Annotated in this window: 50 protein-coding genes (1 of these 50 cut by a window edge); 23 read left to right on the top strand and 27 right to left on the bottom strand. The window is 63.5% G+C overall.

Annotated elements, in window-relative coordinates:
• The 6 genes in view from N436_RS11690 to N436_RS11665 are tightly spaced (at most 50 nt apart) and all read right to left on the bottom strand, a layout consistent with a single transcriptional unit that may run on beyond the window.
• Positions 1-312, bottom strand: the beginning of a protein-coding gene (locus N436_RS11690) for a peroxiredoxin-like family protein (RefSeq protein WP_105947459.1). 327 nt of this gene lie to the left of the window's left edge; 312 of the gene's 639 nt are visible here — the first part of the coding sequence; the start codon lies at positions 310-312; its stop codon lies off the left edge, out of view.
• Between the two features lie 20 nt (positions 313-332).
• Positions 333-1,097, bottom strand: coding sequence for a hypothetical protein (locus N436_RS11685; RefSeq protein WP_110741095.1), 765 nt, complete (start codon positions 1,095-1,097; stop codon positions 333-335).
• Complete coding sequence (locus tag N436_RS11680) at positions 1,094-2,731, bottom strand: FAD-binding oxidoreductase (protein ID WP_110741094.1); 1,638 nt, start codon at positions 2,729-2,731, stop codon at positions 1,094-1,096. The genes N436_RS11685 and N436_RS11680 overlap by 4 nt, the downstream gene beginning before the upstream one ends.
• Positions 2,721-3,587 (bottom strand): class I SAM-dependent methyltransferase, encoded by an 867-nt coding sequence (locus tag N436_RS11675; protein ID WP_016713824.1) that lies wholly within the window; start codon positions 3,585-3,587, stop codon positions 2,721-2,723. The genes N436_RS11680 and N436_RS11675 overlap by 11 nt, the downstream gene beginning before the upstream one ends.
• Before the next feature lie 50 nt (positions 3,588-3,637).
• On the bottom strand, positions 3,638-4,567 hold the full coding sequence (locus N436_RS11670; protein ID WP_105947462.1) for a GNAT family N-acetyltransferase: 930 nt from the start codon (positions 4,565-4,567) through the stop codon (positions 3,638-3,640).
• Between the two features lie 36 nt (positions 4,568-4,603).
• Positions 4,604-5,113 carry a MarR family winged helix-turn-helix transcriptional regulator gene (locus tag N436_RS11665; protein WP_105947463.1) on the bottom strand — a complete coding sequence of 170 codons (510 nt, stop codon included), beginning with the start codon at positions 5,111-5,113 and terminating at the stop codon, positions 4,604-4,606.
• Between the two features lie 195 nt (positions 5,114-5,308).
• Here N436_RS11665 and N436_RS11660 point away from each other — a divergent pair, with 195 nt between their 5' ends.
• Positions 5,309-5,827 (top strand): DMT family transporter, encoded by a 519-nt coding sequence (locus tag N436_RS11660; RefSeq protein ID WP_105947464.1) that lies wholly within the window; start codon positions 5,309-5,311, stop codon positions 5,825-5,827.
• Here N436_RS11660 and N436_RS11655 read toward each other — a convergent pair whose 3' ends face one another.
• The gene (locus tag N436_RS11655) at positions 5,828-6,736 is read right to left on the bottom strand and encodes a LysR family transcriptional regulator (protein WP_110741093.1); all 909 of its coding nucleotides are present in this window, start codon (positions 6,734-6,736) and stop codon (positions 5,828-5,830) included.
• A gap of 198 nt (positions 6,737-6,934) precedes the next feature.
• On the opposite strand from N436_RS11655, the gene N436_RS11650 reads away from it, so the two are divergent.
• Both N436_RS11650 and N436_RS11645 read left to right on the top strand, forming a co-directional pair.
• Positions 6,935-7,909 carry a quinone oxidoreductase gene (locus N436_RS11650; RefSeq protein WP_110741092.1) on the top strand — a complete coding sequence of 325 codons (975 nt, stop codon included), beginning with the start codon at positions 6,935-6,937 and terminating at the stop codon, positions 7,907-7,909.
• A gap of 27 nt (positions 7,910-7,936) precedes the next feature.
• Complete coding sequence (locus tag N436_RS11645; RefSeq protein WP_110741091.1) at positions 7,937-8,857, top strand: LysR family transcriptional regulator; 921 nt, start codon at positions 7,937-7,939, stop codon at positions 8,855-8,857.
• Between the two features lie 65 nt (positions 8,858-8,922).
• Here the strand turns inward: N436_RS11645 and N436_RS11640 are convergent, their stop codons facing one another.
• A complete protein-coding gene (locus tag N436_RS11640; RefSeq protein WP_110741090.1) occupies positions 8,923-9,252 on the bottom strand; it encodes a hypothetical protein in 330 nt (109 codons plus the stop codon).
• Between the two features lie 74 nt (positions 9,253-9,326).
• Positions 9,327-9,977, bottom strand: a complete 651-nt coding sequence (locus N436_RS11635; RefSeq protein WP_105947469.1) for a DUF998 domain-containing protein — start codon at positions 9,975-9,977, stop codon at positions 9,327-9,329.
• Between the two features lie 185 nt (positions 9,978-10,162).
• On the opposite strand from N436_RS11635, the gene N436_RS11630 reads away from it, so the two are divergent.
• Positions 10,163-10,912 (top strand): FadR/GntR family transcriptional regulator, encoded by a 750-nt coding sequence (locus N436_RS11630; protein WP_027608907.1) that lies wholly within the window; start codon positions 10,163-10,165, stop codon positions 10,910-10,912.
• A 74-nt stretch (positions 10,913-10,986) separates the two neighbouring features.
• On the opposite strand, the gene N436_RS11625 is transcribed toward N436_RS11630, so the two are convergent.
• The 11 genes from N436_RS11625 to N436_RS11570 all read right to left on the bottom strand — a co-directional run bounded on the left by N436_RS11625 (position 10,987) and on the right by N436_RS11570 (position 23,534).
• Positions 10,987-12,567, bottom strand: coding sequence for an aldehyde dehydrogenase (NADP(+)) (locus tag N436_RS11625; RefSeq protein WP_110741089.1), 1,581 nt, complete (start codon positions 12,565-12,567; stop codon positions 10,987-10,989).
• A gap of 51 nt (positions 12,568-12,618) precedes the next feature.
• Entirely contained in the window at positions 12,619-14,172 is a 1,554-nt protein-coding gene (garD, locus tag N436_RS11620; RefSeq protein WP_110741088.1) for a galactarate dehydratase, read from the bottom strand.
• Between the two features lie 78 nt (positions 14,173-14,250).
• On the bottom strand, positions 14,251-15,615 hold the full coding sequence (locus tag N436_RS11615; protein WP_110741087.1) for an MFS transporter: 1,365 nt from the start codon (positions 15,613-15,615) through the stop codon (positions 14,251-14,253).
• Positions 15,616-15,718: 103 nt separating this feature from the next.
• Complete coding sequence (gene kdgD / locus N436_RS11610) at positions 15,719-16,630, bottom strand: 5-dehydro-4-deoxyglucarate dehydratase (protein WP_016713836.1); 912 nt, start codon at positions 16,628-16,630, stop codon at positions 15,719-15,721.
• 450 nt (positions 16,631-17,080) lie between these two features.
• Positions 17,081-17,890 (bottom strand): gamma-glutamyl-gamma-aminobutyrate hydrolase family protein, encoded by an 810-nt coding sequence (locus N436_RS11600; protein WP_105947473.1) that lies wholly within the window; start codon positions 17,888-17,890, stop codon positions 17,081-17,083.
• A gap of 357 nt (positions 17,891-18,247) precedes the next feature.
• Positions 18,248-19,030, bottom strand: a complete 783-nt coding sequence (locus N436_RS11595) for an amino acid ABC transporter ATP-binding protein (protein ID WP_110741085.1) — start codon at positions 19,028-19,030, stop codon at positions 18,248-18,250.
• Between the two features lie 23 nt (positions 19,031-19,053).
• Positions 19,054-20,298, bottom strand: coding sequence for an FAD-binding oxidoreductase (locus tag N436_RS11590; protein WP_110741084.1), 1,245 nt, complete (start codon positions 20,296-20,298; stop codon positions 19,054-19,056).
• 16 nt (positions 20,299-20,314) lie between these two features.
• Entirely contained in the window at positions 20,315-21,025 is a 711-nt protein-coding gene (locus tag N436_RS11585; RefSeq protein ID WP_016713840.1) for an ABC transporter permease, read from the bottom strand.
• The gene (locus N436_RS11580) at positions 21,022-21,741 is read right to left on the bottom strand and encodes an ABC transporter permease (protein WP_016713841.1); all 720 of its coding nucleotides are present in this window, start codon (positions 21,739-21,741) and stop codon (positions 21,022-21,024) included. The genes N436_RS11585 and N436_RS11580 overlap by 4 nt, the downstream gene beginning before the upstream one ends.
• A 145-nt stretch (positions 21,742-21,886) precedes the next feature.
• On the bottom strand, positions 21,887-22,639 hold the full coding sequence (locus N436_RS11575; RefSeq protein WP_110741083.1) for a transporter substrate-binding domain-containing protein: 753 nt from the start codon (positions 22,637-22,639) through the stop codon (positions 21,887-21,889).
• 22 nt (positions 22,640-22,661) lie between these two features.
• Complete coding sequence (locus N436_RS11570) at positions 22,662-23,534, bottom strand: MurR/RpiR family transcriptional regulator (protein ID WP_110741082.1); 873 nt, start codon at positions 23,532-23,534, stop codon at positions 22,662-22,664.
• Positions 23,535-23,677: 143 nt separating this feature from the next.
• Here N436_RS11570 and N436_RS11565 point away from each other — a divergent pair, with 143 nt between their 5' ends.
• The 9 genes from N436_RS11565 (at position 23,678) to N436_RS11515 (ending at position 39,964) form a co-directional block, all read left to right on the top strand.
• On the top strand, positions 23,678-24,703 hold the full coding sequence (locus N436_RS11565) for an Ldh family oxidoreductase (protein ID WP_110741081.1): 1,026 nt from the start codon (positions 23,678-23,680) through the stop codon (positions 24,701-24,703).
• Positions 24,704-24,909: 206 nt separating this feature from the next.
• Positions 24,910-26,106 carry an amino acid aminotransferase gene (locus tag N436_RS11560; RefSeq protein WP_110741080.1) on the top strand — a complete coding sequence of 399 codons (1,197 nt, stop codon included), beginning with the start codon at positions 24,910-24,912 and terminating at the stop codon, positions 26,104-26,106.
• 207 nt (positions 26,107-26,313) lie between these two features.
• Positions 26,314-27,594, top strand: a complete 1,281-nt coding sequence (locus N436_RS11555) for a serine/threonine transporter (RefSeq protein ID WP_110741079.1) — start codon at positions 26,314-26,316, stop codon at positions 27,592-27,594.
• 166 nt (positions 27,595-27,760) lie between these two features.
• Positions 27,761-28,261: a thiol peroxidase gene (gene tpx, locus N436_RS11550; RefSeq protein ID WP_110741078.1), complete on the top strand. Its 501-nt coding sequence runs from the start codon at positions 27,761-27,763 to the stop codon at positions 28,259-28,261.
• A 346-nt stretch (positions 28,262-28,607) separates the two neighbouring features.
• Positions 28,608-29,921 (top strand): MdtA/MuxA family multidrug efflux RND transporter periplasmic adaptor subunit, encoded by a 1,314-nt coding sequence (locus N436_RS11540; RefSeq protein WP_110741077.1) that lies wholly within the window; start codon positions 28,608-28,610, stop codon positions 29,919-29,921.
• The gene (locus tag N436_RS11535; protein ID WP_110741076.1) at positions 29,918-33,016 is read left to right on the top strand and encodes an MdtB/MuxB family multidrug efflux RND transporter permease subunit; all 3,099 of its coding nucleotides are present in this window, start codon (positions 29,918-29,920) and stop codon (positions 33,014-33,016) included. Before N436_RS11540 ends, N436_RS11535 begins: the two co-directional genes overlap by 4 nt.
• Positions 33,013-36,120 (top strand): efflux RND transporter permease subunit, encoded by a 3,108-nt coding sequence (locus N436_RS11530; RefSeq protein ID WP_105947482.1) that lies wholly within the window; start codon positions 33,013-33,015, stop codon positions 36,118-36,120. Before N436_RS11535 ends, N436_RS11530 begins: the two co-directional genes overlap by 4 nt.
• Positions 36,117-37,607: an efflux transporter outer membrane subunit gene (locus N436_RS11525; protein ID WP_110741075.1), complete on the top strand. Its 1,491-nt coding sequence runs from the start codon at positions 36,117-36,119 to the stop codon at positions 37,605-37,607. Before N436_RS11530 ends, N436_RS11525 begins: the two co-directional genes overlap by 4 nt.
• Positions 37,608-37,876: 269 nt before the next feature.
• On the top strand, positions 37,877-39,964 hold the full coding sequence (locus N436_RS11515; RefSeq protein WP_105947484.1) for a bifunctional diguanylate cyclase/phosphodiesterase: 2,088 nt from the start codon (positions 37,877-37,879) through the stop codon (positions 39,962-39,964).
• Here N436_RS11515 and N436_RS11510 read toward each other — a convergent pair.
• The 3 genes from N436_RS11510 to N436_RS11500 all read right to left on the bottom strand — a co-directional run bounded on the left by N436_RS11510 (position 39,961) and on the right by N436_RS11500 (position 42,260).
• A complete protein-coding gene (locus N436_RS11510; RefSeq protein ID WP_019098363.1) occupies positions 39,961-40,221 on the bottom strand; it encodes a DUF1652 domain-containing protein in 261 nt (86 codons plus the stop codon). The two genes, N436_RS11515 and N436_RS11510, sit on opposite strands and share 4 nt — an antisense overlap.
• 324 nt (positions 40,222-40,545) lie before the next feature.
• The gene (locus tag N436_RS28940) at positions 40,546-41,262 is read right to left on the bottom strand and encodes an RHS repeat-associated core domain-containing protein (protein ID WP_371923304.1); all 717 of its coding nucleotides are present in this window, start codon (positions 41,260-41,262) and stop codon (positions 40,546-40,548) included.
• Between the two features lie 350 nt (positions 41,263-41,612).
• On the bottom strand, positions 41,613-42,260 hold the full coding sequence (locus tag N436_RS11500; protein WP_105947485.1) for a DUF1345 domain-containing protein: 648 nt from the start codon (positions 42,258-42,260) through the stop codon (positions 41,613-41,615).
• Between the two features lie 129 nt (positions 42,261-42,389).
• On the opposite strand from N436_RS11500, the gene pgm reads away from it, so the two are divergent.
• The 4 genes from pgm to N436_RS11480 all read left to right on the top strand — a co-directional run bounded on the left by pgm (position 42,390) and on the right by N436_RS11480 (position 48,031).
• Positions 42,390-44,027 carry a phosphoglucomutase (alpha-D-glucose-1,6-bisphosphate-dependent) gene (pgm, locus tag N436_RS11495; protein WP_016713855.1) on the top strand — a complete coding sequence of 546 codons (1,638 nt, stop codon included), beginning with the start codon at positions 42,390-42,392 and terminating at the stop codon, positions 44,025-44,027.
• Positions 44,028-44,105: 78 nt separating this feature from the next.
• Positions 44,106-44,618 carry a sigma-70 family RNA polymerase sigma factor gene (locus N436_RS11490; protein ID WP_110741073.1) on the top strand — a complete coding sequence of 171 codons (513 nt, stop codon included), beginning with the start codon at positions 44,106-44,108 and terminating at the stop codon, positions 44,616-44,618.
• Complete coding sequence (locus tag N436_RS11485; protein WP_110741072.1) at positions 44,615-45,559, top strand: FecR domain-containing protein; 945 nt, start codon at positions 44,615-44,617, stop codon at positions 45,557-45,559. The genes N436_RS11490 and N436_RS11485 overlap by 4 nt, the downstream gene beginning before the upstream one ends.
• A gap of 66 nt (positions 45,560-45,625) precedes the next feature.
• Positions 45,626-48,031: a TonB-dependent receptor gene (locus N436_RS11480; RefSeq protein WP_110741071.1), complete on the top strand. Its 2,406-nt coding sequence runs from the start codon at positions 45,626-45,628 to the stop codon at positions 48,029-48,031.
• Between the two features lie 135 nt (positions 48,032-48,166).
• Here the strand turns inward: N436_RS11480 and N436_RS11475 are convergent, their stop codons facing one another.
• Positions 48,167-49,102 carry a LysR family transcriptional regulator gene (locus tag N436_RS11475; protein ID WP_105947490.1) on the bottom strand — a complete coding sequence of 312 codons (936 nt, stop codon included), beginning with the start codon at positions 49,100-49,102 and terminating at the stop codon, positions 48,167-48,169.
• A 147-nt stretch (positions 49,103-49,249) separates the two neighbouring features.
• On the opposite strand from N436_RS11475, the gene N436_RS11470 reads away from it, so the two are divergent.
• From N436_RS11470 to N436_RS11455, 4 genes are read left to right on the top strand one after another with little or no spacing between them, the layout of a single operon-like run.
• On the top strand, positions 49,250-50,077 hold the full coding sequence (locus tag N436_RS11470; protein WP_105947491.1) for an amidohydrolase: 828 nt from the start codon (positions 49,250-49,252) through the stop codon (positions 50,075-50,077).
• A gap of 41 nt (positions 50,078-50,118) precedes the next feature.
• Positions 50,119-51,468, top strand: coding sequence for an MFS transporter (locus N436_RS11465; protein ID WP_110741070.1), 1,350 nt, complete (start codon positions 50,119-50,121; stop codon positions 51,466-51,468).
• Positions 51,465-52,205, top strand: a complete 741-nt coding sequence (locus N436_RS11460) for an SDR family NAD(P)-dependent oxidoreductase (RefSeq protein ID WP_110741069.1) — start codon at positions 51,465-51,467, stop codon at positions 52,203-52,205. The genes N436_RS11465 and N436_RS11460 overlap by 4 nt, the downstream gene beginning before the upstream one ends.
• On the top strand, positions 52,202-53,029 hold the full coding sequence (locus N436_RS11455) for a sugar phosphate isomerase/epimerase (protein ID WP_110741068.1): 828 nt from the start codon (positions 52,202-52,204) through the stop codon (positions 53,027-53,029). Before N436_RS11460 ends, N436_RS11455 begins: the two co-directional genes overlap by 4 nt.
• Here the strand turns inward: N436_RS11455 and N436_RS11450 are convergent.
• The 3 genes from N436_RS11450 to N436_RS11440 are packed head-to-tail and all read right to left on the bottom strand — an operon-like array spanning position 53,020 to position 55,060.
• Positions 53,020-53,436: a RidA family protein gene (locus N436_RS11450; protein WP_016713864.1), complete on the bottom strand. Its 417-nt coding sequence runs from the start codon at positions 53,434-53,436 to the stop codon at positions 53,020-53,022. The two genes, N436_RS11455 and N436_RS11450, sit on opposite strands and share 10 nt — an antisense overlap.
• Complete coding sequence (locus tag N436_RS11445; RefSeq protein WP_110741067.1) at positions 53,436-54,755, bottom strand: NAD(P)/FAD-dependent oxidoreductase; 1,320 nt, start codon at positions 54,753-54,755, stop codon at positions 53,436-53,438. The genes N436_RS11450 and N436_RS11445 overlap by 1 nt, the downstream gene beginning before the upstream one ends.
• 14 nt (positions 54,756-54,769) lie before the next feature.
• Positions 54,770-55,060 carry a hypothetical protein gene (locus N436_RS11440; protein WP_110741066.1) on the bottom strand — a complete coding sequence of 97 codons (291 nt, stop codon included), beginning with the start codon at positions 55,058-55,060 and terminating at the stop codon, positions 54,770-54,772.
• Between N436_RS11440 and N436_RS11435 the strand changes: the two genes are divergently transcribed.
• Together N436_RS11435 and argE are read left to right on the top strand one after the other, a co-directional pair.
• The gene (locus N436_RS11435) at positions 55,059-55,736 is read left to right on the top strand and encodes a DUF1028 domain-containing protein (RefSeq protein WP_019098373.1); all 678 of its coding nucleotides are present in this window, start codon (positions 55,059-55,061) and stop codon (positions 55,734-55,736) included. The two genes, N436_RS11440 and N436_RS11435, sit on opposite strands and share 2 nt — an antisense overlap.
• Positions 55,729-56,889 carry an acetylornithine deacetylase gene (gene argE / locus N436_RS11430; protein ID WP_110741065.1) on the top strand — a complete coding sequence of 387 codons (1,161 nt, stop codon included), beginning with the start codon at positions 55,729-55,731 and terminating at the stop codon, positions 56,887-56,889. The genes N436_RS11435 and argE overlap by 8 nt, the downstream gene beginning before the upstream one ends.
• Positions 56,890-57,283: the final 394 nt, after the last annotated feature.

Here is a 57,283-nt window from a genome sequence, read left to right as displayed (position 1 = left end):
GGCACCGCTGGCGGCCAGGTCACCCACCATCTGCTGGTATTCGCCAAGCGCGGCATTGCAGAACGGGCACCACAGGCCGCGATAGAAAACCAGCACCAATGGGCCGCGTGCCAGCAAGGCATGCAGGTCTACCGCCTTGCCATCGGCATCCTCCAACACGGCCAGTGGTGCGCGGTCACCGGCTTTCAGCGCATGGGCTTCGGGGTGGCGTGCGATCAAGGCCTGTAGCGATGTGCTGAATTTTTCCAGCACGTCGGCGGGCAGTTGGCCCATCTGCTGTTTGATGGCGTCGAGTTTTTCCTTGAGTGACATGCTTCTCTCCTTGTGGTGATTCACTGGGGCAGGCTTCGGGTTGCCCGGGCGTGGATTCGCTGCGAGGCCTTGCAGCCGGGGGGATAGCGCTGGAACAGCTGGAGTACCCAATCGGGTCGGGTTTTGCTGGCATCGTTAAGCCAGTTGGCGACCGAGTCCTGGGCGTACTTTTCAGCCTCGGCCAACAGCGGCACCAGCAACGGCTCGGCCACTTCCGGTTGTTCTTTGAGCGCGGCTATGTGCTCACACCAGACGCCACGTGGGCGCAGGATTTCGATACAAAAGCGTCGCACCAGCGGGTCTGCGTCGCCTGCGTAGCGGCTGAGCAATGGCAGGGCGGTGTCCAACTGCTTTGCCAGGCGTGGGCGCAGGGCAATCCAGGCCCATTCGCGTACACCAAAATGCTCATCGCGGGCGAAGCGCAACTGCGCCAGCAGGGCGTCTTGTGCAGGCAGCGTGCGCGAAAGGTGCGCCTGAGCGAAGGCTGCCCAGCTGCGTACGGTGTCGGACGGGTGCGCACAGCATTGCTCGAACACCTCCTGGCGCAGGGGGGCGGGCGCATGTTCCAGCCATTGGCCCAGCGCCAGGCCGATGGCTGCAACCTTTTTTGACAGGCCCAGCGTCTGAACCTGGTCAGCGCAGGCAGCCAGTTGCGCGACCAGCGCCGCAGGTAACCGGGTGACCAGTGCATTGGCCAGTGTCGCCTGATCCACGGCCAGGCATTCGGCCAGGTTGCGGGTTGGCAGTTGGCCAAGGTCGATCAGGGACTTGCGATCATCAGTCATTGCTGAGGCTCCATCACAGCAGGTTGGCAGTGGGGGGCTGGCGCCAACGGGCAGTAACGCCCTGGCGCGAGCAGGTGCTCTGGGTCCAGCGCATCCTTGATGCGCTGGCCGAGTTGCCAGGCAGGCGCTTGTGTTTCGCTCAGCAAGCCCATGAAGGCCAGGGGAAGCCGATAGGGCAGTACGCCTTGCTGTTTGCCCGTGCGGAACAACTGCCGGTAGCAGTCTTCGGCGCGGCTGCTGCCGGGGGCATCGTTGCGGTCGAACAGTAGCGGCACGGTGCAGTCGATTGCGCGGCCCGACAAGGTGGTTAGGGTAACCGGGCAGGGCATGCGATGGGTTTCGCAAGCCTGTTCCATGTGCGAGACGAAGGTGGCTACCTGCTGGCTGCGCAGAGGCAGGATAGGCGCGTACCAGATCAGGCCACAGTTGTCCCGGGCCGGGTCGAGCAAGGTGCCTTGCTGCGGTTGCGCACCTGCGGCGTAAGCCAGCGGCAGTGCCACCTGGTTCGGCTGGCCTTCCATCAGTTCAACGCCCATGCGCAGTTTGCTCAAGGTCAGTTGCCAACGCCTGGACCAGGCCCCCGGCAGCAGACGCAAGGCACGCTCAGCCAGCGCCAGCTGGCGTTGGCTGCGGAACAGGTAACGGCTGCAGAACCGCCGCAGTTCGCTGCGGATGATGCCCTTGAGCGAGGCCAGCTGCGCCTGTTCGCAGTAGATCGAACCTACCCCCATCCAGGCGGGCAATGCCAGCGATTGCGCGGCGGCGTTGCGTTCGGCCGGGTTCAGTTGGGTAAGGGGGCGGGTATCGTAGGCCATGCTTAGCAGACGCGTGCTGTTCATCAGGTTTATGCCGCCCACCTGGCTGCCGCAACGTTCCAGAATGCGCTTGATGCCATCGAGGGCGGCCGGGAGCTGTGCTGCCGAATCCACCCAGAAATAGAACGGTTGCACGACCTGTGGGCGCTTGACCAAGGCGATCGACATGTTTGTCACCACCCCCAGCCCGCTCTGGCTGAACAGGCCGTCCAGGTAGGGGCCGATGCCCCATTTGAAGCAGGCGGTTGTGCCCGTTGCCCACATCGGCGAGCGATAGCGTTGGCCATCGGGCAGAATGGCTTCAAGGCCCATGACGGCTTGCCAGTGGTCCGTTAACGGTGTGATGCCAAAGCCGCGCTCCAGCGCGTTGGCCAACACACTGCAGGTGGGCCCTGCGCCGGTGACTGGCGTAAGGAATGGCAGGTTGCGACTGGCCAGGTAATCGGCCAGCGCGGCCTGGGTAACCCCTGGCTCAAGGGTGACCACGCCCAGAGCCTCGTCGAAGGCAAGGATCTTGTCCATGCGCGACAGGTCAAGTTGCACGCAGCGCTCGTGAAGCGTTGCAACGCCGCCATAGCCCCAGTTGTGGCCTGTGCTAACCGGCTGCACCGCGACACCGTGCAGGTGTGCAATGGCCAGGCAGGCAGCTACCTGCTCGCTGTTGGCTGGCCTGAGCCTGGCACTGGCATGGGCGGGCGAGCGCATGGTGTCCTGGCTCAGCTGGCGCAGCGTGCTGGCGTCACTCTGCACATGGGCGTCACCCAGCACCGCGCGCCAGGCTGCCAAGGCGGCTTGCAGCCCTTGCGGCTCAGAACGCACTTGCCAGGCCTCCCATGCCAAGGAACAGCCGCAGCTGGTCGACATCGGCCCGACGGCTGCGTGGCAAATCGCGGTAGCGTCGCCGAAATTCGCCCTTCATCGCTGCCACACAGCGCCGCTTGGGGGTGCGGATCACCATCATCAGAGGGCTGACCGCCGTGCTGTAAACCTTGGCACAGGGGCCCAGGTAGCTGGCGGCAAGGGTCTGGAATTCTTCCAGAGAGAAAGCAGCCAACAGCGAATTGCGGTAGTCGAGCAGTGTGGCCTGGTCGGCCCCATCACTGGCGCGGCTGACGAAATAGTCCACCGACTCTACCGACTTGAGCCGGCCAAAGTCGTTCAGGTAGATGGCCCGGTCATTGCGGAGCACGCGTGCGATGTTGCGAAACGTGGCTTCCAGTTGAGCGAGGTCGGCCAGGTGATGCAGCGCCATCGAAGAGATCACCACGTCAACGCTACGGTCGGCGATACCGGCCAGGCGAGTCATGTCTTCCTCGCGCAGTTCGACGTTGTCGATGCCTTGCTGGCGAATCGAGGCCTGCCCCACCTCGAGCATGGTGGCTGACAGGTCGGTGCCGATGAATTCGGCTCTCGGGTTCAGGCGGGCCAGTTGCAGCAACAGGCTGGCCGGGCCACAACCGATGTCCAGCACGACATCGCCGGGTTTGATCAGTGCACACATCTGGGCGCAGTGGTACAGGTACGTACCGGACAGCGCCTGGCCTTGGCCTGCACTGTCGGCGTAAGCCGAGACACAGGCGTCGTCGGCCATTACCAGATCAGGCTCAGGCGTGCGCACCAGCGGGTGCCTGAGGGTAATTTCCCTGTAGATCGCGCGCAGCAATCCCATGTCCATGAACGTATCCTCCATGAAAGTCGTGTGGTGTGGAGCGCGGGGCGGGCTGCTCAATCCAGTTGCAGAACCCGCCGTACCCGCGGCGTCAGATGGCGCGGCGAAGTGCCGCAACGTGCCATGTGGGTGAGCACTTCGTCAGTGCTCCAGTGGGTTTGAGGCGGCGCGACGGGCAATTGGATGTGCGGGAAATGCCGTGCGCAGAAGAAGTCGAAAAGATCGGTGTGCTGCTGCTCGACGGTAAAGCCAAGGCCTGGGTGCTGGTAGACCTTGGCGAACACCTGGCGTGCCTGGTTCAGGTTCAACGCCAGGGGTAGCGACAGGGCATTGTTGAGTTTGGTGTAGGTCTGCACAGGGCCAATGGGCGAAAAGAACAGCACGTTGCGGTAGAAGCTGGCCGCGCGAGGGTGCACGGCGATCAGCAGGCTATTTACCCGGCGATGGTCCATGGCCCAACGGAACATGGCGTTGTACAGCATGAGGGGCACGCCTTTGCCTTTGTAGTGGCTACAGACCGCCAGGGTGCCGACTTCGGCCAGACGGCCACCGCCCAGGCGTTGCAACACAGCTTCGTTGACATGCACGTCTTCCAGCGGCAAACCGAGCGGCGAGTCTTCGATCAGAGATACGGTCCCCACCACCTGGTCACCTTTAAGTGCCACGAACGTGGTGGTGCCAGGTAGCAGATGAAAGGGTGAGAAGCGCATGCCGGCGCGGCACACAGTAGCAATGCCGCGACGGGCATAGCTGTCGTTGACCAGGCGCAGGGCCTGCTCGAGTTCGTACAGATTCTGCACCGGTCGAAAGCTAAAGCCTTCAATGGCTAGCGGGTGGCTGGAGAGGCGGCGAATGAACAGCCGCCGGTAGAGTGCTGCTGGCAGGCAGGCTTCAAGCCAGGCCTGGCGCCGCCTTACCTGGTCGCGCTCGCTGTGCACGCGCGGCTTCCTGCCGATTCGTGCCAGTACGCTCTGATTCTGCAACATCATCCACCTCCATGTGGTTTGACGGGTGTATTGGCTTCAGTCCTTGTCGGGTGGCAATGCCAGGGCAGGGCTCGCCGAAAGTGCCTGCAGCGTGGCGGAAAGGGCTTCCCTTTGTGTGTTGTCCAGCGTGTGCATGATCGTGCCGATCCAGTCGGTGTGTTCGGCGAATACCGCGTCCAGGACAGCAACACCTGCCGGGGTAAGGCTGATGCTCAGTTTGCGACGGTCATGGGCATCCTTGCGGCGCTTGATGAAGCCGTCGCCTTGCAGGCCGTCGAGCAGGCCGGTGACGGTGCCCGAAGTGATCGCCAGACGCGTCGCCAGTTCCAGCGGCGACAAGCGTCCGCCAGCCGCTTGCAACGTCAGCAAGATGGCGAAACGCCCCTCTGACAGGTTATGGCGAGCCAGGCGCACCGCGCACACGCGGTTGATTGCCGCAGCCGCGGACAGCAGTTCGAAACACAGGCGCACGCTTTGCCTGGCGTCGGCAGGGGCCTCTGCCAGTGCGTCGAGCATGATGTGATGCTTGTTCTCAAGAATATTCATAAGGCGCAGTTTATCTTGGTGCCTTAGTAAGTCAACAGTGCCTGTGTTACAGGGCTGCGACAGCGATTGAATTATTGCGTTGCATGCCTGATTTTCATGCATGTTACGAATAGTTCATGTGCATGATTTTGATTTCCATCAGCTTGGTGCATTGCACGATGATGGCGGTCATCAAAACGTTGAAAAGGCACGGCCATGTTCAGTAAATCCATGCTTCTGTTGGTTCTGCCGCTTGCCCTGGCGTTGTTTGCCGGTGCCGTATTGCCCTTTCAGGCCACCGCTAACGCTGCCGTAGGCCGGGCATTGGGGCACTGGTTATGGGGGGCGTTCACCTCGTTAACGGTGAGTTCGCTGGTGGTGATTGTTGCCCTGCTGGTTCTCAGGGTGCCTGCACCGGATATGGGCAAGGCGCTGCAGGGGCCTTGGTGGCTGTGGGTAGGGGGTGTTCTGGGGGCTCTGTATGTGGCCGGTGCTGCTGCACTTATCCCTAGGCTGGGGGCGGCGGGCTTCCTGGTACTGGTCGTGGCAGGGCAGATCATCACCGCAGTGCTGGCCGACCATTTTGGGGTAATGGGGTTGGCTGGCAAGCCACTCAACCTGGCCAGGCTGGCAGGCGTGGTGCTGATTTTATGTGGCGTGCTGCTGGTGCAGGGCACCTGGACGACGGCGACACCGGCCGGTGCCGCAGCGGTGGTGAAGCAGCCAGAAGGTTGATCAGCCCCCCGGTTGGCTGCAGGCCCACACGGTTTCGCGTAGCCAGCGATGCCCGGGGTCGTTGTCCTTGCGGCTGTGCCAGGCTTGCTGGTAGTCGAACGAGGCGATTGCCAACGGCGGCTCGAACTGGCGTAACGCCGTGTGCGGGTGCAGTGAGCCTACGGCGCGGCTGGCCACGGTAAGGATCAGGTCGGTACCGGCCAGTACCTCCACCGCTGCGCTCCAGTGCGGCAAGGCCAGGGCAATTCGACGGCGCAGGCCTTGGGCCGCCAGCGCACGTTCAATCTCATCGAAGGCGTCCGGGCGCATGGCCATCAGTACATGCGGGCGCGCCAACCAGTCTTCCAGCGTCAAGCGGCCGCTGGCTGGCAGCACCTGGCGGTCGGCGACGCTGATGAAGCTGTCGGCAAACAGCGGCTGGGTGGTGATGCCCTGGGGCCGGTCCGGGAAGATGCCCAAGGCCAGGTCCAGTTCACCGTCGAGCAGTTGGGCCAGCATGGTTTCGCGGCTGGCCTGGCTGATGGCCAGGTCTACCCCGGGTGCGACCTGGCGCAGATGGCGCATCAGGGGTGGCAGGATAATGCGCGACGAGTAGTCGGACAGCGACAGCCTGAAGCGGCGCTGGGCCTTGGCCGGGTCGAACTGGGGGGTGGCGAGCAGGCCGTTGAGGCTGCCCAGCGCATCCTGCAGCGGGCTGGCCAGCGACTGGGCGAGTGTGGTGAGCGCCATGCGGCCGTTCTGGCGAACCAGCAAGGGGTCGTCGAAGTGTTTGCGCAACTGAGCAAGGGCGTGGCTTACCGCCGGTTGGCTGCGGTGCAGGCGCAGGGCGGCGCGGGTCACGTGTTTCTCGCTGAGCAGCGCGTGAAGGGCCAGCAGCAGGTTGAGGTCGATCTTGCGCAGTTCATCCATGGGGTGAATGGCTTTATCACTATCCAAAGGTCTTGATCAGATTAACAAATACAAGCACCGACATGTCGTTGCTGACGGTGTTAGGGGCATTCAATTCTTTGCTGCAAGAGGTGCAGATATAATCTGCATCCAGCCTGATTGTTCAACTTTGCCAGCCTCATTAGCCTGACTCGAACATTCATCCAGCAGGATCCGATCATGGCTACCCGAATCATTCTCGATACCACCGGCACGGCCGATGTCATGCAGCTTGAACACGTCGACGCGCAATCGCCAGGGCCTGGCCAGGTCTGGCTGGAGCAGACCTTCATTGGCGTAAACCCCCTTGACGTGTTGCAGCGCAAGGGTGGCGCAGCGCTGTCATTGCCCTCGGGCTTGGGCCTGGAAGGCGCGGGCCGGGTTGCGGCCATCGGCGAGGGGGTAACCAACGTGCAGGTGGGCGATCGGGTCGCCTATGCAATGGGTCCAGTAGGCGCCTATGCCAGCGGCCGGCTGTTCCCGGCCGAGCGGCTGGTCAAGCTGCCACCGCAGCTGGATGACGAGGCCGCCGCAGCGGTGTTGTTCAAGGGCATCACGGCGCAATACCTGCTGAAAACCACCTGTGCTGTGGGGCCGGGAACCCAAGTGCTGCTGTACGGTGCCGCCGGTGCTTTGGGCCAGCTGATGGCGCCTTGGGCGCGGCATCTCGGGGCGACAGTGATTGGCGTGGTATCGCGCCCGCAGAGCGTGGGCAGGGCGCAGGCGGCTGGCTGCCACCATGTGCTGGTGTTCGATGCGGCAACACTGGCCGGTGAAGTACGCGAGCTGACCCAAGGGCAGGGCGTGGACGTGGTCTATGACTGTGTCGGCAAGGTGTCGCTGGACGCTTCGTTGGACAGCCTGCGGGTGCGCGGCCTGCTGGTGTCGTTTGGCGGTACCTCCGGTGCCCCGGCGGCGATCGAGGTCGCCACGCTCAATGCCAAAGGCTCGCTGTACCTGACCCGACCGTCGCTGGCGGCACATACGCGCACGGTTGACGAATATCAGCAACGCGCCGCCGATGTGCTGGCAGCCGTCGCCGAAGGTATCATCCAGCCTCGGGTCTGGCGTCGCTACCCGCTGGCCGAAGTGGCCAGGGCCCACCGGGACCTGGAACAAGGGCTGTCGGAGGGTGCGCTGGTCCTTACCGCCTGATGCCCGATCACACCACCGAGTCTTGCCATGGATGCCTTCGACAGCCGCCGCGCCGATGAACGTGCCACCTTGCTGGCCCTGCACGAGCAGGGGTCGTTTGCCGCTGCCGGGCGGCTGCTGGAGCGCCACCCCACGGTGCTGTCGAAGCGCCTGAGTGCACTGGAGGCCCGCCTGGGCATTCGCCTGGTGGAGCGCAGCACACGGCAGTTGCGCTTTACCGATGAAGGCGAGCGGTTGGTGGCCAAGGTGCGCGAGGCCAACCGGCTGATCGCCGAGGCGGAACAGGAAGCTGCCGAGGGCGCGGTCGCGGTGCGCGGGCGCTTGCGCCTGGCGTTGCCGGCGGCCATGGGCCGGCGCTGGTTGAGCGGGATGCTGGCCGACTTTGTGCTGGCCTACCCGCAGGTGGCGGTGGAGGCTGAGTACGCTGATCGATTCGTCGACCTGATCGGCGAAGGTTTCGACGCCGCCATCCGCATTGGTGAGCTGGCGGACAATCGCCTGGTCGCCAGGAAACTGTGCGATCACCTGCGCATCCTGTGCGCTTCACCCGAGTACCTCGCTCGCCAGGGCGTGCCTGCCCTGCCGGAGGACCTGGTCGGTCATAACTGTTTGGGGTTCAGTGGCTTACGTTCATTTCCTGAGTGGCGCTTGATGAGCGCTGGGCAGCAGGTAAGCGTTAAAGTCGCTGGCAACTTACGCAGCAATGACAATGAGGCGCTGCTGGAGGCGGCGCGGCGTGGTGTGGGTATTCTTGCCGGGGGGGACTGGCTGATGGGGGAAGACCTTGCCCGTGGGCGCCTGGTGCGGGTGTTGCCGCAGTGGCAGCTGGATGTGGCCGCGGGCATCTACCTGGTGCGGCCGACCGCGCGCCTGAATACAGCGGCACTGGGGGCATTCAAGGCCTGGCTGGAAGACCGCTTCAAGGCCGGAGCCCCTTGGCGGCCTTGAAGCGGTCTGTCGTTATTCAAGACTTATTCTAAAGTTTATTTCATAAGCATTTGATAAATAACAAATTATCTTCTTGCTATAGCGTGCTGAACGCACTGTTCATAGTAAGTCTGCCTGATTGCCGACGGCTTTAGCCGCGAGCGGCTGTTGTAGGTCTGCTCGGTGATACCGAAGGCGGTCATGCGCATCCACGGTTTTGGGAATTTGCGTACCTGCAGCTTCTTTCGCGTGGCATACAGCGTTACCCCGGAAAGCTTGGCCTGTTGGGCTTCGGCGGCTATCTGCGCCCCCCAGGTGCAGGTGTGGCGATCATTCTGGCTTGGCGCCCGGGCTTGGGCGCCGAAAGCGAGCGTGGCCAGCAGGCAACCGGCCAACGTTGCTAGAAGTACTCGCATGTTGCTGTCCTAAGCATCTGAAGAGGAAGGAAGTTTGCCTTCGCTTTTCAAGGCTGGGGGCCAGCAGTTTGCCGTCAGATCACCGCCATGCGCAGCGGGCTGGTGGCAGGTTTGCGCAGGCTGGCCCAGGCCAGGCCGGCGACCCAGATCACCGACACGCCATAGTTCAGGCGTTGGTACAGGCCGAACAACTGGCCGCTTTCTACCGCTTGGCCCATCAGCGCGACGGTAACGATGGCGAGTACCACGCAGGCCAGGGAGAACAATGACAGAGCGGGCGAACCTGCAATGCGATTGCCCAGCCAGGCCCACAAGGCGCTGGCCAGGGTCAGTGAGAGGAACATCAGCAGGCCGGACAGGTTATGCAGTTGCTGAGAGGTGGACGGCTGCGCCGGAGCGCACCCCTGGTCGCAGGGGAACCAGCCGGTGCCCAGGCTGCCGACACCGTGTAGCAGCACCAGGCCCGCACTCAGCAGTGCAAGTCTGGAGTGACGCCAGCGCCGCGCCAGGCCCCAGGCAAACAGTGCGAACAGTACGGCCAAGGGGAAGTTGTTGACCTGTGGCGACCAGCTATGGGTTGGCGAGCCAACGGCGCCGAGTTGGCTCATGGCCTGTTGCAGGTGGTCGTAGCCGGGGTAGGCTTGGGCAGTGAGCCATACACCGGCCAGCAGCCAGAGGGGGATCAGCAGGCCGCTGGCGAGCAGCAGGCGGTCGTGGGCTTTCATGCCGGGTCTTCCTTCCATGGATGAGTGAGCGCAAAGGCGCACAGTACAGGCTTGCACTGGCTTTGGGCCAGCTTTTCCCGAGGTGGGGCGACAGGGATGCGCAATAAATACCGCACCGGATGTATGTGATCGTACAACTGCATGCGCTATGATGAGCGCTGTCTTTCAAGGTGAAACACAGGGCAATGACAGAGCAGCAGGTACAGGCAAGGACCCGGCGCAAGCCGCGTAGTCTGGCCCAGGAACTGGTCACGGTGCTGACCGAGCGCATTCGCAGTGGCCAGCTCAAGCGTGGCGACAAGCTTCCGACCGAATCGCAGATCATGGCTGAGGAGGGCGTCAGCCGCACCGTGGTGCGTGAGGCGATCTCGCGGCTACAGGCCGCCGGGCAGGTCGAGACCCGTCATGGCATCGGCACCTTCGTGCTGGACGCGCCGGCCACAGGGGGCTTTCGCATCGACCCGGCCACCGTGGTCACCCTGCGTGAAGTGCTGGCAGTGCTGGAATTGCGCATTGCCCTTGAGATCGAGTCGGCAGGCCTGGCGGCACAGCGGCGCAGCGATGAAGAGCTTGCAGGCATGCGCGCGGCGCTGGACGAACTCAACGAAGGGGCGGCCCATGCCAACGATGCCGTGTCGGCAGACTTCCAGTTTCATCTGCGCATTGCACAGGCCAGCGGCAACCATTACTTCGCCGACATCATCAACCACCTGGGTACCAGCATCATCCCGCGTACCCGGCTGAATTCGGCGCGGTTGGCCCATGATGACCAGGCGCATTACATGAGCCGGTTGATGCATGAGCACGAAGCGATCTACGAAGCCATTGCCCGGCGTGACAGCGAAGGGGCGAAGATGGCCATGCGCATGCACCTGAGCAATAGCCGGGAGCGTTTGCGTCAGGTGCATGAAGAGGCTGAGGCGCAAGGGGCCTGACATTTCTCTTGCCTGCGGACACTGCCAAAAGAAAGCCCCGCCATGCGCGGGGCTTTCTTGTATCAGGCAATCACTCAGATCGCCCCGTCACGCCACTGACCATTTACCAGGCGGCGCAGACCCAATGGGTTGCCGTCGCGCAGGGCTTCAGGCAGCAGCGCCTGCGGGTAGTTCTGGTAGCACACCGGTCGCAGGAAGCGGTCGATGGCCAGGGTACCTACCGACGTGCCGCGCGCATCCGAAGTGGCCGGGTAGGGCCCGCCGTGGACCATCGCATCACACACTTCGACACCGGTCGGGTAACCGTTGACCAGAATGCGTCCGACCTTCTCCTCCAGCAGCGGCACCAGCCAGGCAAAGGCCTCGAAGTCCTCCTGCTCACCGATCAGCGTCGCGGTCAGCTGGCCACGCAGGCCGAGCAGGGCGGCGCGCAGCTGGTCGTTGTCCTGCACTTCGACCGCTACGGTGGTTGGGCCGAACACTTCTTCCTGCAGCAGCGGGTCGGCATTCACCAGCAGGCTGGCGTCGGCCTTGAACAGCTGGGCGCGGGCCTGGCTGCCTTCCTGTGGCTGGCCAGCCAGGTGCTGGATACCCGCGTGGGCGTGCAGGTGTTCCAGGCCGCCGACGTAGCTGCGCAGGCCGCCGGCGTTGAGCATGGTCTGGCCGGCCTGGGCGTTCAGGTGCTGGCCAAGGTCGGCCAGCAGTTGGCTGAACTGAGGCGATTGCAAGCCGATGACCATGCCTGGGTTGGTGCAGAACTGGCCGGCGCCCATGCACACGGAGCCGGCCAGTTCGCGGGCGATGGCCTCGCCACGTTTGGCGAGGGCGCCCGGAAGGACGATCACCGGGTTGATGCTGGACATCTCGGCGAACACAGGGATGGGTTGCGGGCGCTCGGCAGCCATGCGGCACAAGGCGTCGCCACCTTTGAGCGAACCGGTGAAGCCGACAGCCTGGATGGCCGGGTGCTTGACCAGCCACTCGCCCACGCCGCCACCGAATACCATGTTGAACACACCCTTGGGCATGCCGGTACGCTCGGCGGCGCGCACGATGGCGCAGCCGACCAGGTCGGCGGTGGCCATGTGGCCGCTGTGTGCCTTGAACACCACCGGGCAACCGGCAGCCAGGGCGGCGGCGGTGTCGCCACCGGCGGTGGAGAAGGCCAGCGGGAAGTTGCTGGCGCCGAACACGGCGACCGGGCCAACGCCGATGCGCATCTGGCGCAGGTCTACGCGCGGCAGCGGCTGGCGCTCGGGCAGGGCCAGGTCGATACGGGCACCGAGGAAGTCACCCCGGCGCAGCACCTGGGCGAACAGGCGCATCTGGCCGCTGGTGCGGCCACGCTCGCCTTGAATGCGGGCAGCGGGCAGGGCGGTTTCGCGGCAGACGATGGCGACGAAGGCGTCGTCCAGTTCGTCCAGTTCCGCGGCAATGGCTTCAAGGAATTCGGCGCGCCGCGCCGGGGCCAGTTGGCGGAATTCGGCGAAGGCAGCAGCGGCGGCTTTGGCGGCCTGGTCCACTTCGGTTTCAGTGGCCTGGGCAAAGTTGTAGGGCAGGGCCTCGCCAGTGCTGGCGTCCAGGCTCTGCAGGCGCTGTTGGCCGGCGGCGCTACGCTGGCCGGCGATGAAGTTGTGGCCGAGGATTTCAGGCATGGAGTGCTCCTGTAGGTTGAGAGAACGTCTGATGGGTTGCCACCTTGGGCATCAGGTAATCGGTGCCGGGTTGAACAGGGTGATGTCGTTGTGCAACCGGTGCTGTTCGGCCCAGGTCTGCTTGCGGCCGCTGGCCACGTCCAGGTAGTAATGGAACAGCTCCCAACCCAGCTCTTCGATGGTCGAACGGCCTGTGGCGATGCGCCCGGCGTCGATGTCGATCAGGTCGGGCCAGCGCTGCGCCAGTTCGCTGCGGGTGCATACCTTGACCACCGGCGCCATGGCCAGGCCATACGGGGTACCGCGGCCGGTAGTGAATACGTGCAGGTTCATGCCAGCGGCCAGTTGCAGGGTGCCGCACACGAAGTCGCTGGCCGGGGTGGCGCAGAAGATCAGGCCTTTGCGGTTTACCCGCTCGCCAGGGCCAAGCACGCCCTGGATGGCGCCGCTGCCGGACTTGACGATCGAACCCAGCGACTTCTCGACGATATTGGACAGGCCACCTTTCTTGTTGCCCGGCGTGGTATTGGCACTGCGGTCGGCGGCGCCTTGCTGCAAGTAGCGGTCGTACCAGTCCATCTCGCGCACCAGGGCTTCGGCGACGTCCTGGTTTTCGGCGCGAGAGGTCAGCATGTAGATGGCGTCGCGCACCTCGGTCACTTCCGAGAACAGCACGGTGGCGCCGGCGCGTACCAGCAGGTCGGACGCGTAGCCCAGTGCCGGGTTGGCGGTAATGCCCGAGAAGGCGTCGCTGCCGCCGCACTGCATGCCAAGGATCAGCTCGCTGGCGGGTACGGTTTCGCGTCGGCGCTGATCGAGTTTCTTCAGTCGGGTTTCGGCCAGTTCCATGATCTGTTCGATCATTTCCACAAAGCCCAGGCTGGCGTCCTGCAGGCGGTACAGCCACGGGTCGCTGAGGTCCACCGACGGGTCGTTGTCGTGCATCACCTGGCCGGCCTGCAGTTTTTCGCAGCCCAGGCTGATGACCAGCGCCTCGCCACCCAGGTTGGGGTTGCGCGCCAGGTTGCGCACGGTGCGGATCGGGATGTAAGCGTCGCGCGCGTTGATGGCCACGCCGCAGCCGTAGCTGTGGGTGATGGCTACCACGTCGTCGACGTTGGGGTACTTGGGCAGCAGTTCGCTGCGAATGCGCTTGACCGCATGCTCCAGCACGCCGGTAACGCATTGCACGGTGGTGGTGATGCCGAGGATGTTGCGGGTGCCGACGGTGCCGTCTGCGTTGCGGTAGCCTTCGAAGGTGAAGCCCTCAAGGGGGGGCAAAGGCTGTGGGACAGCGTCACAGCGCGGCAGGCTGTCCAGCTCGGGGGCGGCCGGCATGGCCAGCTGGCTTTCCTGCACCCAGCTGCCCTGGCGCAGGTCTTCCAGCGCGTAGCCGATGATTTGCCCATAGCGGCGCACAGGTTCGCCCTTGGCGATGGCCACGGTGGCCACCTTGTGGCTTTGCGGCACGCCTTCGATCAGGGTCAGGCCGTCGGCGAAGCGGGCGCCTTCGCCCAGGCCGCCGTCGTTTACAACCACCACGACGTTATCGTCGTCGTGCAGGCGGACGTAGCGGGGCGAGTCGGAATGTTCGATCAACTGCATGTTTGGGCCCTACTTGTCAGGTTCTCAGGCTTTTTGTACATCCGCCCGCACCGGGTAACCCGGCGCGGGCGTGTTCACTCAGTGGCGCGAGCTGGCCAGTTCGCCGTTGGCGGCAGGCTCAGCCTGTGGCTTTGGGGCATCGTCGCGCAGCTCGATACGCTTGATCGGGCCGACGATCACCAGGTAGCTGAACACGGCCACCAGGGCGTTGGCACCTACATAAACCAGTGCCCACTTGAACGAGCCGGTGGCGCTGATGATGTAGCCGATCACGATAGGGGTGGTGATCGAGGCGATGTTGCCGAAGGTGTTGAACAGGCCACCGGACAGCCCGGCGATCTGTTTGGGCGAGGTGTCTGCCACCACCGCCCAGCCCAGCGCGCCGATGCCTTTGCCGAAGAACGCCAGGGTCATGAAACCGACCACCATCCATTCGGCGTCGACGTAGTTGCAGAACACCATAGTGGTCGACAGCAACAGGCCACAGACGATCGGCAGTTTGCGCGAAAAGGTCAGCGAGTTGCCCCGGCGCAGCAGCCAGTCCGAGATCACGCCACCCAGCACACCACCAATGAAGCCGCAGACCGCTGGCAGCGAAGCGATGAAGCCCGCCTTGAGGATGGTCATGCCGCGCTCCTGCACCAGGTACACCGGGAACCAGGTGAGGAAGAAGTAGGTGATGGCGTTGATGCAGTATTGGCCCAGGTACACGCCCAGCAGCATGCGGCTGGTCAGCAGTTGCTTGATGTAGCCCCATTTCGGGCCGTCGTTGCCGCGCTTCTGGTCCATGTCCACCAGGCCGCCGTTCTGCTCGATGTGTTCAAGCTCGCTTTGGCTGATGCGGGGGTGTTGGCGCGGGTTGTGGATGGTCTTCAGCCATACCATGGAGAACACGATGCCCAGTGCGCCCATGACCACGAACACATGCTCCCAGCCGAAGCTGAACACGATCCAGCCCATGATCGGAGCGAACAGTGCGGTGGCGAAGTACTGTGCCGAGTTGAAGATGGCCGAAGCCGTGCCACGTTCCTGTGTGGGGAACCAGGCGGCGACGATGCGCGCGTTACCCGGGAACGACGGGGCTTCGGCGAAGCCAACCAGGAAGCGCAGGGTGAAGAGGGTCACTACGGCCCAGGCAATCGGCAGGCCACCGACAAAACCCTGCAGTAGGGTGAACAGCGACCAGGTGAAGATGCTGAAGGCGTAGACGTTCTTGGAACCGAAACGATCGAGCAGCCAGCCACCAGGAATCTGGCCAGCCACGTAAGCCCATCCGAAGGCGGAGAAGATATAACCGAGGGTTACGGCGTCAATGCCGAGGTCTTTCTGCAGGCTGGAGCCTGCGATTGCAATGGTAGCGCGGTCGGCATAGTTGATCGTGGTCACCAGAAACAGCATGAACAGGATCAGGTAGCGCACATGCGTCTTCTTAGTCGCTTGCATGCTGGTAATACTCCCACTAGTTATTTTTGTGCGGGCTCACGAATTGTAACCGGAGTGGGGCTTCCCACTCCGGGTGCGGCAAGGGCAGGCCGCAGGGGGTCGCTTATTGCGGACCCATCTTGTCCATCAGGGCAGCGAGCATTTCGTACTCTTCGGCAGTCAGGTCGGTCAGCGGCGTGCGCACCGGGCCTGCGTCGTAACCGGCAATTTTGGCGCCGGCCTTGACGATGCTGACGGCGTAGCCGGCTTTGCGGTTACGGATGTCCAGGTACGGCAGGAAGAAATCGTCGATCAGCTTGGCCACGGCGGCGTGGTCGTCACGGGCGATGGCGTTGTAGAAGTCCATGGCGGTCTTCGGCACGAAGTTGAACACGGCGGAGGAGTACACCGGTACGCCCAGGGCCTTGTAGGCAGCAGCATACACTTCGGCGGTCGGCAGGCCACCCAGGTAGCTGAAGCGGTCGCCCAGGCGGCGACGGATCGACACCATCAGCTCGATATCACCCAGGCCGTCCTTGTAACCGATCAGGTTCGGGCAGCGCTCGGCCAGTTTTTCCAGCAGGTCGGCGTTCAGGCGGCAGACGTTGCGGTTGTACACCACCACGCCGATTTTTACCGATTTGCACACCGCTTCAACGTGGGCGGCAACGCCATCCTGGCTGGCTTCGGTCAGGTAGTGTGGCAGCAGCAACAGGCCCTTGGCACCCAGGCGCTCGGCTTCCTGGGCGTATTCGATGGCCTGGCGGGTGGAACCACCTACGCCGGCGAGGATAGGTACCGAAGTGGCGCAGGTGTCGACGGCGGTCTTGATCACCTGGCTGTATTCGCTGGCAGCCAGGGAGAAGAACTCACCGGTGCCGCCAGCGGCGAACAGGGCACTGGCGCCATACGGGGCCAGCCATTCCAGGCGTTTGATGTAGCCAGCCTGGTTGAAATCGCCCTGGGCGTTGAAGTCGGTGACCGGGAAAGACAGCAGGCCGTGGGAGAGGATGGATTTCAGTTCTTGTGGAGTCATTGTTGTAGGCATCCTGTGGCGCTTGGGTGAAGGGTGTTGTTCTGTGTTGGAGGTAAGTTATCGTACAACTAGTACGATGACTAGTCCCTTTGCGAGATTTTTTTGCAGTGGGGCAGGGAAGAAGGGTTATTGCCTGTCCTGACCTGTTCACGGGACAAGCCCGCATCCACAGGTGCAGCACCACCTTTGAGACCAGCGCAGCCCCTGTGGGAGCGGGCTTGCCCGCGAAGAGGCCGGTACAAGTAAAAACCGAAGGCGCAGGAGATACCGATGGCAGCCTACCTGCAATCAGTCATCGTATCTCTTGAGAGGAAGGGAAAAACGATCGCGGAGACAGGCGCAAGCCCGCCGCCCGCATCCACGGGAAGTGTTCTGGGACCAGCAGAGGGTGACCGGGGAAACGGGGGCGGCCTTGCGCCGCCCCGCGATCAAAGCAGAGGAAACGGTAGGTCAGGCAGCGTGCTGGCGCTTGACCTGCGCCTTGCGTACCTGGGCACGGCAAGCATCGCCGAATGCCTGGAAGATCTTGATCGAATCAGGGTTTTTCGCCGCTTGCCACTCCGGGTGCCACTGCACGGCGAACAGGAACGGCGAAATGCTTGGGGCGTGAATGGCCTCGACCAGGCCATCTTCGGCGTGGGCGATGGCTTCGATGCCGGCGCCGAGTTTGCGCAGACCTTGGCCATGCAACGAGTTGACGCGAATCTCGTCGGTACCCAGGGTGTCCTGCAGCCAGCTGCCTGGCTGGATTTTCACGCCATGAACCTGAGCGTATTGCACTTCAACCGGGTCTTCCGGGTTTTCCCGGTGGTCGTTGAAGCCCGGCTCGGCGTACACCTTCTGGTAGATGTCGCCGCCCAGGGCGACGTTGATTTCCTGCATGCCACGGCAGATGCCGAAGATTGGCAGGCCACGCTTGATCGCCGCCTTGACCAGCGGGATGTCGAACAGGTCGCGGTTCTGGTCCTGGCCTTTGCCTGGGGTCTGGTTTTCCTGGCCGTACAGGGCCGGGTCGATGTTGCTGCCAGCGCCGGTCAGGTACACGCCGTCGGCCATGTCCAGGTAGGTCTCGAGGTCTTCAGTGCCGCAGCAGGTGGGCACCAGCACCGGAACGCAATCAGAGAACTCGACCAGCGGCGTGATGTATTTGTGGGTCATGACCTGATAGTCATGGCCTTTGCGCTCTTGGCTGCCCATGGTCATCAGGACGACGGGTTTGCGCAGGGAAGGTTGCTTGTTGCCAATGTTGCTGTTGGACATATGTCACCTTGGGACAGGTTCAGCCTGTCGTTGTTGTGCAGGTGCACGGCGCGGAGCCTTGGGTGCAGCCTGTAGCCCCGAGCACTGCCGGCTCGTCAGAGGCGACGATTCCGGTCGGGGCATGTAGATAGCTTGCCAGAGCCGTTCGATATGTCAAACGACTGAAGAGGGCTTTAACGCGGGGAATGCACCGGTTTTTGGGGGCTGAAACCGATGCGGGCCTGTAGCAGCGTGGGTTTGGCGGGGGTGTCGGTCAATAATATTTAACGATGCAGTCGGGTCTTTGCAGCGGTGCAATAAAGTGTTGCTTGTGCCAGCCTCTTCGCGGGCACGCCCGCGAAGAGGCCAGAGCAGGTTTCAGTGCAGTATCTGCGCCAGAAACGCCTTGGCCCGGTCGGTGCGCGGCTGGTTGAAGAACACCTGCGGCGGGCTGTCCTCGATGATATGCCCACCCTCCAGGAACAGCACCCGCTCGGCCACTTGCCGGGCAAAGCCCATTTCATGAGTGACGCACAGCATGGTCATGCCGGTGCCGGCCAGTTGCACCAGCACATCCAGCACTTCGGCGACCATTTCCGGGTCCAGTGCGGAGGTTGGCTCGTCAAACAGCATGATCCTCGGCTTCATGCACAGCGCCCGGGCGATTGCCACGCGCTGCTGCTGGCCACCGGATAGCTGGCTGGGGTACTTGTGCGCCTGGCTTTCGATACCCACCTTCTTCAGGTACGTGCGCGCCCGTTCCTCGGCGTCCTTGCGCGACAGCCCGCGCACGCTGGTAGGGGCCAGCAGGCAGTTGTCCAATACGCTCATGTGCGGGAACAGGTTGAAATGCTGGAATACCATGCCGATATCGCTGCGCACCTGCGCCGCTTCACGGGTGGTGGCGGCGAGGTCGATGCCGTCGACCTTGATGCTGCCCTGCTGGGCCACCTCCAGGCGGTTGATGCAGCGGATCAGCGTCGATTTGCCCGAGCCGGACGGCCCGCACAGCACGATGCGTTCGCCTTCGCGCACCTGCAGGTCGATGTCGTGCAGCACGTGGTACGCGCCGTAGTGCTTGTTCAGGCCTTCGATGCGGATCAGCACCTGGCGTGGGTCGGGCTCGGGGGCAAGGCTGGCAAGGCTCAGTGGTGCGGTCATGGTTGTTTTTCTCCCGCGTGGGTTCAGTCGAAACGGGTCGCGCTGTAGGGCGCGGGGTCGGTGAAGGGGTGTTCGCCGGTGATCAGCTCGGCCACCAGCCGACCGCTGACCGGGCCCAGGGTGAGCCCGTGGTGGGCGTGGCCGAAGTTGAACCACAGCCCCGGGTGGCGCGGTGCCGGGCCGATCACCGGGCGCATGTCGGGCAGGCACGGGCGACGGCCCAGCCACGGCGTGTCATCGAGGCGTTCGCCCAAGGCCGGGAACAGCTTGCGCGCCAGGGCCTCGCAGCGGCCCAGCTGGATCTGGTTACCGGGCGCGCTGGCTGCGTCGAACTCGATGCCTGTGGTCAGGCGCACGCCGCGCGCCATCGGTGCCAGCACGTAGCCGCCCTGGGTATCGCAAATGGAATGCTCCAGTTGCGCGCCGTCACGGGTGCTGTAGTGCATGTGGTAACCGCGCTTGATCGCCAGCGGGATCTGGTAGCCCAGGCCGCTGAACAGGTCGGCCGATTGTGGGCCGAGGCAGGCCACCACTTCGTCGGCGGTAATCGGGCCGCGGCGGCTCTCGACCCGCCATTGGCCGTTGGCCTGGCGCAGGCTGCGTGCATCACCATGCAGGAACTGCCCGCCGCGTTGCTGGAACAGCGTCGCGTAGCCACGGGTGAGGGCGCCGGGGTTGTTCACGGTCTTCGGGTCGAGCCAGTGAATGCCGCCGACCACGGTGGCGTCCAGCTGGTGCTCGCGGGCCTGCAGTTGCCCGCATTCAAGGATTTCAAATTGCAGGCCATAGCGGCTCAGGCCCTTGGCATCGGCCTTGGCCTGCTCGAACAGGGCCGGGTCGCGGAACACTTCGATCCAGCCTTTGGCTTGCACCAGCCCTTCAAGGCCGGCGGCGGCGACGAACGCGTCGTGTTCTTCGACGCAGCGCTGCACCAGCGGCAGCATGTCAGCGGCGGCACCGGCCAGCCGACCAGGGGCTGACTGACGCCAGTAGCGCCACAGCCACGGTGCGGCCTTGGGCAGGTGCGCCAGGCTGTAGCGCACATCGGGCTGGCGGTTCAGGCCGTAGCGCAGCAATGCGCCCAGTTGCCGGGGAAAGGCATAGGGGATGACGCTGGAGCGCTCGATCAACCCGGCGTTGCCGTGGCTGGTGCCGCTGCCCGGTTCGTCGCGGTCGATCAGGATCACCTGGCGCCCGCGGGCCTGCAGGTGCAGCGCGGTGCTGACGCCGACGATGCCGGCGCCGAGGACAAGGGTCTGGCAATGCATGGAACGTATCCTTCGGTCAGTTCAGGTGGCGGCCCAGGCGGGCTTCCAGGTGTTTCAGCAGGCGCCGCACCAGTTCCACGATCACCAGGTAGAGCACAGCGGCCCACAGGTAGATCTGGAAGTCGAAACTGCGCGAGAAGGCCAGTTTGGTCACGCCCATGAGGTCGTAGATGGTCACCAGCGAGGCAATCGCGCTGGCCTTGATCATCAGGATCAGTTCGTTGCCCAGCGGGCCGATGGCCACCAGCAGCGACTGCGGCAGGATCACCTTGAAGAAGGTGGTCGAGCGTTTCAGGTTCAGCGCCCGGGCTGCCTCATGCTGGCCGGGGGCCACGGCCATCAGGCTGCCGCGGAAGATCTCGGCCTGGTAGGCGGCGGTGTTCAGGGTGAATGCCAGCAAGGTGCAGAACCACGCCTCGCGGAAGAACCACCACAGGCCCACGTCCTGCCAGAAGCCCTTGAGCGAGCCCAGGCCGTAATACAGCAGGAACAGTTGGGCCAGCAGCGGCGAGCCACGGAAGAAGTACACGTAACCGGCGGCCATGCGCTGCAGTACCAGGCTGCGCGACATGCGTGCCAGGGCCAGCAACAGGCCGAGCACGGCGCCCAGGCTGAAGGAAATGGCCACCAGCTTGGCGGTTACCAGCAGGCCATCGAGAAAGCGCGGGCCGTAGCGCTCCAGCAGGTCGGGGTCGAGCACCAGTGCCAGCAGTTGTTCGAAGCTCATGCGCGTGCTCCTTGCAGGTGGCGGTTGCTGCGCCGTTCGATGTAGGCGAACACGCGCCCGGAAAGTGCCGCGAACAGCAGGTAACCCAGGCAGGCGACGCCGTAGAAGAACATCGGCTCCTTGGTCACGCTGACCGCCAGGTTGGTCTGGCGCATCAGGTCGACCAGCGAAATGGTCGACACCAGCGAGGTGTCCTTGAGCAGCGACAGCCAGTTGTTCGACAAGCCGGGCAGGGCGATGCGGGTCAGTTGCGGCAGCAGCACCTTGAAGAAGCCGGTGCGCTTGCTCAGGCCCAGTGCCGAGCAGGCTTCCAGCTGGCCTTTGGGCAGGGTCTTGAAGGCTGCGAGCCAGATTTCGCTGGAAAACGCGGCGAACACCAGGCTGAAGGCAATCATCGCGGCAAGGAAGGTGTTGATCAGGAACTCACCCTCGTAGCCCATGGCGGCAAGGATCTTCTGCGCGGCGATCTGGCAGCCGTAATAAATGATCAGCAACGTCAGCAGCTCTGGCAGGCCGCGGAACACGGTAGAGAACGTGGTGGCCCAGGCCCGTGGCAGGCGTTTGCGTGAGCGTGCGGCCAGGGCAACTACCAGGCCCAGCGGCAGGCCGATGGGCAGGCAGGCCAGGGCGAGGGAAACCGTAACCAGCGCGCCGGCCAGCAGCGCCTGGCCCCAGCCTCCACTGGCGAAGGACAGCAAGGACAATTGATCGAGCATGACAAACACCTTGTGTTGACCTCACCGGCCTCATCGCCGGCAAGCCAGCTCCCACAGGTACACCTCTGTTCTTCAGGTCAGTGAGCAACCTGTGGGAGCTGGCTTGCCGGCGATAGGGCCCGGTCAGGCAATGCGGGCTTGAAGGTCAGTTGTAGATATCGAAAGCGAAGTACTTGCTGGCGATCTTCTGGTAGGTGCCGTTGGCCACGATCTGTTGCAGTGCAACGTTCAGGCGCTGGCGCAGGGCCTCGTCGTCCTTGCGCACGGCAATGGCAGCATCGGCTTTGGTGTCTGCCACGTCGCCGAGGATCTTGCAGCAATCCCCACCGTTCTTGGTCATCCACTCGTGCAGCGGGAATTTGTCGGCAATCACCCCGTCCAGGCGCCCGGCGGCCAGGTCGGCGTTGGCTTCGTCCATGGTCGGGTACAGCTTCACGTCGGCACCGGCCTTGCCATACACGTCTTCGGCGTAGATGGCCTGGGTGGACGACGACTGGGCGCCGACGGTGTAGCCGACGAAGTCAGTCTGGGCGCTGTCGATCTTGCTGTCCTTGGCGACGGCAACGGTCAGCGGGGTGCGGTAGTAATGGTCGGTGAAGGCGATTTTCTTGCGACGTTCTTCGGTGTCGATCATCGAGGCGACAATAGCGTCATACTTGCGGGCCATCAGGGCCGGGATGATGCCTTCCCAGTCCTGGGCCACCAGCGTGCACTCGACTTTCATCTGTTCGCACAGGGCGTGGGTGATGTCGATGTCGAAGCCGTGCAGTTTGTTATCGGCATCGACATAGTTGAAGGGCGGGTAGGCGCCCTCGGTGGCAAAACGCAGGGTTTCGGCACTGGCGGCACCCGTCAGCAGCAGGGCACACGCACCCACCAAGGCCATGGTCTTGTTCATCTCGCACCTCATTGCACTCTTGCTATTGTTGTTTGCCCGCCGACCACGAGGTGTAGCCGACGAACTCGTTATGTAGAGCGGCAGTCGCTTCCAAGCGTTTTTCAACATCAGGCCCGAGTTTCTTGCAGACCTCGTTGACCATCAGGTGAACCCACGACAGCATCGTCGAGGTGGATTCCCAGAACAGATTGAACTCGGTGGGGATGCGGAACACCTCGTCGGCGTTGGCATCGGCCCAGTCACAGAAGGTGTCGGTCACCAGGGTGACCGCGATGCCCGCCTCGCGCGCCTTCTGGCACAGCATCAAGGCATGGCGGGAATAACGGCGCGCTTCGAACACCACCAGGGCGCTGTCTTCGGCGCGGCCCAGCAACACGTCGCCGAAGTGCCCGGCGCTGATATCGACCAGCTGCACGCCATCGCGCAGGTATTGCAGCAAGTGGCTCATGCACATGGCCACGCCGCGCTCGGTCTGGAAGCCGGCAATGAATACCCGTGGCTTGCTGGCCAGGCGTTGCGCCACGCTGTGCCAGGCCGGGCTCTGGCGGTATTCGTGCACGCGCACCAGGGCGGCGATCTCCAGCTCCAGGCTGCCGGCGTTGTCGCTGGCGTCCTGGTTCTGGCGGTAATCTTGCAGGCGGTCACCCACCAGCCACGGGCCGTCGCCCAGGTCGTTCTGCAGGTCTTGCTTAAGCGCCTTGAGGTGGGCATAACCCAGTGAGCGGCAGAAGCGCCCGACGCTGGATTCGCTGACGCCCAGCTTGGCGGCGATGCTGGCCGAAGTCTGGAACGGCAGTTCGTGCAGGTTGGCGAGCATGTAGGTGGCGATCTTGCGGCCCGAGGCAGCGGCCCCTTCGAGGCTGTTTTCCAGGCGTTGCTTGATCGGTTGGCTCATGCTGTGGCTCCAGGGGTAAGGCTTGGGGAAGAAAATGAATGTTTTCTGTCATCAAGTCAACATTTGACAGATTGCTGTCACATGCAGGAAAGTTTTTGTCGTTGCAACGCTGTAGCCATTCCAAAATCAACAAGGAGCTTCAGATGTCCGCACCTTCTACCGGCACTGTCGTGCGTGTGCCTTTTACCGAACTGCAGGGCCTGTTGCAGTCCATCTTCCAGCGCCATGGCTGCAGCGAGCGTGTGGCTGGGGTGCTGGCTTACAACTGTGCCAGCGCCCAACGCGATGGCGCGCACAGCCATGGGGTATTCCGCATGCCCGGGTATGTTTCGACCCTGGCCAGTGGCTGGGTTGACGGCCAGGCCATACCGAAGGTCAGTGATGTAGCTGCCGGCTATGTCAGTGTCGATGCAGCCGGCGGCTTTGCCCAGCCGGCGCTGGCTGCGGCCCGCGAGCTGCTGGTGGCCAAGGCGCGCAATGCCGGCATTGCCGTACTGGCGATCCACAACTCGCACCACTTCGCGGCACTGTGGCCGGATGTAGAGCCGTTCGCCGAAGAGGGCCTGGTGGCCCTGAGCGTGGTCAACAGCATGACCTGCGTGGTGCCGCATGGCGCCCGCAAGCCACTGTTCGGCACCAACCCCATCGCGTTTGCTGCGCCTTGCGCCGAACACGACCCGATCGTCTTCGACATGGCCACCAGCGCCATGGCCCACGGTGACGTGCAGATTGCTGCGCGTGCCGGCCAGCAACTACCGGAAGGCATGGGTGTGGATGCCAACGGCGAGCCGACCACCGACCCGCTGGCGATTCTGGAGGGTGGCGCCTTGCTACCGTTTGGCGGGCACAAGGGCTCGGCGCTGTCGATGATGGTCGAGTTGCTGGCGGCGGCGCTGACGGGCGGGCATTTCTCCTGGGAGTTCGACTGGTCCGGGCACCCGGGGGCAAAAACGCCATGGACGGGGCAGCTGATCATCGTCATCGACCCGCACAAGGCCGAGGGCGAGCGGTTTGCCCAGCGCAGCCGCGAATTGGTGGAACAGATGCAGGCGGTGGGGTTGACCCGCATGCCGGGTGAGCGGCGATACCGCGAGCGTGAGGTGGCCGAGGAGGAGGGGGTGGCGGTGACTGAGCAGGAGTTGCAGGGCCTGAAAGAGCTGCTTGGCTGAACCGGCCTCTTCGCGGGTAAACCCGCTCCCACAGGTATGCGCTGAACCTGTAGGAGCGGTTTTACCCGCGAAGAATCCAGCACAGATTCCCAGCCATGCAATGTTGCATAGACAACCTTGCACAATAGTGGATGTTCCTGAACCCGCACTCCGGGTATGCTCAACGCTGACTTTTCGTACTGTCCTGATCCAAGGAGCTGCACGCTGTGTTCAAACATGTCGATGCCTATGCCGGCGACCCGATCCTCTCGTTGATGGAAACCTTCAAGGCCGACCCGCGCGCCGACAAGGTCAACCTGAGTATCGGCCTGTATTACGATGAGGCTGGCGTGGTGCCGCAACTGGCAGCTGTGGATGCGGTGGAAAAACGCATCGCCGGCCAGGACCACGAAGCTTCCCTGTACCTGCCGATGGAAGGCCTGGCCAGCTACCGCCAGGCCATCCAGGCACTGCTGTTCGGTGCCGATCACCCGGCTGTGACCGGCGGCCGTGTGGCCACCGTGCAGACCGTGGGTGGCTCCGGCGCCCTGAAAGTCGGTGCCGACTTCCTCAAGCGCTATTTCCCGCAGTCCGAAGTCTGGGTCAGCAACCCGACCTGGGACAACCACCGCGCCATCTTCGAAGGCGCCGGCTTCAAGGTGCACACCTACCCGTACTTCGACCAGGCCACCCGTGGCGTGGACTTCGACGGCATGCTGGCCACCCTGCAGACCCTGCCGGCCAACAGCGTGGTACTGCTGCACCCTTGCTGCCACAACCCCACCGGCGCCGACCTGGAACAACACCAGTGGCAACAAGTGGTTGAAGTGGTCAAGGCACGCCAACTGATCCCGTTCCTCGACATCGCCTACCAGGGCTTCGCCGAAGGCCTGGTGGAAGACGCCTACGCCATCCGCGAAATGGCCCGTGCCGGTGTGCCGTGCCTGGTCAGCAACTCGTTCTCGAAAATTTTCTCGCTGTACGGCGAGCGGGTAGGGGGCTTGTCGGTGGTGTGCGACGACGACGCCACTGCCCAGAGCGTCCTTGGCCAGCTCAAGGCCACCGTACGCCGCAACTATTCCAGCCCGCCCAACTTCGGTGCCCAGCTGGTCGCTGGCGTGCTGAGCGATACCGGCCTCAATGCCCAATGGGCCGAAGAAGTCGAAGTGATGCGCAAGCGTATCCTCGACATGCGCCAGGCGCTGGTCGATGCGCTGGCGAAGCTGCTGCCAGGCCAGGACTTCCAGTTCTTCCTGCGCCAGCGTGGCATGTTCAGCTACACCGGCTTCAGCGTGGAGCAAGTGCGCCGCCTGCGTGACGAGTTTGGCGTCTACCTGATCGACAGCGGCCGCGTGTGCATGTCCGGCCTGCGCCCGGCCAACCTGCAACGGGTTGCCGAAGCGTTTGCTGCTGTTCAGAAGTAACACCACCAAGGGGCCTGCGCGGCCCCTTGCATTTCCTGTCGGCACAACCCGCTTGTAAAGACAAGTGCAACCGCCCCTCGGAAAGGGGCTTCGCAAGTGCAACCTTTCCGTGCACAATCGCGCCCCTCTTTTCCGGTTGAGTTGGGCGAAGGCACTATTTCGCCATTCTCAGCCTGTTGCAGTCTTGCGAGTGGAGCTTCACCCGGAATGAATGAGCAGGCCCCAAGCGTTGAACAACGCTTTGCAGAATCGACCCCCGCCACCCTTGGCAGCTGGGCGCGTCACGACACTACCTGGATGCTGGGCCTGTTTGGCACAGCCATCGGCGCCGGAACCCTGTTCCTGCCGATCAACGCCGGCCTTGGCGGCTTCTGGCCGCTGCTGATCCTGGCCATCCTGGCCTTCCCGATGACGTACTTTGCCCACCGTGGGCTGACCCGTTTCGTCCTGTCGGGGCGCAACGGTGGCGACATCACCGAGGTGGTCAAAGAGCACTTCGGCAGCACCGCCGGTGCCTCGATCACCGTGCTGTACTTCTTCGCGATTTTCCCCATCCTGCTTATCTATAGCGTGGCGCTGACCAACACCGTGTCCAGCTTCATGGAGCACCAGCTGCACATGGCGCCGCCGCCACGGGCCATCCTGTCGTTCGTGCTGATCCTCGGCCTGCTGGCCATCGTGCGTTGCGGCGAGCAGGCCACGGTCAAGGTCATGAGCCTGCTGGTGTACCCGTTCATCGTCGCCCTGGCGCTGCTGGGCCTGTACCTGGTGCCGCACTGGACCGGTGGCATCCTCGACAGCGCCACCCAGGTGCCGCCGGCCTCGGCGTTCCTGCACACCCTGTGGCTGGCCATTCCGGTGATGGTGTTCTCGTTCAACCACTCGCCGATCATCTCGGCCTTCGCGGTGGACCAGAAGCGCCGTTACGGCGAGCACGCCGATGAGCGCAGCGGCCAGATCCTGCGCCGTGCCCACCTGCTGATGGTGGTGATGGTGCTGTTCTTCGTGTTCAGCTGCGTGCTCACCCTGAGCAGCGCCCAGCTGGCCGAAGCCAAGGCACAGAACCTGTCGATCCTGTCGTACCTGGCCAACCACTTCAGCAACCCGACCATCGCGTTCGCGGCGCCGCTGATCGCCTTCGTGGCTATCGCCAAGTCGTTCCTGGGCCACTACATCGGTGCCAGCGAAGGCCTGAAGGGCATCATCGCCAAGACTGGCGCGCGCCCGGGTGCCAAAACCCTGGACCGCGTGGTTGCTGCGCTGATGCTGGTGGTGTGCTGGATCGTTGCCACCCTCAACCCGAGCATCCTCGGCATGATCGAGTCGCTCGGCGGCCCGATTCTCGCGGTGCTGCTGTTCCTGATGCCGATGTACGCCATTCACCGTGTACCGTCGATGCGCAAGTACAGCGGCGCGGCCTCCAACGTGTTCGTGGTGGTGGTCGGCTTGGTTGCGTTGACTTCGGTGGTGTACGGCCTGCTGGGCTGATTCGCCTCCTGCAATAAAGAATGCCCGGGTTGCCTGTCGCAAACCGGGTATTTTTTTGTCCACAAAAAGTGTCTGGAAATAGAACAATTTCACCGGACCCATAGGCACCCGGCCGGCTTCATGCTTAACTCAGTGTCCTTTTCAAACCCAGCATAAGGATTTCGTCATGGCTCAAGTGACTCTCAAAGGCGGCCCGGTTCAGGTTAACGGCAACCTGCCACAGGCCGGCGCCCAGGCTCCGGCATTCTCCCTGGTCGGTGAAGGCCTGGCTGACAAGTCGCTGAAAGACTTCGCCGGCAAGCGCAAAGTGCTGAACATTTTCCCGAGCGTCGACACCCCAACCTGCGCTACCTCCGTGCGCAAGTTCAACGCCCAGGCCAACGATGTCGCCAACACTGTCGTGCTGTGCATCTCCGCCGACCTGCCGTTCGCCCAGGCGCGCTTCTGCGGCACTGAAGGCCTGGAAAACGTGAAGAACCTGTCGACCCTGCGTGGCCGCGAGTTCCTCGAAAACTACGGCGTTGCCATCGCCGACGGCCCGCTGGCCGGCCTGGCTGCCCGCGCCGTGGTGGTGCTGGACGAGAACGACAAGGTGCTGCACAGCGAGCTGGTTGGCGAAATTGCTGACGAGCCGAACTACGATGCAGCCCTGGCTGTACTGAAGTAAGGATTGTGTGGGGCAGGGCGGGCATTTATTGCCTGTGCCGGCCTCTTCGCGGGCAAGCCCGCTCCCACAGGGATCGTACAGCTTTTGAAACCTGTGCAGTACCTGTGGGAGCGGGCTTGCCCGCGAAGAGGCCGGCACATAAAAAGAAACCTTCTAGCCCGCCACCGCTCCAAGCAACACCCTGTAACGGCCCGGAATACGTTCCGGGCCGTTTTCATTTAAAATTCCGCGTCTTGGCAACGTCAGCCTAAGGTAAACCTCTGGTAAAGGCCCTTTGCTAAAGCGATGCCATTGCTTATCGTTCACCCTCCCCAAGTCGCCATTCCGAACAAGGTTCGTTCAACCCATGCAAGCGTCCAATTCCCGTTCCCCCCGTCGCTGGCTCGTCGGCCTGCTGATCCTGCTGCTGGTGGCTGCACTGGCCTGGTGGCTGTGGCCTGCAGCAACGCCTGCGCATAAAGAAGCCAGTGGCGGCGGCGGGCGCGGTGGCAAGGGCATGGGCATGATGGGCGGTCGCCCGGGCTTTGGCGGCTCCAGCGAAGCTGTGCCCGTGCGCGTCGAGCCGGTGCGGGTGGGTGATTTCCCGCTGTACTACAAGGCCCTGGGCACGGTCACCGCGACCAACACCGTCAACGTACGCAGCCGCGTGGCTGGCGAACTGGTGAAAATCCACTTCAAGGAAGGCCAGCAGGTCAAGGCCGGCGACTTGCTTGCCGAAATCGACCCGCGCTCGTACCGCATCGCCCTGCAGCAAGCCGAAGGCACCTTGGCGCAGAACCAGGCGCAGTTGAAGAACGCCCAGGTCGACCTGGCCCGTTACAAAGGCCTGTACGCCGAAGACAGCATCGCCAAGCAAACCCTCGACACCGCCGAAGCACAGGTGGCGCAATTCCAGGGGCTGGTCAAGACCAACCAGGCCCAGGTCAACGATGCCCGCCTGAACCTCGACTTCACCCAGATCCGTGCGCCGATCAGCGGCCGTGTCGGCCTGCGTCAGCTTGACCTGGGCAACCTGGTGGCGGCCAACGACACCACCGCACTGGTAGTCATCACCCAGACCGAGCCGATCAACGTCGCCTTCACCCTGCCGGAAACCGAGCTGAGCACCGTGCTGGAGCGCTATCGCAGCGGCGCCAGCCTGCCGGTCGAGGCCTGGGACCGCAGTGACAGCAAACTGCAATCTACCGGCGTGCTGGGCAGCATCGACAACCAGATCGACACCACCACCGGCACCCTCAAGTTCAAAGGCCGCTTCGAGAACAAGGACCTGGTCCTGTTCCCCAACCAGTTCGTCAACGTGCGCTTGCTGGCCGATACCCTCAAGCAGGTGGTCATGGCCCCGGCGGCGGCCATCCAGTTCGGCAACGACGGCAGCTTCGCCTACGTGGTCAATGCCGAGAACACGGTTAACGTGCGCAAGCTCAAGGTGGGGGCCAGCGATGGCGAGAACAGCGTCATTCTCGACGGCCTGAAGGCCGGTGACCGGCTGGTGCTGGAAGGTACCGACCGCCTGCGCGAAGGCACCAAGGTCGAAGTGGTCGAAGACAGCTCACAAGTGCCGACCACCCCGGGCCAGCACCTGCAAGGGCAAGAGGCCAAAGGTTCGGCGCAAACCGGTGAAGCACAACCTGGCAAAGCAGCAGGCAAGGCGGGCGCATGAACCTCTCGCGTCTGTTCATTCTGCGGCCGGTCGCCACCACGCTGAGCATGCTGGCCATCGTTCTGGCCGGCCTGATCGCCTACAAGCTGCTGCCGGTTTCCGCCTTGCCGCAGGTGGATTACCCGACCATCCGCGTCATGACCCTGTACCCCGGCGCCAGCCCGCAGGTCATGACCAGTGCAGTCACCGCACCGCTGGAGCGCCAGTTCGGGCAGATGCCTGGCCTTGAGCAAATGGCCTCGACCAGCTCCGGCGGCGCGTCGGTGCTGACCTTGCGCTTCAACCTCGACATGAACATGGACGTTGCCGAGCAACAGGTGCAGGCCGCGATCAACGCCGCCAGCAACCTGCTGCCCAGCGACCTGCCAGCGCCACCGGTGTACAACAAGGTCAACCCGGCCGACACCCCGGTGCTGACCCTGGCCATTTCCAGCAAGACCATGCCGCTGCCCAAGCTCAACGACCTGGTCGACACCCGCGTGGCGCAAAAGCTCGCGCAGATCAGTGGCGTGGGCATGGTCAGCATTGCCGGCGGCCAGCGCCAGGCAGTGCGCATCAAGGTCAACGTCGATGCCTTGGCCGCCAACGGCCTGAACCTGGATGACGTGCGCACGCTGATTGGCGCGTCCAACGTCAACCAGCCCAAGGGCAACTTCGACGGCCCGACCCGGGTGTCGATGCTCGATGCCAACGACCAGCTGCGTTCCCCCGAGGAATACGCCAACCTGATCCTGGCCTACAACAACGGTGCGCCGCTGCGCCTGAAAGACGTGGCCGAAATCGTCGACGGCGCGGAGAACGAGCGCCTGGCTGCCTGGGCCAACGAAAACCATGCGGTGCTGTTGAATATCCAGCGTCAGCCGGGCGCCAACGTGATCGAAGTGGTCGACCGCATCAAGGAACTGTTGCCGTCGATTACCGACAACCTGCCGGCCGGTCTGGATGTGTCGGTGCTCACCGACCGCACCCAGACCATCCGCGCTGCCGTGAAGGACGTACAGCACGAACTGCTGATCGCCATCGCCCTGGTGGTGATGGTCACCTTCCTCTTCCTGCGCCGCTTCAGTGCCACCATTATCCCTTCGATTGCCGTGCCTTTGTCGCTGATCGGCACCTTCGGCGTGATGTACCTGGCCGGCTTTTCGGTCAACAACCTGACGCTGATGGCCCTGACCATCGCCACGGGCTTTGTGGTCGATGATGCCATCGTGATGCTGGAAAACATCTCGCGGCATATCGAAGAGGGCGAGACGCCCATGCAGGCAGCGCTCAAGGGCGCCCGGCAAATCGGCTTCACCCTGATTTCCCTGACCTTCTCGCTGATCGCGGTACTGATCCCGCTGCTGTTCATGGCCGATGTCGTCGGCCGGCTGTTCCGCGAGTTCGCCATTACCCTGGCGGTGGCCATCCTGATTTCCCTGGTGGTGTCGCTGACCCTGACGCCGATGATGTGCGCCCGGCTGCTCAAGCGCGAGCCCAAGGAAGAAGAGCAGGGGCGCTTCTACCGTGCCAGTGGTGCCTGGATCGACTGGCTGATCAAGCACTACGGCAGTGCCCTGCAATGGGTGCTGAAGCACCAGCCGTTGACCTTGCTGGTCGCCGTGGCCAGCCTGGCGCTGACGGTGTTCCTGTACATGGTGGTACCCAAGGGCTTCTTCCCGGTGCAGGACACCGGGGTCATCCAGGGTATCTCCGAAGCGCCGCAATCCACCTCGTTTGCCGCCATGAGCGAACGCCAGCAGGCCCTGAGCAAGGTGATCCTGCAGGACCCTGCCGTGCAGAGCCTGTCGTCCTACATCGGCGTCGATGGCGATAACGCCACGCTCAACAGTGGCCGCCTGCTGATCAACCTCAAGCCCCATGGCGAACGGGATGTCACCGCCAGCGAGGTCATCAGCCGTCTGCAGCCGCAACTCGACCGGCTGGTGGGTATCCGCCTGTTCATGCAGCCGGTGCAGGACCTGAGTATCGAAGACCGTGTCAGCCGCACCCAGTACCAGTTCAGCCTGTCGTCGCCCGACGCCGACCTGTTGGCGCAATGGAGCAGCAAGCTGGTACAGGCGCTGCAGCAACGCCCCGAACTGGCCGACGTGGCCAGCGACCTGCAGGACAAAGGCTTGCAGGTCTACCTGGTGATTGACCGTGACATGGCCAGCCGCCTGGGCATCACGGTGTCGCAGATCACCAACGCCCTGTATGACGCCTTTGGCCAACGGCAGATCTCCACCATCTACACCCAGGCCAGCCAGTACCGTGTGGTACTGCAGTCGCAGGACGCGGCAGTTATCGGCCCGCAAGCGCTGGAGTCGATTCACGTCAAAGCCACCGATGGCGGCCAGGTGCGCCTGTCGGCGCTGGCGCGTATCGAGCAGCGCCAGGCCCAGTTGGCCATTTCCCACATTGGCCAGTTCCCGGCGGTGACCCTGTCGTTCAACCTGGCTCACGGTGCATCGCTGGGTGAAGCCGTGCAGGTGATCGAGCAGGTGCAGAAGGACATCGGCATGCCGTTGGGTGTGCAAACCCGCTTCCAGGGTGCGGCGGAGGCCTTCCAGGCATCGCTGTCGAGCACCTTGCTGCTGATCCTGGCGGCGGTGGTGACCATGTACATCGTGCTGGGCGTGCTGTACGAAAGCTACATTCACCCGGTGACCATCCTCTCGACCTTGCCGTCGGCAGCAGTGGGCGCTTTGCTGGCTCTGCTCATCAGCGGCAACGACCTGGGCATGATCGCCATCATCGGTATCATCCTGCTGATCGGTATCGTCAAGAAGAACGCGATCATGATGATCGACTTCGCCCTGGAGGCCGAGCGCCACCAAGGCATGAGCCCGCGCGATGCCATCTACCAGGCGGCGCTGCTGCGCTTCCGGCCGATCCTGATGACCACCCTGGCCGCGCTGTTCGGTGCCGTGCCGCTGATGCTCGCTACCGGTTCCGGCGCCGAGCTGCGCCAGCCTCTGGGCCTGGTGATGGTGGGCGGGTTGCTGGTCAGCCAGGTGCTGACGCTGTTCACCACCCCGGTCATCTACCTCTACTTCGACCGCCTGGCCCGCCGCTGGCGCCCGGCCACTGACGCGAAGCAGGCCGAGGCATGAACCTGTCCGGTCCTTTCATCCGTCGCCCGGTGGCGACCATGCTGTTGAGCCTGGCGATCATGCTGCTGGGCGGCGTCAGCTTCAAGCTGCTGCCGGTTGCGCCGCTGCCGGAAATGGACTTCCCGGTGATCGTGGTGTCGGCCAACCTGTCCGGGGCCAGCCCCGAGGTCATGGCGTCTACCGTGGCCACACCACTGGAGCGTAAGCTGGGCAGCATCGCCGGCGTCACCACGCTGACCAGCAGCTCCAACCAGGGCTCGACCCGGGTGATCATCGGTTTCGAGATGGGCCGTGACATCGACGGTGCGGCGCGCGAGGTGCAGGCGGCGATCAACGCTACCCGCAACCTGCTGCCCAGCGGCATGCGCAGCATGCCCACCTACAAGAAGATCAACCCGTCCCAGGCGCCGATCATGGTGCTGTCGCTGACCTCGGATGTGCTGCAGAAAGGCCAGTTGTACGACCTGGCCGACACCATCCTGTCGCAGAGCCTGGCCCAGGTGTCGGGGGTAGGGGAGGTGCAGATCGGCGGCAGCTCGCTGCCGGCGGTGCGCATCGCCGTCGAGCCGCAGCTGCTCAACCAGTACAACCTGTCGCTGGACGAAGTGCGCACGGCGGTGTCCAACGCCAACCAGCGTCGCCCCATGGGCTTTGTCGAGGACGCCGAGCGCAACTGGCAGGTGCGCGCCAACGACCAGCTGGAAACGGCCAAGGACTACGAGCCGGTGGTGATCCGCCAGCAGAACGGTACCATCCTGCGCCTGTCCGACGTGGCGACCATCACCGACGGCGTCGAGAACCGCTACAACAGCGGCTTCTTCAATGACCAGGCGGCCGTGCTGCTGGTGGTCAACCGCCAGACCGGCGCCAACATCATCGAAACGGTTGACCAGATCAAGGCACAGCTGCCGGCCCTGCAGTCGTTGTTGCCAGCCAGCGTGCAACTGAACGTGGCCATGGACCGCTCGCCCGTGATCAAGGCCACCCTGAAAGAGGCCGAGCACACCCTGCTGATTGCGGTGGTGCTGGTGATCCTGGTGGTGTACCTGTTCCTCGGCAGCCTGCGCGCCTCGCTGATCCCCAGCCTGGCCGTGCCGGTGTCGCTGGTGGGCACGTTCGCGGTCATGTACCTGTGCGGTTTCTCGCTGAACAACCTGTCGCTGATGGCGCTGATTCTGGCCACCGGCCTGGTGGTGGACGATGCCATCGTGGTGCTGGAAAACATCTCGCGGCACATCGAGGACGGCCAGCCGCCGATGAAGGCGGCCTTCCTCGGCGCCAAGGAAGTAGGCTTCACCTTGCTGTCGATGAACGTGTCGCTGGTGGCGGTGTTCGTCTCCATCCTGTTCATGGGTGGCATTGTGCGCAACCTGTTCCAGGAGTTTTCCATCACCCTGGCGACGGCGATCATCGTGTCGCTGGTGGTATCGCTGACCCTGACGCCCATGCTCTGCGCCCGCTGGCTCAAACCGCATCAGGCCGAGCAGACACGCCTGCAACGCTGGAGCGACAAACTGCACCAGCGCATGGTTAACGTCTACGACCGCAGCCTGGGCTGGGCCCTGCGCCACAAGCGCCTGACCCTGCTCAGCCTGTTGGCCACCATCGGTATCAACATCGCGCTGTACGTCGTGGTGCCAAAGACGTTGATGCCGCAGCAGGACACCGGCCAGCTGATGGGCTTCATCCGTGGTGACGACGGGCTGTCGTTCACCGTGATGCAGCCGAAGATGGAAATTTACCGCCGTGCTTTGCTCGCCGACCCGGCAGTGCAGAGCGTTGCAGGTTTCATCGGTGGCAACAGCGGTACCAACAACGCCATGGTGCTGGTGCGCCTGAAACCGATCAGCGAGCGCAAGATCGATGCGCAGAAGGTGATCGAGCGCCTGCGCAAGGAAATGCCCAAAGTGCCTGGCGGGCGCCTGTTCCTGATGGCCGACCAGGACCTGCAACTGGGCGGCGGTGGCCGTGACCAGAACTCGTCGCAGTACCTGTATACCCTGCAGAGTGGCGACCTGGCAGCGCTGCGTGAGTGGTTCCCGAAAGTGGTCGCAGCCGTGCGTGCACTGCCGGAGCTCACCGCTATCGATGCGCGTGACGGTGCCGGCACCCAGCAGGTGACCCTGGTGGTCGACCGCGACCAGGCCAAGCGCCTGGGCATCGACATGGACATGGTTACCACGGTGTTGAACAACGCCTACAGCCAGCGGCAGATCTCCACCATCTACGACAGCCTCAACCAGTATCAGGTGGTGCTGGAGATCAACCCGAAATACGCCTGGGACCCAAGTACCCTGGAGCAAGTGCAGGTGATCACCGCCGACGGCGCCCGTGTGCCGCTGTCCACCATCGCCCACTACGAAAACAGCCTGGCCAACGACCGCGTCAGCCACGAAGGCCAGTTCGCCTCCGAAGACATTGCCTTCGACGTCGCGGAAGGCTACAGCCCCGACCAGGCCATGGCTGCGCTGGAGCGCGCGGTGGCCAAGTTGGGCTTGCCTGAGGAAGTGATCGCCAAGCTGGGTGGCACTGCCGATGCCTTTGCCAAGACCCAGGAAGGCCAGCCGTTCATGATCCTCGGTGCGCTGGTGCTGGTGTACCTGGTGCTGGGCATCCTGTACGAAAGCTACATTCACCCGCTGACCATTCTTTCGACACTGCCTTCAGCCGGTGTCGGGGCCTTGCTCGCGTTGTACGTCACGGGGGGCGAGTTCAGCCTGATCTCGCTGCTGGGGCTGTTCCTGCTGATCGGCGTGGTGAAGAAAAACGCCATCCTGATGATCGACCTGGCCTTGCAGCTGGAGCGCCACCAGGGGCTGTCCCCCGAGGAGTCAATTCGCCGGGCTTGTCTGCTGCGCCTGCGGCCGATCCTGATGACCACCCTGGCGGCCATTCTTGGCGCCTTGCCGCTGCTGCTGAGCCACGCCGAGGGCGCGGAAATGCGCCAGCCGCTGGGCCTGACCATCATTGGTGGCCTGGTGTTCAGCCAGATCCTCACCCTTTATACGACGCCGGTGGTCTACCTGTACCTGGACCGCCTGCGCCACCGTTTCAACCGTTGGCGCGGCGTGCGCACCGACGCCGCCCTGGAAAACCCGCTATGACTTTTGCCCAGACCCCACTTCATCGTGCCCTGCAAACGCTGACCCGTGGGCGTGGCTCGCGCCTGCTCGGCGCCGGGTTGTGCGTGGCCCTGCTCAGTGCCTGTACCCTGAGCCCGGACTACCATCGCCCCGAACTGAAAAGCTCGGCGGCGCAGTTCAAGCACGCCGAAGGCTGGACCCAGGCCGCGCCATCCGACGCCATCGCCCGCGGCGCCTGGTGGGAAATCTACGGCGATGCCGGGCTCAATGCGCTGGTTGAGGAACTGAACCGCAGCAACCAGACCGTAGCGCAATCCGAAGCCCAGTACCGCCAGGCCCAGGCGCTGGTGCGCAGCAGCCGCGCGGCGTTGTTCCCCAGCCTGGACCTGAACGCCAGCAAGAACCGCTCGGCCCAGGGCACCGGCAGTTCCAGTTCGAGCTTGTCCAACAACAGCAGCGGTATTCGCAACACCTACAACGCGCAGTTGGGCGTGAGCTGGGAGATCGACCTGTGGGGCAAGCTGCGCGAAACCATGAATGCCAACGAGGCCAGTGCCGAAGCCAGCTTCGCCGACCTCGCGTCGATTCGTTTGAGCCAGCAATCGGAGCTTGTGCAGAACTACCTGCAACTGCGGGTGATAGACGAGCAAAAGCGCCTGCTGGAAGCCACTGTGGCGGCCTACGAGCGCTCGTTGCGGATGAACGAAAACCAGTATCGCGCCGGCGTCGCCGGGCCAGATGCGGTGGCGCAGGCACGTACCCAGCTCAAGAGTACCCAGGCTGACCTGATCGACCTGATCTGGCAGCGCGCGCAGTTCGAGAATGCCATTGCCGTGCTGCTGGGCAAAACCCCGGCCGACTTTGCTCTGGCCGACAGCAAGGACATTCCCGCGCTGCCGCAAATCCCGGTTTCGCTGCCTTCGCAGTTGCTGGAACGGCGCCCGGATATCGCTGCCGCCGAGCGTAACGTGATGGCCGCCAATGCCAACATCGGCGTGTCGCGGGCGGCGTATTTCCCGGACCTCAGCCTGAGCATGAGTGGCGGCTATTCCAGCAGCAGCTTCAGCAACTGGATCGAGCTGCCCAACCGCTACTGGTCGGTAGGCCCGCAACTGGCGCTGACCCTGTTCGACGCCGGCAAGCGCAGCGCCGAGGTGGACCGCACGGTGGCCGCGTATGACCAGACCGTGGCGCAATACCGCCAGACCGTGCTCGACGGCTTCAAGGAAGTGGAAAACCTGCTGGTGCAGTTGAAGGTGTACGGCGATGAAGCGGTGGTGCGCCAAGAGGCGCTGGATGCCGCCCGTGAGTCGCTGCGCCTGACCGAGAACCAGTACCGCGCAGGGTTGATCGGCTACCTGGATGTGGTGAACGTGCAGACCACGGCGTTGAGCAACGAGCGCAGTGTGTTGAACCTGCTGCAAGGGCGCCTGGTGGCCAGTGTGCAGCTGGTGGCTGCGCTGGGTGGCGGCTGGGACGCAGAACAGGCATTTGCCGAGCAGGATTGACCCGTTCTGCCGGCGTACTACGAAACTCTGTGGGAGCGGGCGTGCCCGCGAAGCAGGCTGCGCGGAGCGTGGCACGGGCTTCGCCCGTGTTCGCGGGCATGCCCGCTCCCACAGTGATCGCGCAAGCTTTCAGATTTTGAGCAAGACAGTTGCTCCCTTAGGGGTGTATTGGATCCATTCCCATTCGCAAAAACCCCGTGCGTTTCGCTTAAGCTTGAGTACAATCGTCAGCTTTTGCCGGGCCCCCTGTCCCGTCGCTGGAACTCCCAATGCTGACCGGTAGCTACTCCTCTTCGCTGGTGCTGATTTCGCTGTGCGTGGCGATTCTGGCGTCTTATACCGCCCTTGACCTGACCGGCCGCATCGCCACGGCCAAGGGCCGGGCTGCCTACTTGTGGATGGGGGGCGGCGCGTTGGCCATGGGCATCGGCGTGTGGTCGATGCACTTTATCGGCATGCTCGCCTTCAGCCTGCCTGTCGACCTGGGTTATGACCTGGCGCTTACCGCGTTCTCGCTGCTGATCGCCGTGCTGTCCTCGGGCTTTGCCCTGTGGCTGGTGAGCCAGCCGAGCCTGCCGTGCCTGCAACTGGGCTTCGGCGCGCTGATCATGGGCGCCGGCATCGCCTGCATGCACTACACCGGCATGGCCGCGCTGCGCATGCTGCCGGGCATCGACTATGACCCGACGCTGTTTGGCGCCTCGCTGCTGATTGCCGTGGGTGCGTCTGCGGCGGCGTTGTGGATCGCCTTCCGTCTGCGCAAACACACCCCCTACGTGCGGCAGATCCGCGGGCTGGCGGCCGTGGTGATGGGGTTTGCCATCGTCGGCATGCACTACACCGGCATGGCGGCGGCGAACTTCCCCGAAGGCAGTTTCTGCGGTGCACTGGCAGGTGGGTTGCAGGGCGACAGCCTGGTTTACCTGGTGTTGATCACTACCTTGGCGGTGTTGGCCGTGGCCTTGCTCACCTCGGTGCTGGACGCGCGCCTGGAGGCGCGCACCGCCGAGCTGGCCCGTTCGCTGACCCTGGCCAACCAGGAGCTGACCCAGCTGGCCCTGCACGATACCCTGACCGATCTGCCAAACCGCACCTTGCTGGCCGACCGCATCGAGCAGGCCATTGCCAAGGTGGCGGAGCAGGGCGGCTGTTTTGCCCTGATGTTCATTGACCTGGACGGTTTCAAACCGGTCAATGATGCCTTTGGTCACCACATTGGCGACCTGCTGCTCAAGGCCGTGGCGGGGCGGCTGCGCGGCCACTTGCACAGCCAGGACACGTTGGCGCGCATCGGCGGTGACGAGTTCGTGCTGCTGGTGGAATTGCAGGAGCCGAACGATGCCATGGACGTGGCGGTCAAGCAGGTCAACCTGGTGTCGCGGCCATTCCGCGTGGCCGAACACGACCTGCAACTGTCGGCGAGCCTGGGCATTGTCCTGTATCCGGGCAACGGCCAGGACCAGCACGAGCTGCTGCGCAATGCCGACGCCGCCATGTACCACGCCAAAAGCGCCGGCAAGAACGGCTACAGCTTCTTCGACGTGTCGATGAACAGCAACGCCCGCCAGCAACTGCAACTGCTGCAGGACCTGCGCCAGGCGCTGGAGCAGCGCCAGTTCCGGTTGCACTACCAGCCCAAGTTCGACGCCCAGGCCTGTCAGCCGATCGGTGCCGAGGCCTTGCTGCGCTGGGAGCACCCGCAACAAGGGCTACTGCTGCCTGACCGTTTCATTGGCCTGGCAGAGAAAACCGGCCTGATCATTCCTATCGGCGAGTGGGTGCTGGACGAAGCCTGCCGGCAGATGCGCCAGTGGCTGGACCAAGGGCATCAAGGCTGGCGCATGGCCGTGAACCTGTCGGCCATCCAGTTCTGCCATGCCGGGCTGGTCGAGAGCGTGGCCCGGGCCCTGCAACAGAACGGCCTGCCGGCCAACTGCCTGACCCTGGAAATCACCGAAACCACCGCCATGCACGACGCCGATGCCAGCTTGACCGTGCTGCAACGCCTGTCCGACATGGGGGTGGACCTGTCCATCGATGACTTTGGCACCGGCTACTCCAGCCTGATGTACCTCAAGCGCCTGCCGGCCAATGAACTGAAAATCGACCGTGGCTTCGTGCGTGACCTGGAGCAGGACAGTGACGATGCGGCGATTGTTTCGGCTATCGTCGCCCTGGGCCAGGCGCTGGGCCTACGCATCGTTGCCGAAGGGGTGGAGACCGACAAGCAGCAAGACTTCCTGACCCGCCTGGGGTGTGATTCGCTGCAAGGCTACCTGCTGGGCCAGCCAGTGCCCGCCGAACAGTTCATGAGCAAGTTGCAGGCATTGCGTCAGCAGGACGCGGCGGCGGGTTAAACCGCGTCGCGCAAGGTGAAGCTGGGTATGAACGCGTCCATCTCCGCCTCGACGGCTTCGATGATGCGTTCAACGTCGGCGGCAGCCATGACGGCTGTGCAGGGGATACCGGCTATGGCCAGTAGCGTTTCGCCGGTGGCGCGGTCGAAGAGCCGTGCGACCATGCTGCGTGGCGCATCCATGATGGCCTCGAAGCCCAGCGGGTGGAAATGCCAGCGCATCACCTGGCAGGCGTTGGGGAACGTCATCTTGTTCATGCCTGCCTCCTTGTCCGTGCCTGGACGTGATGAGCGGATGGCCACATCGATGCGGCTGCCGGGAATGTAAACATAGCAGCTGCCACGCGTGATTCTCGGTTGCAAATACGACAAATGTGCCAATGCATGACAGCGGTCACACTCTTGCCATGGAGGCAGCTTCTCCGATGTCCCCATGGCAAACGTGTTCCTCGGACAATCGGAGCGGGCATGTCCTTGAGGTCCGATCGCTGTGCTCGACATTATTACTACTGCCTTTCAGACAAACGGTCGTAGTGACTCTGTGTGAATGGGTTCACCGGGAATAAAAATATTCAGTACAGGTTAATTGCGCGAGGCGCGAGGTTGTTCGGTTATCGGGTTGCGAGTATGGAAGGCGACTGGTGATACAGGCACAAAGGAGCCAGTTCTTATATCGCCTGATACGTCCGTCGCTGCAGTAGGGGCAGGAAGAAAACGTCCGCCATAGAAAATCCCTACTTGGACGTCTTCTTGGCGCTGGTTAAATCGTGGCCCATAGGCAATGAATGTAATCGCCGATCGGACTGGTCGCGGAAGCCTGTCCCATTGCCGTGCAATGCGGCTTGGGACGCGCATCAAGTCATCCACAGCATTATCGATTACATGGTATGTGTAATCGAGTGCGGCCTGGCCGAGCCTGTCGATCTGGGGTGTTGGCTCTGGGGTCAATGAGTTTCGTCTGGATGGCGGCGGTGTTGGCGTGCCTATGTCTATGGTGGTGTCTTGTTGGCTCAATGAGCTTCGTCTGGATGGCGGCGGCGTTTGCGGAGAAAGCCGGCGGTTTAATCTGGATACACGTTGCCTAAGCCACTCGAAGAATCGTCCGCTTGGATCGTGGCGATTGATGGGGTCGTTCTGGCAGTAAGCGTATGCGTTCGTTCCGCCAGCGGAAAACGGTGATAACGCATCTGCCTGAATGAAGCGCATCAGCAATGGCGAATAGAACCGATGCCCGTTGCCCAAAGGGTAGCATCCAGTGACCTTTTCGAGGCGCTGGCCAGTAAAACCGAGGGCAGGCATATTCGCGTTCGCTTCTCGAAAACCATAGGCTGAGTATCTGCATCTTGAGGGTGCAGGCGAGAAGCCTAGCACAGTCGTCGCACTATCACAGTGTGGCAGGTGCCATGCGGTGGAGCCCGAATTTCTCTGGCCGAAGGTTACTCCGCGTGCACGTAAATACTGCTTCGATGAAGTGCCTGTTTCAGTAACCAACATCCCGTTTTTGTAAAAATATCTGTTTTTGTCCATGGGAAGTCGGCCGTATTCATGTGCTGTAATTATTTGCGTCGCAAGAAAAGTAAGCCGATTTTTTCATCGGGTCTACTGGTAGAAATATTAGCTATGCAGGTAAGGGTATTGGTGATAGTGGCTCAACCGAGGAGCCCGGCAGCAATGTTGATAGTGAAACCTAAAATAGCCGTGTTGAACACGAAGCCCACAATGGAATGCGCCAGCACGATCCGCCGTAGCCGCCTGCCGGCAACCCCCACATCTGACGTTTGCACCGCCACGCTGATGGTGAACGAGAAGTAGTGAAAGTCCCAATAGTCCGGGTTGCGCTCGCCATCGGCGAAGCGCAGCGGTGGCTCGTGATTCTGCCCGGTATAGAACAGCCGGGCGTAATGCAGGCTGAAGATGCAACCAATCAGCAGCCAGGAACCGGCCACGGTCAGGCCGGTGTAGAGGTAGTGCAGGGCCAGGTCTGCGCCTTGCAGCCCCCGGCTGGACACCAGTTGCAGGGTGACTGCGGCGAGGCTGGCGATGGCGGAAATGCACACGGTGAGCAGGACCAAGCCTGCGTTTTCGTCTTCGACGCGGGCAACCTTGCGGACCTTTTCCGGGCTGGCGCCCCAGCTCAGGTACAGCACCAGCGCCAGGTACAGCCACACGCCCAGGTTCCAGCCAGCGAGGATGTGTTGCACGGCGTCACCGGCAGGGATCAGCCAGGCACCAATCAGGCCTGCCGCTGCGGCGAAGCTCAGGCGAGGGTGGGTACGGGTCAGGCGGTGGAAAGCCATGGGGCCTCATTCACTGTGGGTATGGTCTCTACTCTAGCTTGTTCTTTGCTGGCACCCATCGCACACCCTTGCAACTCTCAGTACACTGCACGTTCCAACACCAACATCTGTTGAACTCGAGGTTTTTGCATGACGCTCAGTCCTTTGGCAGGCAAGCCGGCTCCGGCCAGCGTGCTGGTCGATATTCCCCGGCTGCTCACCGCCTATTACACCGGCCGCCCAGACGCTGCCGTGGCGGCCCAGCGGGTGGCCTTCGGCACCTCGGGGCACCGGGGCACTTCGCTTGAATTGAGTTTCAACGAATACCACGTGCTGGCCATCACCCAGGCCATCTGCCTGTACCGCCAGGAAAAGGGCATCGATGGCCCGCTGTTCATCGGCGCCGACACCCACGCCCTGTCGGCCCCGGCCACGGCCAGCGCGCTGGAAGTGCTGGCGGCCAACGGCGTGCAAGTCAGGTTGTCGAAGGACGACGAATACACGCCCACGCCGGCTGTGTCCCACGCCATCCTCTGCCACAACCGTGGCCGCCAGCAGGGCCTGGCCGACGGCATCGTCATCACCCCGTCGCACAACCCGCCGCAAAGCGGTGGCTTCAAGTACAACCCGCCCAATGGCGGCCCGGCCGACAGCGATGTGACCAAGTGGGTCGAGGCCAAGGCCAACGAACTGCTGGCAGCGAACCTGGCAGGCGTCAAGCGCATGGACCATGCCCAGGCGCTGCAGGCCCCGACCACCCAGCGCCACGATTACGTGAGCAGCTATGTGGCGGACCTGGAAAACGTCATCGACTTCGATGTCATCCGTGGTGCCAAACTGCGCCTGGGCGTCGACCCGCTGGGCGGGGCAGGGGTGCGCTACTGGTCGGCCATTGCCGAACACTACAAGCTGGACCTGGAAGTGGTGAACACCGAGGTAGACCCCACCTTCCGCTTCATGACCGTCGACTGGGACGGCCAGATCCGCATGGACCCGTCCTCGCCATACGCCATGCAGGGCCTGATCGGCCTGCGCGAGCGCTTTGATGTGGCCTTCGCCTGCGACCCGGACCACGACCGCCACGGCATCGTAACCCCGGACGGCCTGCTGCAACCGAACAACTACCTGGCCGTGGCCATCGACTACCTGTACCGCCACCGCCCGCAATGGCGCAGCGATGCAGCCGTTGGCAAAACCGTGGTGTCCAGCGGCCTGATCGACCGCGTTACCCAGCGTCTGGGCCGTGAGCTGTACGAAGTGCCGGTGGGCTTCAAGTTCTTTGCCCAAGGGCTGTTCGACGGCTCGCTGGGCTTTGGTGGCGAAGAAAGTGCCGGTGCGTCGTTCCTGCGCCGCGATGGTTCGGTCTGGGCCACCGACAAGGACGGGCTGATCCCGGCCTTGCTGGCTGCCGAGATGACCGCCCGCACCGGCCGTAACCCGAGCCAGGCCTACGCGGACCTGACCGAAGCCTTGGGCAAGCCGTACGCTACCCGGGTCGAAGCCAAGGCCGATGCGCGGCAGAAGGCGTTGCTGAGCAAGCTGGCACCGGAGCAGGTCAAGTCGACCGAACTGGCCGGTGAGCCTATCGTGCAGATCCTCAGCCACGCGCCGGGCAATGGCCAGGCGATTGGCGGGTTGAAGGTGATGACCGCCAATGGCTGGTTTGCCGCACGGCCGTCGGGCACCGAGGACATCTACAAGATCTACGCCGAAAGCTTCATCGACGAGGCGCACCTGCAGCGCCTGGTGCAGGAAGCGCAGGTGCTGGTGGATGCAGCGATTGCCTGACCGGTAACAAACCGCTTGGTACTGCGGCGTAACGTAAATTAGAATTAATCCTATTTACGCCGCCGCAGGGCCATTCCCATGATCGACGCCGCGCCGCCACCAGAGCCTAGCCTGCCTGCCCTGTACCGGGAGCATCGCGGCTGGCTCGAAACCTGGCTACGCCGGCGCCTGGGCAATGCCTGGGATGCCGCCGATCTCAGCCAGGATACTTTTCTGCGGGTACTCACCAGTGCCCAGCCATTGGCAGACATACGTGAGCCAAGGGCTTATCTGCTGACAGTCGGCAAGCGCCTGCTGAGCAACTTCCACCAGCGACGTAGCCTGGAACAGGCTTATCTCGATGCCTTGGCCACCTTGCCCGAGCAGCATGTGCCCTCGCCAGAAAAACGCTGGATATTGCTGGAAACCCTGCAAGCACTCGACGAATTGCTCGATGGCCTGAAGGCACCGGTGCGCAAGGCCTTTCTCTGGAGCCAGCTCGAAGGCGTGGGTTACGCCGAAATCGGCAAGCGCCTGGGCGTTTGCGAGCGCTCGGTGAAACGCTACATGGCGCAGGCATACGAACATTGCCTGTTGGCCGAATTGCAATGACCCCCCATTCCCCCGAAACCCGCGAAGCTGTACGTGCTGCCGCCCGCTGGCTGGCGCTGCTGGACTCTGGCGACGCCAGCGAGACCGACTTGCTGCGCCTGGCACAATGGCGGGCCAGCAGCAGCCTGCATGAGGACGCCTGGCAAAAGGCATCATTGTTGCGCCAGCGTTTTACCGCGCTACCCGGTGCGCTGGCCATGGCCACCCTGGACCGCCCGGACGCCGGCCGCCGCGCGCTGCTCAAGCAAGCCTTGGGTATCGCCGCGCTGTTGCCGACAGCCTGGCTGGTCAGCCGTGAGCTGCCTCTGGATGCCTGGACTGCCGACATGCACACCTCGGTTGGCGAACGTCGGCAGGTGCTATTGAGCGATGGCACCTCCGTGCAGCTGAACACCGACAGTGCAGTGGATATCGACCTGGGGGCTCGCCGCCTGACATTGCTGCGCGGCGAAGTGGCGATCAAGGTGCCCGCTAACCTGAGCCTGACGTTGCAGGTGCCATATGGCCAGGTAGCATTCGGTGGCGGTGAGGTATGCCTGCGGCTGATCGATCAGGCTTGCCGGGTATCGATCGTCGAAGGTGTAGCCAGCCTGCAGCCGCTGCGTGGCCCGGCACAGGCTCTGCAAGCCGGGCAGCAGGCCAACCTGCACGTGGCCGGCGTCGGCCCGGTGACAGGCCTGGATGAATGGCGACTGGGCTGGCGCGAAGGCGTGCTGCGTCTGGATGACCGCCCGTTGGGCGAACTGCTGCATGAGCTGCGCCGATACCGCCCTGGCGTGTTGCGCTGGGCCCCGGAACTGGAGCGCCTGCGCGTGACCGGCACCTTCCGCCTTGACGACACCGACCGGGTGCTGGCCTTGCTGGCCGCCAGCCTGCCTTTACAGGTGCAAACACGCACGCGTTACTGGGTGAGCCTGGGCGCACGAGAAAATCGTGCGTGAGGCTGTCCCCTTTTTTTCATTCACCGGTCATTACCGGTAGAAGAAAACAAAGGGGAGCCTTGTTCAATGTCTGCAGTAATGTCTTGCCGCCTGCGCCCGCTGGCGCGCGCAGTGCGTCCGTTGTTCGCCATGAGCCTGTTGCTGTCTGCGCCCGCCTGGGCCGATGAGCCGGCGCGGCGTGCCTATGAGGTGCCGGCCGCGAGTCTGGGCGCCGTACTGACCCGCTTTGCCGACCAGGCCGGTGTCAGCCTTTCACTGGACCCTGCGCTGGTCCAGGGTCGGCAGAGCAGCGGCCTGTCAGGTAGCTACAGTGTCGAAGAAGGCTTCATGCAACTGCTGCGTGGCAGCGGCCTGCAGTTGCTGCCGGTAGGTGAGGGTGCCTTCACCCTGGTGCCGGCACCCGAGTCCGGTGGCGCTCTGGAGATCGCTCCGACCAGCATCGTCGGCGGACTGGCAGCAAGCAACGAAGCGCAGCCGTACGCCGGTGGCCAGGTGGCACGTCAGGGCACGCAGGGCCTGCTGGGCTCGCGCGATTTCATGGAAACCCCGTTCAGCATCACCAGTTACACCAGCGAACTGGTCAAGAACCAGCAAGCGCGGACCTTGGGCGAACTGATCGCCACCGACCCGTCGGTGCGCGCCACCAACCCGGCGGGCGGGCGTTTCGAGCAATTCACCATTCGCGGTTTCAGCCTGTTCAACAGTGATGTGGCCTACAACGGCCTGTACGGTATCTTACCGACTTACTCGATCGACATGGAAATGGCCGACCGGGTCGATATCATCAAAGGCCCCAGCCAGTTGATCAACGGCATTTCGCCGCGTGGCAGCGTGGGTGGCGGTATCAACGTGCAGCCCAAGCGGGCCACAGACAAGCCGATCACCGAGTTTACCGGCAGCTATGCGTCGGCTGGCCAGGCAGGGGGCGCGGTGGATGTTGGCCGGCGTTTTGGCGAAGGCCAGCAGTTCGGCGTGCGTTTGAATGCTGTGAAGCAGGCCGGCGATACCGAATGGGACCACCAACGTGTCGATCGCGAAATGGCGGTGCTGGGCCTGGATTTTCGCGGCGAGCGCCTGCGCCTGTCGGCAGACCTAGGCCACACCGAGCGTGACACGGATGCACCGCAGGAGCGCGTGCTGATCGGCGCCAACGCCAGGGTGCCGGATGCCAATGATGTTCGCCACAACTATGCCCAGGCCTGGAGCAAGGCGCGCACCAACGACACCTTTGGTGCGTTGCATGCCGAATACGACGTCAGTGAGTCGCTGCTGGCCTATGGCGCGGTCGGTGCGCGTGAAAGCAACCATGATTTCCTGCGGCACAACGTGTCCATCACCAACGATGCCGGCGACTTCACCGTGCAGCCGCGTGACTTCACCCGGGACGAGTCGGTGCGTACCGCCATGGGCGGCCTTCGCAACTGGTTTCACACCGGGCCGGTCAGCCACGAGTTGAACCTGGCCGCCACCTACTTCTACATGGACTTCACCAACGGCGGCGCCCGCTATGCTTCGGCGCCCAGCAACCTCTACAACCCGGTAGCGACCCCGACCCCGGGCACACCCACCCGCATCGACCCCGAGGTCTACACAGAAAACCGCTTCTCCGGTGTAGCCCTGGCCGACACCCTCGGTTTTTTCGACGACCGCCTGCTGTTGACCCTGGGCGCGCGCTGGCAGCGGGTGCAGGTGGATGACTGGAGCGACGGCGTCAAAGGCGAGACTGCCTACGACGAAGAAAAGGTCTCGCCTTCGGGCGGCGTGCTGCTCAAGGTCACCGACCAGCTGTCGTTGTACGCCAACTACATGGAAGGCCTGAGCCAGGGCAAGATCGCGCCGTCGACGTCGATCAACGAAGACCAGATTTTCCCGCCGTTCACCAGCCGGCAGGTTGAGGTAGGGGCCAAGTACGACCTGGGCCAGGTTGCGTTCACGGCCAGCGCCTTCCGCATTCGCCAGCCGGCCTACGAGACCAACGCCACCTCGCGGGTGTTCGGGCCCAATGGCAAGCGTGACAACCGTGGTATAGAGCTGAGCGTGTTCGGCGAACCGGTGCAAGGCGTGCGGGTGCTGGGTGGGGTCATGTACATCGACAGCGAGCTGACCGATACCGTGGGTGGTGCCTACGATGGCAACCGCGCGCCGGCCACGCCCGAGTACAACGTCAACCTCGGCGCCGAATGGGACGTGCCCGGTGTGAACGGGCTGACCCTGATGGCGCGGGGCATTCATTCCAGCTCGCAGTACCTGGACCAGAACAACAGCAAGCAGATCGATGGCTGGGAGCGTTACGACCTGGGCGCGCGCTATGCCTTCAAGGTGGATGCTACCGAGGTTACCTTGCGGGCCAGTGTCGAGAATGTGCTGGATGATCGTTACTGGAGCTCGGCGGGGGCTTCGGATGACAGTGAGCCGGGGTTGACCCTATCCACGCCGCGTACCTACCTGTTGTCGGCCACAGTCGGTTTCTAGCTCAAAATGCGGGGCCGCTGTGCGGCCCATCGCCGGCAAGCCAGCTCCCACTCCGACCGCGCCGACCTCAAACCATGCGCGGTCCCTGTGGGAGCTGGCTTGCCGGCGATGGGCTGCGCAGCAGCCCCAATGGCCTCACCCTCCAATCGTCCGCCCCAGCTTCTGCGCCTGCCCCTGCAACACCCGCATCAGGTGCATCGCCGCATGCGACGGCGGCTCGAACCGCGAATAGACAAAGCTGATATCAAAGTGAATTTCATCGGCCAGCGGCACTACCGCCAACCCACTGTCCTGCGCCACGAATTCGTCGATCACGCTGATGCCCATGCCTTGCTTCACCAAGGCCACTGCTTCGTTGGCGTTGGTGAACGACAACAGTGATTTCAATTGCAGCCCGCGCCGCTCGATGTGCCCGGCCAGCAGTTTGCCAAACGGCATGTCGGGCCTGAACAGCAGCAGCGGGTGGCCTTCCAGCTGCTGCAAGGTCAGTGAGCCATGCCCGGCCAAGGCGTGGTCGGGTGGCATCACCACCACCATGCGCCCGCGCATGAAGGCCTGCGAATGCAGGTGATCGTGCACCACGGGCAGGGCGGCAATCGACAGGTCGACCTTTTTCGACAGGATCTGGTTGGGCATTTCGCCCATCAGCGAGGTTTGCCACTCGATGTCCAGCGAAGGCGCCTCGCGCTTGAGCTGCGCCAGGGCAATCGGGATGACCACCGTCGACAGCGAGGCGCTGCAAGAGATACGCAGCTTGCGGTGGCCGCCGGCACCCAATGACAGCGCACATTCATTCACCTCCAGCGCCGCCTGGTACACCCGCTCGACCTCACGGAACAGCACCTGCGCCTCGGCGGTGGGCACCAGGCGGTTGTTGATGCGCTCGAACAGGCGATAAGCCAGACGCCCCTCGATGTATTGGATCAGCTTGCTCACGGCCGGCTGCGACACGTACAGCAGCTTGGCCGCCGCGCTGATCGAGCCGGTCAGCATCACCGCACGGAACACTTCCATGTGCCGCAGTTTGAACACCATGGGGCTAGCGTCTGCGCCTTCGTTGCCAAGCAGCATGTCTATTACCTTCGGTTATGGTCTTCGCCATCTGGGTATGAGCGTCAAACCCGGCCACGCAGTATCTTGAACCCAGCCAAATCGCCCTTGCGGCGAACAATAACAAGATCTGTAGGCAAGCGCAGCGGTGCTTGCCGGGAGTGCTGCGTGAACATCTTTGACGAACCGAAGATCGATTGCCATAACCATTTGTTTGACCCCGCCCGTTTCCCTTACCACCCCGACGCACCCTATGCGCCCTCTGGCCAGGAGGTGGCGACCCAGGAGCAGTTCACCCGGGTGATGGACGCCTACGGTGTACAGCATGCCTTGCTCGTCGGCCCCAACAGCGGCTACCACACCGACAACCGCTGCCTGCTGCACGCCTTGGCCACCGGGCAAGGGCGGTTCAAGGGCGTGGCGGTGGTCGAGGCAAGTATCCCTCTCGATGCGCTGGCTGCGCTGCAGGCGCAAGGGGTGGTCGGTATCGCCTTCAACCCCGCGTTGTACGGGGTGGCCAGCCTCAAGAACGTTGACGGGTTGCTCGGCAAGGTCGCCGAGCTTGGCCTGTTCGCCCAGGTGCAGGTGTGCGAAGACCAGTTGCTGGACCTGCATGGCCTGCTGCAAGGCTCCCGGGCGCGTCTGTTGATCGATCACTGTGGCCGCCCGGATGTAGCCGCCGGGGTGCAGCAAGCTGGCTTCCAGGCCTTGCTGCGGCTGGCCGACAGTGGCCGGGCCAGCGTGAAACTGTCGGGTATGCAGAAGTTTGCCGCCGCCGATGCCTTGCTGGAGCAGAGCAGTGCCTACGTCCACGCCCTGCTCGAAGCCTTTGGCCCCGAGGCCTGCGTATGGGGTTCGGACTGGCCGTTCATTCGCCAGCGCTCGCGGGTGGACTACGGCCCGTTGCTGAAACTGGCCGAATGCCTGCTGGCGGATGCCCGCATGCGCCGTGCAGTGATGTGGGACACACCCCGCCGTCTGTTCGGGTTTGCCTAGAACCCGGGTTTTGCCATTCCAATAACAAGAGAGCAACCGTCATGAACACTGAACAGAACGCCAGCCTTGGGGTGTTCGACACCCCGGCGCGCGCGCAGCAACGCACCCGCACCCGCTTCATGATCCTGGCGCTGATCTCCGGCGGCACCATGATCAACTACCTCGACCGCAGCGTGATGGGCATTGCAGCGCCCAGCATCAGTGCCGACCTGGGCTTGAACGCAGCGATGATGGGGGTGATCTTTTCCGCCTTCTCGTGGACCTACGCTGCCGCGCAGATCCCAGGTGGCATCCTAATCGACCGGTTGGGCACCAAACTCACCTACTGGCTGGCGCTGACCCTGTGGTCGCTGTTCACCGGCCTGCAAGGGCTGGCGCAGGGCTTTCTGTCTTTGCTGGGCATGCGCTTTCTGGTGGGAGTGACCGAAGCACCGTGCTTCCCTACCAACAGCCGGGTAGTGGCCACCTGGTTTCCACAGAGCGAGCGGGCCAGGGCAACGGGTATCTACACCTTTGCCGAGTACACCGGCCTGGCGTTCCTGACGCCGTTGCTGTTCTGGGTGCTGCATGCCTATGGCTGGCGCTTTCTGCTGATGGCCGTGGGCCTGATGGGGATCCTCTATGGCCTGGTGTGGTGGCGCAAATACCATGAGCCGCACCAGTCCACCACGGCCAACCAGGCCGAACTGGACTACATTGCCGCCGGCGGCGGAGTGGTCGATGGCGGGCAGAAAGCCACGGTGTTCCGCTGGTCGCAGATTCCGGCGCTGCTCAAGCACCGCAACATGCTGGGCATCTGCCTGGGGCAGTTCGCCTGCAACTCCACCAACGTGTTCTTCCTCACCTGGTTCCCCACTTACCTGGTGACCGAGCGGCATATGCCCTGGCTCAAGGTCGGCTGGGTAGCGGTGCTGCCGTTCATTGCCGCCTCGCTGGGTACGCTGGTCGGCGGCTGGCTATCCGACGCCTTGCTGCGCCGTGGCTACTCGCTGAACGTGGCGCGCAAGCTGCCGGTGATCGCCGGGCTGCTCACCGCTTCGGTGATTGTTTTGGCCAACTACGTCGAGTCGGATGCACTGGTGATCACCATTCTGTGCATCGCCTACTTCGCCCAAGGGATGTCTGCACTGGCCTGGATGATCGTTTCCGATATCGCCCCGAAAGGCCTGCTGGGCCTCAGTGGCGGCCTGTTCAACCTGTTCGCCAATGCGGCGGGCATCGTCACCCCCTTGACCATCGGCATCATCGTTTCGCTCACCGGCTCGTTTGTCTGGGCTTTGGCGTTCGTGTCGTCGATCACCGTGCTGGGGGCGCTGTGCTACCTGTTCATGGTCAGCGACCTGCGTCGCTTGCCGGAAATTCCAACTGTCGAAAATGGAGCAAAACAATGAGCCAGTACCTGCAAGGCCAGACCGCAATCGTCACCGGCGGCATGCGTGGCATCGGCCTGGCGATCGCCCAGCGCCTGCATGCAGCCGGCGCCCAGGTGGTGATCTGGGACCTCGCTGTCGATGGCTGGAACAGCCTTGAAAATGGCTTTGAGCCGGTGCTGCGCCAGGCGGTGGATGTGTCATCGCTGGCCTCGGTAGAGGCAGCGTTCGCCGAGACGCTGACGCGCCTGGGGCAGGTGCAGATCCTGGTCAACAATGCCGGCATCAACGGCCCGGTGGTGGCGTCGTGGGAGTACCCGCCAGAGGCCTGGGACAAAGTCATCGCCATCGACCTGAACGGCGTGTTCTATTGCTGCCGCACCGCCATCCCGCACATGCGTGAAAACCGCTACGGACGCATCGTCAACATTGCCTCCATGGCCGGCAAGGATGGCGTGCAGTACATCTCGGCCTATTCGGCAGCCAAGGCCGGGGTCATCGCCTTCACCAAGGCGGCGGCCAAGGAGCTGGCGCAGGACGGCGTGCTGCTCAACTGTGTGGCACCGGCCATGGTCGAGACACCGCTGATGGCCGAAATGACAGCGGAGCACATTGCCGCGAGCAAGGCCAAGATCCCCATGGGGCGCTTCCTCAAGGCCGAGGAGATTGCCAACATGGTCAGCTGGATCGCCGGCCCCGAGTGCAGCTTTACCACCGGCTTCGTGTTCGACCTCAGTGGTGGGAGGGCGACCTATTGAATGGCCTGGGCGTGGCGCACCTGACGGCGCTGGAGCTGGCGCCAGTGAGTCTGGTGCGCGAGGCGCGGCGCGCTGGCTTCAGTGCCGTGGGCCTGCGCCTGCACCCGGTGATGCCGGGGGCGCAGGCTTATCCGGTTGCGGCCGGTAGCGAGGCCATGCGTGAGCTGCGGGCAGTGATGGCAGGGGAAGGCGTGCGTGTGACGGACATCGAGTTCGTCTCGCTGACGGCGCAAACCCGGGTTGCCGATTACCAGGCGCTGTTGGCCGCCGGTGCCGAACTGGGGGCGACGAGCCTGACGGTGTCGGGGGACGACCGGGATGTTGCACGGCTGACCGGCAACTTTGCAGCGCTGTGCGAACTGGCGCGTGGCCACGGCCTGCGGGTAGACCTGGAGTTCATGCGCTGGCGGCCGGTGGCAACCTTGCAACAGGCGTGCGCGGTGGTGATGGGGGCGGGGCAGGACAACGGAGGTGTGCTGGTCGATGCCTTGCACCTGTTCCGCTCGGGTGGCCAGGTGGCGGACATCATGCGGGTCAACCCACACCTGCTGCGGGCCGTGCAATTGTGCGATGCACCGCTGCTGGCGCCTGCGGACGATCTGATCATTCAGGAAGCGCGTGAGGGCCGCCTGTTGCCGGGGGAGGGGCAACTGCCGCTGGCGCAGTTGCTCACGGCGTTGCCCGGTGACCTGTGCGTCAGCGTGGAGGTGCCGTCCGCCGGCTTGCCCGCAACAAAGCGGTTGCAAGCGGCGGCACAGGCAACCCACGCCTGGTTGCACGACAGGCGTGGGTTACCTGCCGTGCAGGGCGCCGGTCACGCCTGATCCGGCACCACGGCGATCACGTCGATCTCCATCAGCCATTCGGCCTGGGCCAACCCGGCCACCACCAACCCGGTGGAGATCGGGAACACACCCTTCAGCCACTTGCCTACCTCCTTGTACACCGGCTCGCGGAAGCGCGGGTCGGTGATGTAGGTGGTGGTCTTGACGATGTGCGACAGGTCCGAGCCGGCTTCTTCAAGCAGTTGCTTGACGTTTTTCATCGCCTGCTCGGTCTGTGCGCGCGGGTCACCCAGGCCCACCAGCTTGCCTTCGAAGTCGGTGCCGACCTGGCCGCGCACATAAATGGTGTTACCGGCCCGCACGGCCTGGCACAGGTCGTTGTCCAGGGTCTGGTTGGGGTAGGTTTCCTTGGTGTTGAACATGCGGATGCGAGTGTGGGTAGGCATCAGTGGGCTCCGAAGGTGCTGACGTTGCTGATCGTGTTGTCTTGCTGCTCATCCGCGTCGCGCTGTTCGCGGTCGCGGTAGGCCAGGTAGGTGCGTTGCGTGGCGATGTGGCCGGCGACGTGCTTGGCGTCGTGCCACACGCCCCAGATGAACGACGAGCCACGGCGCGACAGCCACGGCAGGCCCAGGAAGTACACGCCGGGCTCACGGGCTACGCCACGCTGGTGCTGGGGTTTGCCGTTGGCATCGAAGGTGTCCACCTGCAGCCAGCTGAAATCCACACCGTAACCGGTGGCCCAGATGATGCTGCTGACACCGGCTTTGGCCAGGTCCAGCTGCTGCAGCGGGTTGACCATGCATTCCGGGTCGGCGAGGCGCTGGCGGGCTTCGGGCTCTTGCGGCAGGTCCAGGCCGTTGCGTTCGATGTAGGCATCGGCGGCATCCAGCAGGGCCAGGTAGTTTTCGTCACCACGGTTGATGTTCTCGACCAGGTTGTCCTGGAAGCGCGCCACGCCGTTTTCGAACGACTGGGTCAGGCCGACCAGGGTCATGCCTTGATGAGCGAGGGCACGGAAGTCCACGGTGTGGCCGCCACGGGCGCCGCTGACGGCGATGGTCACGTGCTCGCGGCCAGGCTTGGCGATTTCTGCGTCCCACTCACCCAGCACGCCCAGCCACCAGCAGAAGTCGCGGTTGCGGTAGGCACGCGGCGGGCGGTCGTGGGCGCCGACCGACAGGTACACCTGGCGGCCCGCACGCATCAGCTCTTCGGCGATCTGCACGCCAGAGGAGCCGGCACCTACCACCAGCACTGCGCCTTCCGGCAGTTGCTGAGGGTTGTAGTAGGCGGCGGAATGGATCTGGTGCAGTTTGCTGTCCTTTGGCGCAATGGCGGGGATCACCGGCTTCTGGAACGGGCCGGTTGCCGCAACCACACGGTTGGCGCGAATCACGCCTTCATTGGTTTCGATGGTAAAGCCCGGGCGGTCGCTGTTGCGCACTACACGCTTCACTTCAATACCGGTGCGCACGGGCAGGTTGTACTTGCGTACGTACTGCTCGAAGTAGTCAGCCACCTGGTCCTTGCCGGCGAAGGCGTCGGCGTCGAGGTTGAATGCCAGGCCCGGGAAGCGGTCGTGCCAGACCGGGCCGTTGGCGACCAGCGAGTCCCAGCGGCCAGTGCGCCACGCTTCGGCGATGCGGTTGCGCTCCAGCACCAGGTGCGGCACGCCAAGCTTGTTCAGGTGTTCGCTCATGGCCACGCCGGCCTGGCCGGCGCCGACGACGAGGGTGTCGATTTCGAGGTTGTTCAGTGTCATGTCCGAGCCCTTGTTCAGGCGGTTTTTGTCAGGTCGGTTTGGAGGACCGCCGTTGCCTGGGGCCAGACTAGGGATGCGATGCAAATGGCGAAAATAGTATTTAGCTGGTGCTTGCCGATAAAACGGCGAAGGCCCTGATTTACCTGGTCTGCAGCGTGCCTGAGAGGCGATTTTGTGCTGTTTTTCAAGCGGTTTTGCAGGCTTAGTTTTTTCCTGCTCAAGGCACAGGAAAATGTTGGTTTCGTGGGCTGGAAGGTTGCGCCCAGAATGCCCTGCATCGCACAGGACAACAGGAGCATTACCATGACCTTCTCCATCATTGGCCGCTGCCAGGAAACCGGCCAGGTCGGCATCGCCATCAGTTCGTCGAGCATTGCCGTGGGGGCCCGTTGCCCTTGGGTACGTGCCGGTGTTGGCGCCGTTTCCACCCAGAACATCACCTTGCCAGCGCTGGGCCCGCAGATTCTCGATGCCCTTGAACAGGGCCAGTTGCCCCCCGCCGCCGCGCTGGACCGGGTGCTCAGCGCCAATGGCTGGAGCGAGTACCGCCAGGTTACCGTGATCGACAGCCAAGGGCAGGTGGCGCTGTTTACCGGGCGCGAGGCATTGGGCACGCACAACGCCGTGGCGGGTGAACAGTGCGCGGCGGCGGGTAACCTGTTGTCCTCGACCCAGGTGATCGAAGCGATGGTCGTGGCGTTCGAGCAGGCTGGCGGCCACCTGGCAGACCGCTTGCTGGCAGCCATGCACGCGGCGATGGCTGCAGGTGGTGAAGCCGGGCCGGTGCACTCGGCGGCGTTGAAGATCGCCGGCGAGCTGACCTGGCCATTGGTGGACCTGCGCGTGGACTGGGCTGATACCGACCCGATCGGCGTGCTCGACGGCCTTTGGCAGGCCTACCGCCCACAGATGCAGGATTACGTCACCCGTGCCCTCAACCCGACCGCTGCACCCAGCTATGGGGTGCCGGGCGATGAGTGAATTTGCCAGCCGCGCGCTGCTGGCCCGGCTGATCGGCTTTGCTACGGTCAGCCGGGACTCCAACCTTGAGTTGATCGGCTTTATCCGCGATTACCTGGCCGAGCTGGGGGTGGAGTGCGAGCTGTTTCACAACCCGGAGGGCACCAAGGCCAACCTGTTCGCCACCATCGGCCCACAAAATGTTGGCGGTGTGGTGCTATCGGGGCACACCGATGTGGTCCCGGTGGATGGCCAGGCCTGGACCGTCGAGCCGTTTGCCCTGAGCGAACGTGACGGGCGCCTGTATGGCCGTGGCACGGCCGACATGAAAGGCTTCATCGCTTCGGTGCTGGCCGCCGTGCCCGCGTTCCTCGCTCAACCTCTGCGCATGCCGGTGCACCTGGCATTCTCCTATGACGAGGAAGTGGGCTGCCTGGGTGTACGCTCGATGCTGGCCGCATTGGAACAGCGCCCGCACAAGCCGCGCCTGTGCCTCATTGGTGAGCCCACCGAGCTCAAGCCGGTGCTGGGGCACAAGGGCAAGTTGGCGATGCGCTGCCAAGTCCATGGCGCGGCCTGCCACTCGGCCTATGCGCCCTATGGCGTGAATGCCATCGAGTATGCGGCGAAGCTGATTGGCAAACTGGGTGACATCGGTGACGCCTTGGCCTTGCCACAGCATCACGACGAGCGCTTCGACCCACCGTTCTCCACGGTGCAGACCGGGGTGATCAAAGGGGGCAGGGCACTGAACATCGTGCCGGCGGAGTGCGAGTTCGACTTCGAAGTGCGGGCCTTGCCGGGGTTTGAGGCGCAGGCAGTGGCCGACCAGTTGCAGTCCTATGCAGAAGCCGAGTTGCTGCCACGTATGCGCAAGGTCAATGCGGCCAGTGATATTCGCCTGGCGCCGCTGAGCGCCTACCCGGGGCTGGCGACACCTGCCGACAGTGAGGCGGCGCAGCTGGTGGCGTTGCTCAGTGGTACCGATGAATTCGGCACGGTGGCGTTTGGTACCGAAGGCGGGTTGTTCGACCAGGCGGGTATTCCGACCGTGGTGTGCGGGCCCGGCAGCATGGACCAGGGGCACAAGCCGGATGAGTTTGTCAGTGTCGAGCAGTTGCAGGGGTGTGATGCGATGTTGCTCAAGCTGGTGGATTACCTAAAGCAGGATTAACTGTGCTGACTTCTTCGCGGGCTCGCCCGCTCCCACAGGACCCCACCAGTCTCAATGTCTGTGCAATACCTGTGGGAGATCACCCAGCCCTTCCGGGCTGCGCTGTCGCGCAGCAAACTTGAGATGTACGGCTTCAGATCTGCGCAGCGCTGACATTTTGAAAAAGAAAAGGCGGCTGGCCCGATAGGGCCAGCCGCCTTTTGCTTTGTTAGGGTTTGTGCGCGCGGGACAGAGATCGTAGCCAGCACTGGTGTGTGTCCGCACACCCGCGTGGGAGAGTGATCCGCACGGTATCGGCGTGAAGTCCCTGTAGGCATCAGCTAAATCAGCTGTGACCACGTATGAGAGAGTGAACACTTTCGCCACCGTGTGCCCCGCGCGCCCCTTATCCTGC

It is taken from the genome of Pseudomonas sp. RV120224-01b, assembly GCF_003208145.1.
GTDB lineage: Bacteria > Pseudomonadota > Gammaproteobacteria > Pseudomonadales > Pseudomonadaceae > Aquipseudomonas > Aquipseudomonas monteilii.
Note: the sequence above shows the minus strand (reverse complement) of the source record. Positions and strands in the feature narration are given on the sequence as shown.

Coding starts and splice junctions, on each gene's coding strand:
- N436_RS11685 (WP_110741095.1), bottom strand. CDS start 1,097: ATGACTGATGATCGCAAGTCCCTGATCGACCTTGGCCAACTGCCAACC.
- N436_RS11675 (WP_016713824.1), bottom strand. CDS start 3,587: ATGGACATGGGATTGCTGCGCGCGATCTACAGGGAAATTACCCTCAGG.
- N436_RS11670 (WP_105947462.1), bottom strand. CDS start 4,567: ATGTTGCAGAATCAGAGCGTACTGGCACGAATCGGCAGGAAGCCGCGC.
- N436_RS11665 (WP_105947463.1), bottom strand. CDS start 5,113: ATGAATATTCTTGAGAACAAGCATCACATCATGCTCGACGCACTGGCA.
- N436_RS11660 (WP_105947464.1), top strand. CDS start 5,309: ATGTTCAGTAAATCCATGCTTCTGTTGGTTCTGCCGCTTGCCCTGGCG.
- N436_RS11655 (WP_110741093.1), bottom strand. CDS start 6,736: ATGGATGAACTGCGCAAGATCGACCTCAACCTGCTGCTGGCCCTTCAC.
- N436_RS11650 (WP_110741092.1), top strand. CDS start 6,935: ATGGCTACCCGAATCATTCTCGATACCACCGGCACGGCCGATGTCATG.
- N436_RS11645 (WP_110741091.1), top strand. CDS start 7,937: ATGGATGCCTTCGACAGCCGCCGCGCCGATGAACGTGCCACCTTGCTG.
- N436_RS11640 (WP_110741090.1), bottom strand. CDS start 9,252: ATGCGAGTACTTCTAGCAACGTTGGCCGGTTGCCTGCTGGCCACGCTC.
- N436_RS11635 (WP_105947469.1), bottom strand. CDS start 9,977: ATGAAAGCCCACGACCGCCTGCTGCTCGCCAGCGGCCTGCTGATCCCC.
- N436_RS11630 (WP_027608907.1), top strand. CDS start 10,163: ATGACAGAGCAGCAGGTACAGGCAAGGACCCGGCGCAAGCCGCGTAGT.
- N436_RS11625 (WP_110741089.1), bottom strand. CDS start 12,567: ATGCCTGAAATCCTCGGCCACAACTTCATCGCCGGCCAGCGTAGCGCC.
- garD (WP_110741088.1), bottom strand. CDS start 14,172: ATGCAGTTGATCGAACATTCCGACTCGCCCCGCTACGTCCGCCTGCAC.
- N436_RS11615 (WP_110741087.1), bottom strand. CDS start 15,615: ATGCAAGCGACTAAGAAGACGCATGTGCGCTACCTGATCCTGTTCATG.
- kdgD (WP_016713836.1), bottom strand. CDS start 16,630: ATGACTCCACAAGAACTGAAATCCATCCTCTCCCACGGCCTGCTGTCT.
- N436_RS11600 (WP_105947473.1), bottom strand. CDS start 17,890: ATGTCCAACAGCAACATTGGCAACAAGCAACCTTCCCTGCGCAAACCC.
- N436_RS11595 (WP_110741085.1), bottom strand. CDS start 19,030: ATGACCGCACCACTGAGCCTTGCCAGCCTTGCCCCCGAGCCCGACCCA.
- N436_RS11590 (WP_110741084.1), bottom strand. CDS start 20,298: ATGCATTGCCAGACCCTTGTCCTCGGCGCCGGCATCGTCGGCGTCAGC.
- N436_RS11585 (WP_016713840.1), bottom strand. CDS start 21,025: ATGAGCTTCGAACAACTGCTGGCACTGGTGCTCGACCCCGACCTGCTG.
- N436_RS11580 (WP_016713841.1), bottom strand. CDS start 21,741: ATGCTCGATCAATTGTCCTTGCTGTCCTTCGCCAGTGGAGGCTGGGGC.
- N436_RS11575 (WP_110741083.1), bottom strand. CDS start 22,639: ATGAACAAGACCATGGCCTTGGTGGGTGCGTGTGCCCTGCTGCTGACG.
- N436_RS11570 (WP_110741082.1), bottom strand. CDS start 23,534: ATGAGCCAACCGATCAAGCAACGCCTGGAAAACAGCCTCGAAGGGGCC.
- N436_RS11565 (WP_110741081.1), top strand. CDS start 23,678: ATGTCCGCACCTTCTACCGGCACTGTCGTGCGTGTGCCTTTTACCGAA.
- N436_RS11555 (WP_110741079.1), top strand. CDS start 26,314: ATGAATGAGCAGGCCCCAAGCGTTGAACAACGCTTTGCAGAATCGACC.
- tpx (WP_110741078.1), top strand. CDS start 27,761: ATGGCTCAAGTGACTCTCAAAGGCGGCCCGGTTCAGGTTAACGGCAAC.
- N436_RS11540 (WP_110741077.1), top strand. CDS start 28,608: ATGCAAGCGTCCAATTCCCGTTCCCCCCGTCGCTGGCTCGTCGGCCTG.
- N436_RS11535 (WP_110741076.1), top strand. CDS start 29,918: ATGAACCTCTCGCGTCTGTTCATTCTGCGGCCGGTCGCCACCACGCTG.
- N436_RS11530 (WP_105947482.1), top strand. CDS start 33,013: ATGAACCTGTCCGGTCCTTTCATCCGTCGCCCGGTGGCGACCATGCTG.
- N436_RS11525 (WP_110741075.1), top strand. CDS start 36,117: ATGACTTTTGCCCAGACCCCACTTCATCGTGCCCTGCAAACGCTGACC.
- N436_RS11515 (WP_105947484.1), top strand. CDS start 37,877: ATGCTGACCGGTAGCTACTCCTCTTCGCTGGTGCTGATTTCGCTGTGC.
- N436_RS11510 (WP_019098363.1), bottom strand. CDS start 40,221: ATGAACAAGATGACGTTCCCCAACGCCTGCCAGGTGATGCGCTGGCAT.
- N436_RS28940 (WP_371923304.1), bottom strand. CDS start 41,262: ATGCCTGCCCTCGGTTTTACTGGCCAGCGCCTCGAAAAGGTCACTGGA.
- N436_RS11500 (WP_105947485.1), bottom strand. CDS start 42,260: ATGGCTTTCCACCGCCTGACCCGTACCCACCCTCGCCTGAGCTTCGCC.
- pgm (WP_016713855.1), top strand. CDS start 42,390: ATGACGCTCAGTCCTTTGGCAGGCAAGCCGGCTCCGGCCAGCGTGCTG.
- N436_RS11490 (WP_110741073.1), top strand. CDS start 44,106: ATGATCGACGCCGCGCCGCCACCAGAGCCTAGCCTGCCTGCCCTGTAC.
- N436_RS11485 (WP_110741072.1), top strand. CDS start 44,615: ATGACCCCCCATTCCCCCGAAACCCGCGAAGCTGTACGTGCTGCCGCC.
- N436_RS11480 (WP_110741071.1), top strand. CDS start 45,626: ATGTCTGCAGTAATGTCTTGCCGCCTGCGCCCGCTGGCGCGCGCAGTG.
- N436_RS11475 (WP_105947490.1), bottom strand. CDS start 49,102: ATGCTGCTTGGCAACGAAGGCGCAGACGCTAGCCCCATGGTGTTCAAA.
- N436_RS11465 (WP_110741070.1), top strand. CDS start 50,119: ATGAACACTGAACAGAACGCCAGCCTTGGGGTGTTCGACACCCCGGCG.
- N436_RS11460 (WP_110741069.1), top strand. CDS start 51,465: ATGAGCCAGTACCTGCAAGGCCAGACCGCAATCGTCACCGGCGGCATG.
- N436_RS11450 (WP_016713864.1), bottom strand. CDS start 53,436: ATGCCTACCCACACTCGCATCCGCATGTTCAACACCAAGGAAACCTAC.
- N436_RS11445 (WP_110741067.1), bottom strand. CDS start 54,755: ATGACACTGAACAACCTCGAAATCGACACCCTCGTCGTCGGCGCCGGC.
- N436_RS11435 (WP_019098373.1), top strand. CDS start 55,059: ATGACCTTCTCCATCATTGGCCGCTGCCAGGAAACCGGCCAGGTCGGC.
- N436_RS11440 (WP_110741066.1), bottom strand. CDS start 55,060: ATGGTAATGCTCCTGTTGTCCTGTGCGATGCAGGGCATTCTGGGCGCA.
- argE (WP_110741065.1), top strand. CDS start 55,729: ATGAGTGAATTTGCCAGCCGCGCGCTGCTGGCCCGGCTGATCGGCTTT.